This is a genomic window from Mycobacterium sp. 852002-51152_SCH6134967 (assembly GCF_001667105.1).
GTDB lineage: Bacteria > Actinomycetota > Actinomycetes > Mycobacteriales > Mycobacteriaceae > Mycobacterium > Mycobacterium neumannii_A.
This window is the reverse complement of sequence record NZ_LZIK01000006.1, coordinates 57,672-115,342: the sequence shown is the minus strand read 5'-3', so window position 1 is coordinate 115,342 and position 57,671 is coordinate 57,672. Positions and strand designations below refer to the sequence as shown.

The 57,671-nt window shown below is 66.9% G+C and carries 50 protein-coding genes and 2 tRNA genes (2 of these 52 cut by a window edge); 35 read left to right on the top strand and 17 right to left on the bottom strand.

Going from position 1 to position 57,671, the window contains the following annotated elements:
- Together A5790_RS01300 and A5790_RS01295 are read left to right on the top strand one after the other, a co-directional pair.
- A protein-coding gene (locus A5790_RS01300; RefSeq protein ID WP_066840795.1) for an MCE family protein crosses the window boundary here: on the top strand, window positions 1-1,252 show its 3' portion. Its footprint begins 80 nt before the window's first position; the window shows 1,252 of its 1,332 coding nt (coding positions 81-1,332); its start codon lies beyond the left edge, outside the window; the stop codon is at window positions 1,250-1,252.
- Window positions 1,252-2,946, top strand: coding sequence for an MCE family protein (locus tag A5790_RS01295; protein ID WP_066840794.1), 1,695 nt, complete (start codon window positions 1,252-1,254; stop codon window positions 2,944-2,946). Before A5790_RS01300 ends, A5790_RS01295 begins: the two co-directional genes overlap by 1 nt.
- A gap of 15 nt (window positions 2,947-2,961) precedes the next feature.
- Here the strand turns inward: A5790_RS01295 and A5790_RS01290 are convergent, their stop codons facing one another.
- Window positions 2,962-3,501, bottom strand: a complete 540-nt coding sequence (locus A5790_RS01290; protein ID WP_066840793.1) for a hypothetical protein — start codon at window positions 3,499-3,501, stop codon at window positions 2,962-2,964.
- A 78-nt stretch (window positions 3,502-3,579) separates the two neighbouring features.
- Between A5790_RS01290 and A5790_RS01285 the strand changes: the two genes are divergently transcribed.
- A complete protein-coding gene (locus A5790_RS01285; protein ID WP_066840791.1) occupies window positions 3,580-3,987 on the top strand; it encodes a hypothetical protein in 408 nt (135 codons plus the stop codon).
- Between the two features lie 87 nt (window positions 3,988-4,074).
- On the opposite strand, the gene A5790_RS01280 is transcribed toward A5790_RS01285, so the two are convergent.
- On the bottom strand, window positions 4,075-5,355 hold the full coding sequence (locus A5790_RS01280; RefSeq protein WP_066840788.1) for a cytochrome P450: 1,281 nt from the start codon (window positions 5,353-5,355) through the stop codon (window positions 4,075-4,077).
- Between the two features lie 181 nt (window positions 5,356-5,536).
- On the opposite strand from A5790_RS01280, the gene A5790_RS01275 reads away from it, so the two are divergent.
- Entirely contained in the window at window positions 5,537-6,145 is a 609-nt protein-coding gene (locus tag A5790_RS01275; RefSeq protein ID WP_066840786.1) for a TetR/AcrR family transcriptional regulator, read from the top strand.
- Between the two features lie 37 nt (window positions 6,146-6,182).
- Here the strand turns inward: A5790_RS01275 and A5790_RS01270 are convergent, their stop codons facing one another.
- The 3 genes from A5790_RS01270 to A5790_RS01260 are packed head-to-tail and all read right to left on the bottom strand — an operon-like array spanning window position 6,183 to window position 8,278.
- Entirely contained in the window at window positions 6,183-6,641 is a 459-nt protein-coding gene (locus A5790_RS01270; RefSeq protein WP_066840784.1) for a hypothetical protein, read from the bottom strand.
- A gap of 52 nt (window positions 6,642-6,693) precedes the next feature.
- Window positions 6,694-7,839, bottom strand: a complete 1,146-nt coding sequence (locus A5790_RS01265) for a thiolase family protein (protein ID WP_066840782.1) — start codon at window positions 7,837-7,839, stop codon at window positions 6,694-6,696.
- A 16-nt stretch (window positions 7,840-7,855) separates the two neighbouring features.
- Complete coding sequence (locus A5790_RS01260; protein WP_064419689.1) at window positions 7,856-8,278, bottom strand: Zn-ribbon domain-containing OB-fold protein; 423 nt, start codon at window positions 8,276-8,278, stop codon at window positions 7,856-7,858.
- Window positions 8,279-8,362: 84 nt separating this feature from the next.
- Between A5790_RS01260 and A5790_RS01255 the strand changes: the two genes are divergently transcribed.
- Genes A5790_RS01255 through A5790_RS01240 form a run of 4 tightly spaced genes read left to right on the top strand, consistent with a single transcriptional unit; the run spans window position 8,363 to window position 11,133 of the window.
- Window positions 8,363-8,782 (top strand): nuclear transport factor 2 family protein, encoded by a 420-nt coding sequence (locus tag A5790_RS01255; RefSeq protein WP_066840780.1) that lies wholly within the window; start codon window positions 8,363-8,365, stop codon window positions 8,780-8,782.
- The gene (locus tag A5790_RS01250) at window positions 8,779-9,582 is read left to right on the top strand and encodes an SDR family oxidoreductase (protein WP_066840776.1); all 804 of its coding nucleotides are present in this window, start codon (window positions 8,779-8,781) and stop codon (window positions 9,580-9,582) included. Before A5790_RS01255 ends, A5790_RS01250 begins: the two co-directional genes overlap by 4 nt.
- A 1-nt stretch (window position 9,583) precedes the next feature.
- Window positions 9,584-10,606, top strand: coding sequence for a zinc-binding dehydrogenase (locus tag A5790_RS01245; protein ID WP_197696688.1), 1,023 nt, complete (start codon window positions 9,584-9,586; stop codon window positions 10,604-10,606).
- Window positions 10,603-11,133 carry a VOC family protein gene (locus A5790_RS01240; protein ID WP_066840774.1) on the top strand — a complete coding sequence of 177 codons (531 nt, stop codon included), beginning with the start codon at window positions 10,603-10,605 and terminating at the stop codon, window positions 11,131-11,133. Before A5790_RS01245 ends, A5790_RS01240 begins: the two co-directional genes overlap by 4 nt.
- A gap of 90 nt (window positions 11,134-11,223) precedes the next feature.
- On the opposite strand, the gene A5790_RS01235 is transcribed toward A5790_RS01240, so the two are convergent.
- Window positions 11,224-11,940 (bottom strand): enoyl-CoA hydratase/isomerase family protein, encoded by a 717-nt coding sequence (locus A5790_RS01235; RefSeq protein WP_066840772.1) that lies wholly within the window; start codon window positions 11,938-11,940, stop codon window positions 11,224-11,226.
- Window positions 11,941-12,030: 90 nt separating this feature from the next.
- Here A5790_RS01235 and A5790_RS01230 point away from each other — a divergent pair, with 90 nt between their 5' ends.
- The 6 genes from A5790_RS01230 (at window position 12,031) to A5790_RS01205 (ending at window position 18,818) form a co-directional block, all read left to right on the top strand.
- Window positions 12,031-13,611: an AMP-binding protein gene (locus A5790_RS01230; protein WP_066840770.1), complete on the top strand. Its 1,581-nt coding sequence runs from the start codon at window positions 12,031-12,033 to the stop codon at window positions 13,609-13,611.
- A gap of 81 nt (window positions 13,612-13,692) precedes the next feature.
- The gene (locus A5790_RS01225; protein WP_064396980.1) at window positions 13,693-14,883 is read left to right on the top strand and encodes an amidohydrolase family protein; all 1,191 of its coding nucleotides are present in this window, start codon (window positions 13,693-13,695) and stop codon (window positions 14,881-14,883) included.
- 46 nt (window positions 14,884-14,929) lie between these two features.
- A complete protein-coding gene (locus A5790_RS01220; RefSeq protein WP_082961525.1) occupies window positions 14,930-16,402 on the top strand; it encodes a FadD3 family acyl-CoA ligase in 1,473 nt (490 codons plus the stop codon).
- 139 nt (window positions 16,403-16,541) lie between these two features.
- Window positions 16,542-17,453, top strand: coding sequence for a hypothetical protein (locus tag A5790_RS01215; protein WP_066840767.1), 912 nt, complete (start codon window positions 16,542-16,544; stop codon window positions 17,451-17,453).
- On the top strand, window positions 17,450-18,115 hold the full coding sequence (locus tag A5790_RS01210; protein WP_066840765.1) for a hypothetical protein: 666 nt from the start codon (window positions 17,450-17,452) through the stop codon (window positions 18,113-18,115). The genes A5790_RS01215 and A5790_RS01210 overlap by 4 nt, the downstream gene beginning before the upstream one ends.
- Before the next feature lie 10 nt (window positions 18,116-18,125).
- Entirely contained in the window at window positions 18,126-18,818 is a 693-nt protein-coding gene (locus tag A5790_RS01205; RefSeq protein WP_066840763.1) for a 2-C-methyl-D-erythritol 4-phosphate cytidylyltransferase, read from the top strand.
- On the opposite strand, the gene A5790_RS01200 is transcribed toward A5790_RS01205, so the two are convergent.
- A complete protein-coding gene (locus A5790_RS01200) occupies window positions 18,793-19,527 on the bottom strand; it encodes a 2-C-methyl-D-erythritol 4-phosphate cytidylyltransferase (protein ID WP_231987568.1) in 735 nt (244 codons plus the stop codon). The genes A5790_RS01205 and A5790_RS01200 overlap by 26 nt on opposite strands.
- Window positions 19,528-19,584: 57 nt before the next feature.
- Here A5790_RS01200 and A5790_RS01195 point away from each other — a divergent pair, with 57 nt between their 5' ends.
- On the top strand, window positions 19,585-20,004 hold the full coding sequence (locus A5790_RS01195; protein ID WP_066840761.1) for a ChaB family protein: 420 nt from the start codon (window positions 19,585-19,587) through the stop codon (window positions 20,002-20,004).
- A gap of 13 nt (window positions 20,005-20,017) precedes the next feature.
- On the opposite strand, the gene A5790_RS01190 is transcribed toward A5790_RS01195, so the two are convergent.
- A complete protein-coding gene (locus A5790_RS01190) occupies window positions 20,018-21,304 on the bottom strand; it encodes a nitrate/nitrite transporter (protein ID WP_066840759.1) in 1,287 nt (428 codons plus the stop codon).
- A 235-nt stretch (window positions 21,305-21,539) separates the two neighbouring features.
- Here A5790_RS01190 and A5790_RS01185 point away from each other — a divergent pair, with 235 nt between their 5' ends.
- Entirely contained in the window at window positions 21,540-22,397 is an 858-nt protein-coding gene (locus tag A5790_RS01185) for a MerR family transcriptional regulator (RefSeq protein ID WP_369829753.1), read from the top strand.
- Here A5790_RS01185 and A5790_RS01180 read toward each other — a convergent pair.
- The gene (locus A5790_RS01180; protein ID WP_066840757.1) at window positions 22,387-23,595 is read right to left on the bottom strand and encodes an ABC transporter substrate-binding protein; all 1,209 of its coding nucleotides are present in this window, start codon (window positions 23,593-23,595) and stop codon (window positions 22,387-22,389) included. The genes A5790_RS01185 and A5790_RS01180 overlap by 11 nt on opposite strands.
- 164 nt (window positions 23,596-23,759) lie before the next feature.
- Between A5790_RS01180 and A5790_RS01175 the strand changes: the two genes are divergently transcribed.
- The 4 genes from A5790_RS01175 (at window position 23,760) to A5790_RS01160 (ending at window position 36,168) form a co-directional block, all read left to right on the top strand.
- Window positions 23,760-24,485: a DUF1906 domain-containing protein gene (locus A5790_RS01175; RefSeq protein ID WP_231987567.1), complete on the top strand. Its 726-nt coding sequence runs from the start codon at window positions 23,760-23,762 to the stop codon at window positions 24,483-24,485.
- A 524-nt stretch (window positions 24,486-25,009) separates the two neighbouring features.
- Window positions 25,010-34,261 carry a type I polyketide synthase gene (locus A5790_RS01170; RefSeq protein WP_066840754.1) on the top strand — a complete coding sequence of 3,084 codons (9,252 nt, stop codon included), beginning with the start codon at window positions 25,010-25,012 and terminating at the stop codon, window positions 34,259-34,261.
- Window positions 34,262-34,304: 43 nt separating this feature from the next.
- A complete protein-coding gene (locus A5790_RS01165) occupies window positions 34,305-34,697 on the top strand; it encodes a holo-ACP synthase (protein ID WP_064396968.1) in 393 nt (130 codons plus the stop codon).
- A 124-nt stretch (window positions 34,698-34,821) separates the two neighbouring features.
- Window positions 34,822-36,168 carry a dipeptidase gene (locus A5790_RS01160; protein WP_066840753.1) on the top strand — a complete coding sequence of 449 codons (1,347 nt, stop codon included), beginning with the start codon at window positions 34,822-34,824 and terminating at the stop codon, window positions 36,166-36,168.
- A gap of 64 nt (window positions 36,169-36,232) precedes the next feature.
- Here A5790_RS01160 and A5790_RS01155 read toward each other — a convergent pair whose 3' ends face one another.
- Window positions 36,233-36,673 carry a nitroreductase family deazaflavin-dependent oxidoreductase gene (locus tag A5790_RS01155; protein WP_066840752.1) on the bottom strand — a complete coding sequence of 147 codons (441 nt, stop codon included), beginning with the start codon at window positions 36,671-36,673 and terminating at the stop codon, window positions 36,233-36,235.
- Window positions 36,674-36,719: 46 nt separating this feature from the next.
- Window positions 36,720-37,193 (bottom strand): thioredoxin-dependent thiol peroxidase, encoded by a 474-nt coding sequence (gene bcp, locus A5790_RS01150; protein WP_066840751.1) that lies wholly within the window; start codon window positions 37,191-37,193, stop codon window positions 36,720-36,722.
- 110 nt (window positions 37,194-37,303) lie between these two features.
- Between bcp and A5790_RS01145 the strand changes: the two genes are divergently transcribed.
- Window positions 37,304-37,531 carry a DUF3618 domain-containing protein gene (locus A5790_RS01145; RefSeq protein ID WP_064397418.1) on the top strand — a complete coding sequence of 76 codons (228 nt, stop codon included), beginning with the start codon at window positions 37,304-37,306 and terminating at the stop codon, window positions 37,529-37,531.
- A 520-nt stretch (window positions 37,532-38,051) separates the two neighbouring features.
- On the opposite strand, the gene A5790_RS01140 is transcribed toward A5790_RS01145, so the two are convergent.
- Window positions 38,052-38,124, bottom strand: a tRNA-Lys gene (locus A5790_RS01140).
- Window positions 38,125-38,283: 159 nt separating this feature from the next.
- Here A5790_RS01140 and A5790_RS01135 point away from each other — a divergent pair.
- The gene (locus A5790_RS01135; protein ID WP_066840750.1) at window positions 38,284-39,501 is read left to right on the top strand and encodes an Ig-like domain-containing protein; all 1,218 of its coding nucleotides are present in this window, start codon (window positions 38,284-38,286) and stop codon (window positions 39,499-39,501) included.
- 178 nt (window positions 39,502-39,679) lie between these two features.
- On the opposite strand, the gene A5790_RS01130 is transcribed toward A5790_RS01135, so the two are convergent.
- Window positions 39,680-39,755 (bottom strand) — tRNA-His (locus tag A5790_RS01130).
- A 41-nt stretch (window positions 39,756-39,796) separates the two neighbouring features.
- Window positions 39,797-40,444 carry an oligoribonuclease gene (gene orn / locus A5790_RS01125; protein WP_066840825.1) on the bottom strand — a complete coding sequence of 216 codons (648 nt, stop codon included), beginning with the start codon at window positions 40,442-40,444 and terminating at the stop codon, window positions 39,797-39,799.
- A gap of 83 nt (window positions 40,445-40,527) precedes the next feature.
- Here orn and A5790_RS01120 point away from each other — a divergent pair, with 83 nt between their 5' ends.
- Window positions 40,528-42,135, top strand: coding sequence for a helicase HerA-like domain-containing protein (locus tag A5790_RS01120; protein WP_066840739.1), 1,608 nt, complete (start codon window positions 40,528-40,530; stop codon window positions 42,133-42,135).
- A gap of 80 nt (window positions 42,136-42,215) precedes the next feature.
- Here A5790_RS01120 and cmrA read toward each other — a convergent pair whose 3' ends face one another.
- Window positions 42,216-43,022, bottom strand: a complete 807-nt coding sequence (cmrA, locus tag A5790_RS01115) for a mycolate reductase (RefSeq protein WP_066840737.1) — start codon at window positions 43,020-43,022, stop codon at window positions 42,216-42,218.
- Window positions 43,023-43,048: 26 nt separating this feature from the next.
- Between cmrA and A5790_RS01110 the strand changes: the two genes are divergently transcribed.
- Entirely contained in the window at window positions 43,049-44,359 is a 1,311-nt protein-coding gene (locus A5790_RS01110; protein WP_066840735.1) for an MFS transporter, read from the top strand.
- Here the strand turns inward: A5790_RS01110 and A5790_RS01105 are convergent.
- Window positions 44,356-45,150: an MmpS family transport accessory protein gene (locus A5790_RS01105; protein ID WP_066840733.1), complete on the bottom strand. Its 795-nt coding sequence runs from the start codon at window positions 45,148-45,150 to the stop codon at window positions 44,356-44,358. The two genes, A5790_RS01110 and A5790_RS01105, sit on opposite strands and share 4 nt — an antisense overlap.
- A gap of 125 nt (window positions 45,151-45,275) precedes the next feature.
- Between A5790_RS01105 and A5790_RS01100 the strand changes: the two genes are divergently transcribed.
- From A5790_RS01100 to A5790_RS25910, 3 genes are all read left to right on the top strand, one after another.
- A complete protein-coding gene (locus A5790_RS01100; RefSeq protein WP_066840731.1) occupies window positions 45,276-47,117 on the top strand; it encodes a S9 family peptidase in 1,842 nt (613 codons plus the stop codon).
- Window positions 47,118-47,208: 91 nt separating this feature from the next.
- Window positions 47,209-47,418: a hypothetical protein gene (locus A5790_RS01095; protein WP_064396951.1), complete on the top strand. Its 210-nt coding sequence runs from the start codon at window positions 47,209-47,211 to the stop codon at window positions 47,416-47,418.
- A 33-nt stretch (window positions 47,419-47,451) separates the two neighbouring features.
- Window positions 47,452-47,607: a DUF6131 family protein gene (locus A5790_RS25910; protein ID WP_094286318.1), complete on the top strand. Its 156-nt coding sequence runs from the start codon at window positions 47,452-47,454 to the stop codon at window positions 47,605-47,607.
- Window positions 47,608-47,634: 27 nt separating this feature from the next.
- Here A5790_RS25910 and A5790_RS01090 read toward each other — a convergent pair whose 3' ends face one another.
- A complete protein-coding gene (locus A5790_RS01090; protein WP_066840729.1) occupies window positions 47,635-48,267 on the bottom strand; it encodes a TetR/AcrR family transcriptional regulator in 633 nt (210 codons plus the stop codon).
- Between the two features lie 91 nt (window positions 48,268-48,358).
- On the opposite strand from A5790_RS01090, the gene A5790_RS01085 reads away from it, so the two are divergent.
- From A5790_RS01085 to A5790_RS01050, 8 genes are all read left to right on the top strand, one after another.
- Entirely contained in the window at window positions 48,359-49,909 is a 1,551-nt protein-coding gene (locus A5790_RS01085) for a carboxyl transferase domain-containing protein (RefSeq protein WP_066840727.1), read from the top strand.
- A gap of 4 nt (window positions 49,910-49,913) precedes the next feature.
- Window positions 49,914-51,908 carry an acetyl/propionyl/methylcrotonyl-CoA carboxylase subunit alpha gene (locus A5790_RS01080; protein WP_066840724.1) on the top strand — a complete coding sequence of 665 codons (1,995 nt, stop codon included), beginning with the start codon at window positions 49,914-49,916 and terminating at the stop codon, window positions 51,906-51,908.
- A complete protein-coding gene (locus tag A5790_RS01075; RefSeq protein WP_066840722.1) occupies window positions 51,905-53,068 on the top strand; it encodes an acyl-CoA dehydrogenase family protein in 1,164 nt (387 codons plus the stop codon). Before A5790_RS01080 ends, A5790_RS01075 begins: the two co-directional genes overlap by 4 nt.
- Entirely contained in the window at window positions 53,065-53,589 is a 525-nt protein-coding gene (locus A5790_RS01070; RefSeq protein ID WP_369829752.1) for a MaoC family dehydratase, read from the top strand. The genes A5790_RS01075 and A5790_RS01070 overlap by 4 nt, the downstream gene beginning before the upstream one ends.
- A complete protein-coding gene (locus A5790_RS01065; protein ID WP_066840720.1) occupies window positions 53,589-54,404 on the top strand; it encodes a CoA ester lyase in 816 nt (271 codons plus the stop codon). The genes A5790_RS01070 and A5790_RS01065 overlap by 1 nt, the downstream gene beginning before the upstream one ends.
- 100 nt (window positions 54,405-54,504) lie before the next feature.
- A complete protein-coding gene (gene pdhA / locus A5790_RS01060; RefSeq protein WP_066840718.1) occupies window positions 54,505-55,614 on the top strand; it encodes a pyruvate dehydrogenase (acetyl-transferring) E1 component subunit alpha in 1,110 nt (369 codons plus the stop codon).
- 28 nt (window positions 55,615-55,642) lie between these two features.
- A complete protein-coding gene (locus A5790_RS01055) occupies window positions 55,643-56,674 on the top strand; it encodes an alpha-ketoacid dehydrogenase subunit beta (RefSeq protein WP_369829754.1) in 1,032 nt (343 codons plus the stop codon).
- Window positions 56,671-57,671 carry the 5' portion of a dihydrolipoamide acetyltransferase family protein gene (locus tag A5790_RS01050; RefSeq protein ID WP_066840714.1) on the top strand. 172 nt of this gene lie beyond the right edge of the window, so 1,001 of the gene's 1,173 nt are visible here — the first part of the coding sequence; it begins with the start codon at window positions 56,671-56,673; its stop codon lies off the right edge, out of view. The genes A5790_RS01055 and A5790_RS01050 overlap by 4 nt, the downstream gene beginning before the upstream one ends.

The following is a 57,671-nucleotide window of genomic DNA, read 5'->3' as shown; positions in this document are numbered from 1 at the left end:
GGGCCTGAACTCGCTGCCGCTGCCCGGCGCGGTGGGCCGCGGACCCGACTCGGTGACCTACCAAGTCGAGGTCGCGAATGTGGCGACGCTGGAATCCAATTCACCGGTTCTCATCAACGACGTTGTCGTCGGCAGCGTCGGCGAGATGACGGTGGAAGACTGGCACGCCAATGTGCAGATCTCGGTCAAACCCGATGTGGAGGTGCCCGCCAACGCCGTGGCAACGGTCGGGCAGACCAGCCTGCTCGGCTCGATGCACCTGGCGCTCAATCCGCCACTGGGCGAAGAGCCGAGGGGTCGGCTGCAACCGGGCGCGACGATCCCGTTGGGTGACTCGTCGACATATCCGTCCACCGAGCGGACGCTGTCTGCGTTGTCCACCGTCGCGAACGGGGGCGGGCTCGGGCAGATCGGTGACATCATCTCCAACTTCAACGTCGCGTTGAACGGGCGGGAACCTCAGATTCGCGAATTGCTCACTCGGCTCGACAATTTCGTCGGGGTGCTCGATCGCCAGCGCGACAACATCATCGCCTCGATTCAGCAGTTGAACCGAGTCGCGGGTACGTTCGCCTCGCAGCGCGACGTGCTCGACCGGGCGCTCAAGGAGATCCCACCGGCGCTCGATGTGCTGATCCGCGAGCGGCCGCGGCTGACCACCGCGTTGCAGAAGCTGGGACAGTTCAGCGACACCGCCGATCAGTTGGTCGACGACGCCGGTGACGACCTGGTGAAAGACATCGAGAACCTGGGTCCGGTGTTCGGTGCACTTGCCGACATCGGGCCGGATCTGAACCTTGCGCTGTTGTGGGCCACCGCGTTTCCATACGGGCCGACATTCGCCGACCGCATCACCCGGGGTGACTACATCAACCTGTTCGCCAGCTTCGACCTCACCTATCCGCGTCTGAAGAAGACGCTGCTGCTCGGTACGAGGTGGGGTGACGAGAACGCCAAACTCATTCCGGCGCCCGGCGACCCGTACTACATGAATTACTCCTACAGTCCGATGGCGCTAGGCGTCGCACCGCCGCCGCAGGGGCTGCCGCCAGCACCCGGGGCGGCGGCCGGCCCGGCGTCGCCGCCGGTAAGCGGGCCGCTGCTGCCGGTCGCACCGCCGCCGCCGGCGGCACCATGGCTGCCTCAGTCCCAGGCGATCACGTCGTCGCAAATATTCGCGGGACCCTACGGGCAGTCGGCGCCACCGGCACCCGTCCCACCGGCTGAACCGACACCGGGAGGCGGTGGCTGATGCTCACTCGCTTTGTCCGAAATCAGTTGATCATCTTCACGATTGCGTCGATCCTCGGTGTCACCGTGATGATCTTCACCTACATGCAACTGCCCACACTGCTCGGTATCGGCCGCTTGAAGGTCACGCTGGAGTTACCCGCCGCGGGCGGTCTCTATCGCTTCAGCAACGTGACCTACCGCGGGGTGCAGATCGGCGAGGTGACGTCGGTGACGTTGACAGAGAACGGTGCTGAGGCACACTTGTCACTCGACACCTCACCGAAGATCCCAGCAGACCTTCAGGCCGAGGTGCGCAGCGTGTCCGCTGTCGGTGAGCAGTACGTGGACTTGCGGCCCCGCACCGACTCGGGTCCGTATCTCGAGAGCGGACAACGCATTCCGGCATCGCGGACCACGCTTCCGCAAGAGGTGGGCCCGATGCTGGACCAACTGAGCGCCCTGGTGGACAGCATCCCCGGCGACCGGATCGCCGAGCTGCTCGACGAATCGTTCAAGGCGTTCAACGGAGCCGGTCCGGACTTCCAGTCCCTGCTCGACTCGGCCTCCAAGGTGACCGATGAGGCCAGCGCCGTCTCCGACCAGACCCGCGGATTGATCGACGACAGCAGGCCGCTGCTGGAATCGCAGGCCGAGACCACCGAGCAGATCCGTACATGGGCGCGGAGCCTGGCAGGTGTCACCGGCCAGCTGGAACAAAATGATCCGGAGATCCGCACGATATTGCAGCAGGGGCCCGGTTTCGCGCAGGAAGTGTCCCAGCTGCTCAACGACATCAAGCCCACGCTACCGATCCTGCTGGCGAACCTCACCACCGTCACGCAGGTCCTGCTCACCTACAACCCGGCCATCGAGCAGCTGCTGGTCATCTTCCCGGGCATCATCGCCGCCCAGCAGTCGTTCGGCCTTCCGGGTAACAACCCCACCGGGTGGCCCACCGGCGATTTCGCTCTCACCATCAGCGACCCGCCGGCCTGCACCGTGGGATTCCTTCCGTCGACGCAGTGGCGCTCCCCGGAGGACCAGACCACGATCGACACGCCTGACGGGCTGTACTGCAAGTTGCCGCAGGATTCACCGATCAGCGTACGTGGAGCCCGCAACTATCCCTGCATCGAACATCCCGGCAAACGGGCGCCGACGGTCGAGCTCTGCAACGACCCAAGGGGTTACGTTCCGCTCGCCATGCGCCAGCACACGCTGGGGCCGGAACCGTTCGACCCGAACCTCATCTCTCAGGGCATATCGCCCGACGACAGGGTCGACTTCCAGGACCGGATCTACGCGCCGGTGCAAGGTACGCCGCTGCCGCCAGGCGCCGTTCCCGCGGGAGCGCCACCCGGCCCATCGGCACCCGACTCGCCACCGTTCCCCGCACCGGAGGTGTTGTCACCGCAGCCGACGCCAACGGCTGTGCCGCCGCCACCATTCGCGCCCCCGCCACCGCCAGCACCCATCGCACCCCCGCCGCCGCCCGGCAACTCGCTCAACGGCGCCCCACTCCCGCCGGCCTCGGGAGCCGTTCCCTCAGCACCGGCCGGTCACGTCGCCGAGGCCTCAGCGGACGGCCCGTCGGTGGCCGTGGCGACATACGACCCCAGGACGGGGAAATATCTGAGTCCGGACGGCTTCCTGCAGCAGGAGACGCTGCCCGGCAAGACTTCGAAGTCGTGGAAGGACCTCTTGCCGACCTGACCGCGCTCCGCGCGGTCAGGACAGCTTCTGCATCTTCACCGGCATCTCAACGGAGGTGGTCTGATTCCTGCCACAGGCGCCGCTCGCGGTCTTGGTCATGTCGCGGCCGGCCAAAAAGGTGAGGTTCTTCGTAAGGCGTTCGTTCCGGGAAGGATCCATTCCCCACAACATGAACTTCTGGTGCCCGGGGGCGAATGTCCCATTGGGGCAGGGCATCCAATTCGGAATGTCGCGATCGACGTACCAGAAGTCGTCGAGCCGAATGGGGGCGGTCCAGCCGCGGTCGCTACTCACCGTTCCGGTGCATTCGATCGGACTCACGCAATCTGTGCTGACAGTCCAGGTTTGGACCACGGTCACATCGTCGCGGAAGACGTCAGCGCCACCTGCACCATGGGGGCCGATACTCTTCTTCGCCCATTCACCGTCCGACATCACGAGGAAGGTGCCATTCAGTGCGACGCCGAAGTCATCGGCATACGCCGGCGTTGCGGTTCCCACGCTCGCCACGAAAGCGATCGCCGCGAAGCCCGCGGCCAAATCAGCACTGCGCATGCGGAAAGCCTATCGCGCATAGTAGTTCTCCTGCTCAATAGGGAGAATTTCGTTTCGTCGTTATGTGAGAATGACTGAATGCGGTCCCCCGTCGCAGTGTTCGCTGCCCTGTTGTCCTTCGCGGCGCTCACCGCGGCCCCGCCAGTCGCCGCTCAGCCGCCGTTGCCACCACTACCCCCGCCGGGTGCCGAGTGCGACAACCCCACGTGCACGCCGGGCATCAGGCCGGGCGTCATCCTCGGGTCGTACTGCAACAACACGACCTACTATGCCTTCGGCGTCACATCATGGGGCCGATTGGTGTTCTGCGGATCGCCGCGGCGGTACGAGCCGCGCTGGTTCCGTTCACCCGAGATGCACGGCGTGAAGAACGAATTCGACCTGTGTCCGTCGTACGTGGGCGAGGTGGCCCAAGCGCCAGATGGGCTGTTCCTCACCTGCGTAGCCAAAGACGGCCGCTCATATTGGGAGCGCGGCGACCTGTAGCGGCCGTTCCACCGTCAAGACTGCGCGCAGATCGCCGAAACTGCGAATTATTTGATCTCTCCGCTGTTTCGGCGACCGTTCTGTCGCTCAGCCGATCGGCTTGAACTCGATGTTGATTTCGGTGAGCCCGCGCAGGATGAACGTCGGCTCGTAGACGTAGCGGCGGGCGTCGATCGGCCCGTGCTTCTCCTCGCTCACCGTGATGTCGCCCAACCGGTCCAGTAGCCGTTCGATCGAGACACGACCCTCGACACGGGCAAGCGGTGCGCCCGGGCAGGAATGGATTCCGCGGCTGAATGCGATGTGCTCGCGGACGTTCTTGCGGTTCAGCTGGAACTCGTGCGGGTCGTCGAACCGCTGGGGATCGCGGTTGGCCGCCCCCGGACTCACCATCACCGTGGTGCCTGCAGGCACCGAGGTCTCACCGAGAGTGGTTGTCTTACGGGCCATCCGGAACACGCTCTTGACGGGGCTGTCCATCCGCAGGCACTCCTCGATGAACACGGGGATCAGGCTGCGGTCGTCGCGCAACTGCTGCTGAATGTCGGGCCGGTCGCTGAGCACCCGCATGGCGGCGCCCAGCAGTTTCGCGGTGGTCTCCTGGCCGGCGGCGAACAGGAAGGTCGCGGTGCGGACCACATCGACCACCTCGGGCGTGGAGCCGTCCGGATACTTCGCGGTGGCGATCGAGGTCAGCACGTCATCGCGCGGGTTCTCGCGGCGCTCCTCGATGTAGCGCGCGAACTTCTCGTCCGCCCACTCAAGAGGGTTGGTGGCGATCACCTCGTGATCGAGACCGCCGATGTTGGTGCCAGGACGCTCGGCGCCGAACGCCTCGCGGAAGTCGTTGTGGTCCTCTTCGGGGACACCGAGCAGGTCGGCAACCACCAAGAGAGAGAACGGCTTCGCGTAGGCGGCGAGAAACTCACACTTGCCGTCGGCGATGAACTCGTCGATGTGGCGGTCGGCCAACCGCCACATGAAGTCCTCGTTCTCCTTGAGGCGCTTGGGCGTCAGCAGGCGGGCCAGGATTGAACGAGCATCGGTGTGCTGCGGAGGGTCCATCGTGACCATGTGCTCGAACATCGGGATCTCGGTGCGGTGCTTTTCGAGTTGTTCGCAGATGTCGTCGCCCTCGGGCGTGAACGGCATCGGGGTGAACGGGCCCATGACCGCGACACAGGACGAGAAGTTCTCGCTGTCCTTGTAGACGCTGTTGGCCGCTTCCCACCCCGTGACCGCGAGCACGCCGTTGTTGATCGGACAACAGACCGGGTCCTTCGAGCGGATGTGGTCGTAGTACGGGTGCGGGTCGGGGACGAGGGAGGGATCGGTGAAGTAGTCAACCGAATCGAAATCAGTGGTCATATGTGTGAGCCCTCCAGGGGGTCGACGCTGGCCCGCGTGATGGTGAGCGGACGCGGCCGCTCATGAATTGGCTGAATATGCTGAGCACTTGCTTAGCATGGGGTTAAGGTCGTGGTCAAGATCGGACGGCGGGGCGCCACTACGATCGGCGTGTCGGAAGGGCGGGAAGAGAAGTGATCGGATGACAGGCGTTTCTGGGCCGACGCGACGGATTGGGGCGCCGGACGCGAAAAATCGTGGCGTGCTGCTGGATGCTGCCGAGCAACTGCTGCTCGAGGAGGGCTACGCGGCGGTCACATCGCGACGCGTCGCCGATAAGGCGAGTCTGAAACCCCAGCTGGTGCATTACTACTTCCGGACCATGGAAGACCTGTTCCTGGCCGTCTTCCGGCGCATGGCCGAGGCGGGTCTGAAGGCGCTCACCGAAGCCCTCGCCTCGCCCCAGCCACTGTGGGCGCTGTGGCGGTTCAGCACGCAGCCGGAGGCCACCCGCCTCACGATGGAGTTCATGGGCCTGGCCAATCACCGCAAGGCGCTACGGGCCGAGATCATCTACTACGCCGAACGCTTCCGTGAAGAGCAGAACAGGGCCATCGCGGCCGTACTCGAGAGCTACGGCGCGCAGGCGCAAGAAGTTCCGCCGGTGGTGTGGACGGTATTCGCAACGAGCGTGTCCCAGGCCCTGGTGGTGGAGCGGGCGCTCGGCATGACCACCGGGCATGCCGAGACATTCGCGTTCTGCGAGAACTGGATTCGCCGGCTGGAAGGCGAACCGCTCACGACGGGGTAGAACGAGGCGCGGCGCGCTCACCAGCTCCAGCGGGCGCTCACCAGCTCCGAATGGAGCAGAGCGCGCCCTTCGGGCCTTGATGCGTCTTCACTACCACTCCGTCGACCGCGAGAACGCAGTGAATATTGGGTTTCGCCTCGCCAGGTCCGCTGGTCGCCGTGACCATCGCCCAGTCATCGGGGTTGGCCAGCTGTACGTCCAGGTTCCACTGCTGGTCCGGGCCGATCTGCGCCTCGACCTTCGGGCTGAACTGGTACGTGTTATGGCTGTAGGCGGCCCAGTTCGGCGGATCGACGTCGCGGTAATAGATGTCGACGTAGAACGGTTGCTCGGAGAACACCGAGTACTTGACGTTGTGCAGCACCGGCGGTGGGGGATCCTGCGCCACCGCGGGCGCACTGACCGTCAGCACACCACCGGCAGTCACCACGAGGGCCGCGAGTAAAGCCGGCAAAAAGGTTCGGGCCGGGCGACGGACGCTGCGCGCGAAGATCATTTTCGGATCTTAAAACGATGTTCGCGGGCCAGGTCGCGAATCGCGAACCGCATCAGACCGACAGGATCGTCGCCGAAGCGGTGCCGGGAGCGCCGTACACCTGCGCCAGGCCGACTTTGGGCTCGCCGGGGACCTGACGGTCGCCGGCCTCACCGCGCAGCTGGCGGACGAGTTCGTGCACCTGCCGCAACCCCGAGGCCCCGATCGGTTCGCCGTTGGCGATGAGACCGCCGTCGGTGTTGATCGGTATCGACCCGTGGATCTCGGTGGCGCCGTCGGCCAGTAGCTTCTCCTGCTCACCGTCGGCGCACAGGCCTGTCTCCGCCATGTGGATGACCTCGGCGCCGGCGTCGGTGTCCTGAAGCTGCGCGACGTCGACGTCCTCCGGCGCCAATCCCGCCGCCTCATACGCCGCCTTGGCGGCATACACGGTCGGCGAGGAATCCTCGTCGAGCGGCGCCGACGTCGCGTGCACCTCGTAGGCGCCGAAGCGGCGGGTGCGAATCTCGGTGGCGCGCACGTAGACCGGCTTCTTGGTGAAGCGATGCGCGATGTCGCCGCGGCACATGATCACAGCCGCGGCGCCCTCGTCGGGCGCGCAGAACATGTATTGCGTCAGCGGGTAGTTCAGCACCGTCGAGTTGAGAATCTCCTCTTCGGGGATCGCCTTGCGCCGGAACGCGTTCGGGTTCAGGGCACCGTTGCGGAAGTTCTTGGCCGCCACCTTCGCCAGAGTGGCCTGCGAGATGCCGTGCTTGTGGATGTAATGGTTGGCCTTCATCCCAAAGAACTTGGTGGTGACGAACTGGCCGTTCTCGGCATACCACTGCGGCAGTGCCAGTTTCGCCGGGTCGTCGGTGAACGCACCGCGCGGGTGCTTGTCCAGTCCGATAGCGATCCCGATGTCGTATTTGCCGAGCCGGATGGTGTCCGCGGTCTGCTGGATCGCACTGGCGGCGGTGGCACACGCGTTGAAGACATTGGTGAACGTGATGCCCGTCAACCCGACGAGCCGGGTCACCGCGTCGGGGTTGGACACCTCGTAGCTGCCGCCGAAGCCGAATTGGATGTCCTTCCAGTCCACGCCGGCGTCGGTGAGTGCGGACTGGATCGCCTCGGCGCCCATCTCCATCGCGGTCTTCGGGAATCGGCCGAACGGGTGCAAACCCACGCCGATGATCGCCACGTCGTTTGTCATCTCGGTGCTCCTGTGTCTAGACGGGCTTGAAGGCGAAGGTGACGACCTCGTTGCCGTCGTCGTCGGTGGTGAACGGCACCATCGTCAGCTCGACCTCCATGCCGAACTCGAGCTTGGCGGGGTCGTTCTCGGTGAGGCGGCCCTCAACGCGGATGACGTCCTCGAGTTGGACCAACCCGACGCCGAACGGCACGAAGTCGTTGCCCGTGGGGCCCTTGTACGGCGCACCGGGCGGGAACCCCTGCGTCGTCCAGGCGACCAGCGTGCCTCGCCGGGGCAGCTTGAGTTCGGACATGTCGCCGGCGCTGCACTTCGGGCAGCGCTGCTGAACCGGGAAGGCGGTGGCGCCGCATGCGCCGCAGCGGCTGCCAATCAGCTGCGGATTGTCATCGGGCCAGGTTGAGATTTCGGGCGCGAGCGCCACTTGCTGTGTCGGCACGCGCCGACGATAACCGGAAATGACGTTCTCGTCTAGAGAGAACCAGGGTCGTCAAGCGGTCGACGCGCTGCTAGCCTCCCGGATGTGGACGCCGACAAAGCGCAGATCGCCGAGGTCTTGATTCGTTACGCGACCGGAATCGACTTCAAAGACTGGCAGCTGTTCCGCACGTGCTGGGCCGACGCGGTCGACATCGATTACGGCGACCTGGGCACGTTCACCGACGCCGACGCCTTCACCACGCTGATGGAGCAGATCCACGGCGGCATGGGGCAGACGTATCACCGCATCTCCAACATCGTCGTCGACGTGAGCGCCGACCGGGCCACGGCGCGGTCCTACGTGCATGCCGTGCTGAAGGCCGTGCCGGACGACGACAAAAGCTGGATCGACGCGCTCGGCCACTACGACGACGAGCTCGCCCGGACTCCGGACGGATGGCGGATCGTCAAGCGCACCACCAACATCGCGCGGGTGATGAGCGCGGCCGGCGTGGCGCAGTGAGCACCGGGTTCGCCACGCGATACGGCCCGTGGGCCGTCATCGCGGGGGCGTCGGAGGGCATCGGCGCCGAGATGGCGGACCAATTGGCCTCGCGCGGGCTCAATCTCGTCGTGATCGCGCGCAACGGCGCTCTGCTCGACCAGGTCGCCGCCGCGGCGCGGGATCGGCACGGCGTGCAGGTGCACGTACTTGTGCACGACTTGACCGCCCCCGACATCGTCGCCAAGGTGGCTACCGCCACGGAGGGTCTCGAGGTGGGGCTGGTCGTCTACAACGCCGGCGCCTCCGATCGCACGACCACGTTTCTGGAGAACGACCTCGACTACTCGCTCAAGCAGGTCGCGCTCGACTGCATCGGGCCGATGGCGCTGGCCCGTCACTTCGGACCCGCGATGGTCGAGCGCGGTCGCGGCGGCGTCGTGATCGTCGCGTCGCTGGCCTGTCTGGCCGGGTCGGCCACGCTCGCGGTGTACTCCGCGGTGAAGGCGTTCCAACACACGTTCGCCGAGGGACTGTGGGCCGAGCTTGGTCCCCACGGCGTGGACGTCTGCTGCACGCCGCTCGGCATGACCTACACCCCGGCGCTGGCCCGGATGGGTGTCGAATACGACCCGCAGACGCAGATGCCCTCGGAGGACGTCGCCGCCGAGATCATCGCGAACATCGGCAACGGCCCCACCTACGTCGTCGGTGAGAACAACCGCGCCATGGCATCTCAGGTGTGGACAATCGACCGGCGCACGCTGGTCGAGATGATCAGCGCCGCCTCAACCGATTTCGCCGCCAAGAGGAAGGGCTGAGATGCGAGCGGTGGTGCTGCGGGACGGAAGGCTCGACGTCCGCGAGACGGCCGATCCGCAACCCGGCCCCGGTGAGCTGCTGATCAGACCGCTGTCGGCGGCGATCTGCGCTTCGGACGTGCACTACATGGACCATCCGAACTCCTCGCCCCGGTTCGGATGGGATCCGGACCGCGACACCGTGATGGGCCACGAGTTCGTCGGCGAGGTGGTCGGCCACGGGCCGGACTGCTCGGGTGACTTTCCGGTGGGCACGCGGGTCACGAGCATGCCGATCCTGATCCGGGCGGGTCAGGAGCCACTGGTGATCGGCCATCATCCCGACGCCCACGGTGCGTTCGGCGAACTGATGGTGGTGTCGGAGATGATGTCGCGGCGCGTGCCCGATGCGGCGCCGAACGATGCTGTCGCGCTGGTGGACGCGTTTGCCGTGGGGGAGTACTACGTGCGGTGCTCGGGTGTGGGACCGGGTGACCTTCCGCTGGTCATCGGCGCGGGCGCCATCGGCCTGTCGACCGTCGCCGCGTTGAAGGCGCGCGGCGTCGCCCCCATCGTGGTGTCGGACTACAGCGACGATCGTCTGCGCTACGCCGCCGAATTCGGCGCCGACGTGCTCGTCAACCCGGCGAAGCGCGACCCCTACGAGGTGTGGCGGGAAACGTTTCGCGCCAACGGGTTCCAGACCACGCAGGTGATCTTCGAATGCGTGGGCGCCAAGGGCTTGATGCAGACCATCGTCGACTCGTGCGAGTTTCTGGCGCGAGTGCATGCCGCGGGCGGCTGGTACGACGCGGGCACCATCGACTGCACCGATGCCACGCACAAGGGCATGACGATCCAGTTCGGCGGTGGGCCTCACCCGCAGGACTGGTACGGCACGCTCGACGCGGTCGCCGATGGTCGCCTCGACCCGTCGCCGAGCATCGGGGCGACGATCGGTCTCGACGAGGTACCCGACGCGATCGATCAGGTGCGCAGGGGTGCAGGCCCGCCGCGCATCGTCGTCCATCCCGGGGCGTCGTGACGATCCTGCCGGGGCCGATCCGTCAGATCGGCTATGTCGTCACCGATATCGACCGGGCGATCGCGAGCTGGCTGGAGCTCGGGGTCGGGCCCTGGTTCGTCATGCGGAATCTGACGCTGAGCGCCCGCTACCGCGGCGAGCCGTGTGAGGTCACCCAGTCGCTGGCGCTGAGCAACAGCGGCGATATGCAGATGGAGCTGATCCAACAGCACAGCGAGGCGCCCAGCGCCTTCACCGAGTTCCTCGACGCCCACGGGGAGGGATTTCACCAGTTCGCCTACTGGGCAGACGATTTCGACGCCACCATGCAGGCCGTCGAGGCGGCCGGCTGGCCGGTCGTGTGGTCAGGCGGCGAGGACGTCGGCACCCGCTTCGCCTACGTCGAACCGCCGGGCGGCCCCGGCCATATCGCACAGGTCATCGAGATCATGGAACTCACCGAGATCACCAGCGGTATGGCGGCGTTCGTCCGCGACGCCGCCGCGAACTGGGACGGCAGCGACCCGATTCGGGTACTGGGCGGGTAGCTCTCTTCGGGCGCGAAATTGCATCCCAGCAGCGAAAGGTCGAGTACGGGCCTGCTGGAACGCAATTTCGCGGAGGTGGGCGCGCAGAAGTTACTTGGTGCGGTTCATCGCCTTATCGGCGGCGGCCCAGTGCTCGTCGGAGACCCACAACCGCGCGAACGCGTCGACGGCCTCGTCGGTCGAGGCGCCCTTCATCACGCGCTTGATCTCGCCGGCCGGCCGGTGGGCCAGCTTGCGGGCGATCGCGCGCCAGTCGTCATCGAACGACTCTCGCGCCAGCACCTGATCGACCAGGCCCACGCGTTCGGCCTCCTCGGCCGAGAGGATGGTGCCGGTGCCTGCCAGCAGCAGCGCCTTGCTGTAACCGACGATGTCGACCAACCGCTCGGCGCCGCCCCAGGCGGGCATGATCTCCAGCGCCACCTGGTTGAAGCCGATCCTGATGTCGGAGGCGGCCAGCCGGATGTCGGTCGAGACCGCGAACTCGGCACCGCCGCCGAGCGCATGGCCGTTGAGCACGGCGATGGTGACGCCGGGGAAGGACGCGATGCGATCACACACCGCGCGCATCCGCCTGGCCATGGCCGCCGCGTCGGCCTCGGTGCGTAGTGCGGCCAGCTGTTTGAGGTCACCGCCGGACACGAACGCCCGGTCGCCTGCGCCCTTGACCACGAGCGCGGTCGCGCCTTCGGCTCCGTCGAGCGCGGCGTCAAGCTGCTCCATGGTCTCCGGCGCGATCGCGTTGCGCGCCTGCGGCCGGTCGATGGTGACGACCGCCAAGCCGTCCTCCAACTCGAGGTCTACCATCGATCGTTCTCCATTTGCGATATTGGCATTCTCGGTTTGAGAGAATAGCATCGCGTCGAGTCGGAGCAGCCGCCTGAGTGTGGGGAGTCCATGCGCAAAATCCCGGTCGAGCTGACCAAACGCTACGAAGAGGAAGGCTGGTGGACTGCGGACACGCTCGGTGAGCTGTTGGCCCGCCACCTGGCGGCCCACCCGGACACCGGCTTCTGCGTGCACTCCGATGTGCGCCCGTACACAGGCACATTCGCCGACGTGGAACTGCGGGCCCGTCGCCTCGCGGCCGGCCTGCACAAGCGCGGGGTCGGGCCCGGAGACGTGGTCGCGCTGCAGTTGCCCAACTGGATGGAGGCCGCGGTCGCGTTCTGGGCGTCCACCTTCCTGGGTGCGGTCGTGGTGCCGATCGTGCACTTCTACGGTCGCAAGGAACTCGCCCACATCCTGTCCACCGCGCGGCCGAAGGTCTTCATCACCGCACGCGAATTCGGCCGGATGACATTTGCGCCCGACCTGGCCGCCGACGTCCCGATCGTGGCGCTGGTGGGTGCCGAGGAGCGCTTGCGCGAGGAGCGTGTCTGCAGTTTGGACGAGCTCCTCGACGACGACCCGATGGCGGGCACACTGGCCACCGATCCGGCGGGCCCGGCGCTGATCGCATTCACCTCGGGGACGACCAGCAACCCGAAAGGCGTTGTCCACAGCCATCAGACGCTGGGCTTCGAAACCCGTCAGCTGCTCGAGAACTATCCCAAGGACCGCGGCCGCCAGTTGACCGCGACGCCGATCGGTCACTTCATCGGCATGGTCGGTGCGTTTCTGATCCCGGTGCTCGAGGGCGCCCCGATCGATCTGTGCGACGTGTGGGATCCCGGCAAGGTGCTCAAACTCATGGAGACCGAGGGGATGTCGGTCGGCGGCGGGCCGCCGTACTTCGTCACCAGCCTGCTCGACCATCCGGACTGCACCGACGCGCACCGTTCCCGGTTCACCACCGTTGGCCTCGGCGGGTCGACCGTCCCCGCGGCGGTGACGCGCCGGCTCGCCGACATGGGGTTCTTCGTATTCCGTTCCTACGGCAGCACCGAGCATCCGTCCATCACGGGCTCGCGGCCCAGTGCGCCGGAGGACAAACGGCTCTACACCGACGGCGACCCGCGCCCCGGCGTGGAGATCAAGCTCACCGAGGACGGTGAAATCCTCTCGCGCGGCCCGGATTTGTGCCTGGGCTACACCGACGACGAGTTGACCGAGCGGGCGTTCGACGACGACGGTTGGTACCACACCGGCGACGTCGGAGTGCTCGACGAGGACGGCTACCTCACCATCACCGACCGCAAGGCCGACGTGATCATCCGTGGGGGAGAGAACATTTCCGCGCTCGAAGTCGAGGAGGTGCTGCTTGGTATGCCCGGTGTGGCCGAAGCCGTCGTGGTCGCCGCGCCCGACGACCGGCTCGGTGAGCGGACGGCAGCGGTGCTGCGCATCCGGCCGGGCAGCACCATGCCTTCGCTCGAAGAGGTACGCGACCACTTCAAGCACGCGGGTGTTGCGGTCCAGAAGTGGCCCGAGGAACTGCACGAGGTGCCCGAGGGAGAGGACTATCCGCGCACGGCTAGCGGAAAGGTTCAGAAGTTCGTCCTGCGGGAGCAGGTGCGAGCCAAAGCGCGGGGGTAACTCAGTCGGTACGACCGTCAGCACATTGCGAACCGGACACCAATGAGAATAGGATTCTCCCGAGAAGAAAAGGAGTGTTCCATGGGACAACTTTCACACCGGGTAGACATCCCGTTTCCGCTGTTCGATGCGGACAACCATCTCTACGAGCCTCCCGAGGCGATGACCAAGTACCTCCCCAAGGAGTACAAGGACATCGTTCAGTACGTCGAGGTCAACGGCCGCACGAAGATCGCGATCAAGGGCCAGATCAGCAACTACATCCCGAACCCGACCTTCTCGCACGTCGCCAAGCCCGGCGCGTGGGAGGAGTACTTCAAGTTCGGCAACCCGGACGGCAAGAGCAAGCGCGAACTGTTCGGTGAGCCGATGCGCTCGATCCCGGCGTTCTTCGAACCCGCTCCGCGGCTGGAGCTGATGAACGAACTGGGCGTGGACCGCTCGCTGATGTTCCCCACGCTGGCCAGCCTGATCGAGGAGCGGCTGCGCGACGATCCGGTCGCCATCCACGTGATCATCCATTCGCTGAACCAGTGGCTGGACGAGGTGTGGGGCTTCAACTACCAGAACCGCATCTTCGTCACGCCGGTGATCACTCTGCCCATCGTCGAAAAGGCGATCGAGGAACTGGAGTGGGCGGTCGAGCGTGGCGCTCGCGCCATTCTGATCCGTCCGGCGCCGGTCCCCGGTTTCCGCGGCCCGCGGTCGTTCGCGCTGCCCGAGTTCGACCCGTTCTGGGAGCGCGTCGTCCATCACGACATCTTCGTCGGCATGCACTCCTCGGACAGCGGTTACTCGCGCTACACCTCGGAGTGGGACGGCGTCGCGCAGGAGATGCTGCCGTTCCAGACCAATGCGATGTCGATCCTCAACGAGTGGCGCCCGATCCAGGACGCGGTGGCGTCGTGGGTCATCCACGGTGCGCTGTTCAGGCACCCGAAGCTCAAGGTCGGCATCGTCGAGGCCGGTTCGAAGTGGATGTTCCCGCTGCTGGATTCGATGGCCGAGGTGTACAAGAAGGCGCCAGAAGCCTTCCTGGGCAACCCGATCGAGGAGATCAAGAACCGCATCTTCGTCAGCCCGTTCTACGAGGAGGGCATCGACGACCTGATCAACCTGATCGGCGTGGATCAGGTGCTCTACGGCTCGGACTGGCCGCACCCTGAGGGCCTGGCCGAACCGACGCACTACGTCACCGCGCTCGAACACCTTTCGGTCGAGGATCAGGCGAAGATCATGGGCGGCAACCTGGGTCGCCTCGTCACCGTGTGACGTACCGAAACGCCGCGCTACGACGATCAAGGGCGTCCCGCGCCCGATGAGGAGTAGCGCCGTCACTTGGGAGACCATCCCCGAGATGGTCTTGAGCGCAGCGGACCGTTTCGGCGACGCGGAAGCGGTCGTCGACGGTCCGTTGCGCTTGTCCTTCAGCGAGCTGATCGGGCGGATACGTTGCGCGGCAGGCGCGTTCGCCGACTTCGGGATTGTCAAAGGCGATCGGCTGGCGATCTGGGCACCGAACTCCGCCGACTGGATAGTCGCCGCGTTCGGTCTGCTGGTCGCCGGTGGTGTGCTCGTTCCGGTCAACACCCGGTTCAAACCGGAGGAGGCCGCCGACGTCATCGGCCGCAGCGGTGCGAAGGCCGTGCTGGTACAGAAGGACTTCCTCGGCCTGGACTACTCGGTGAGCACCGACGTGCCGGTGATCGACCTCGGTTCGGGGTTCCTGTCCGACGGCGCTCCGCTCGACGATCGCGTCGGCGACCTGAGGGGTACCGACATCGCCGACGTCATCTTCACCTCGGGCACCACGGGTCGGCCCAAGGGCGCGATGATGAATCACCTCCAGACGCTGCGTGCATACGAGGAGTGGGCGACGCTCGCCGACCTCCGCGAGGGTGATCGCTACCTGATGATCAACCCGTACTTCCACACGTTCGGGCTCAAGGCCGGACTCATCGCCTCGTTCCTACGGGGCGCCACGATGCTTCCGGTGGCGGCTTTCGACGTCGATACGGTGGTCGATCTCATCGAGCGCGAGCGCATCACGATGTTGCCCGGCCCGCCCACGCTGTACCACTCGCTGCTGACCGTGGCCGACAAGGACCGGCTCGCCTCCCTGCGGGCCGGCGTGACCGGCGCGGCCGACATCCCGGTGGAGTTGATCCGCCGCATCCGCGACGAGTTGCCGTTCGAAAGCCTGATGACCGGCTACGGCCTCACCGAAGCCGGCAACGTGACGTTGTCGCGGCCGGGGGACACCCCCGAGGATGTCGCGACGACCGCGGGTCTGCCGTGCGAGGACGTCGAGGTTCGCATCGCCGACGACGGCGAGGTGTTGGTGCGCGGCTACAACGTGATGCAGGGCTATCTCGACGACCCCGCTGCGACCGCCGACGCGATCGACTCCGAAGGCTTCCTGCACACCGGCGATCTCGGCGAGTTCACCGAGTCGGGCCGACTGCGGATCGTCGGGCGCAAGAAGGACATGTTCATCGTCGGCGGATTCAACGCCTATCCCGCTGAGATCGAAGGCTTTCTGCTCGAACACCCCGCGGTGGCTCAGGCAGCCGTTATCGGGGTTCCCGACGAGAGGTTGGGCCAGGTGGGCAAGGCGTTCGTGGTGCGCAGCGCGGGTCACGACCGCGTCACGGGTGAGGACCTCATTTCGTGGAGCCGGGAACGAATGGCGGGTTTCAAGGTGCCACGCTCTGTAGAGTTCCTCGACAGCCTGCCGTTGAACGCCACCGGCAAGGTGATGAAGGACCGCCTTCTGGACAATCGCCGCTGAGCATATGCGTAGCGCGTAAATAGCATTTCCGCAGGAAGACGGTGTTTGCCGGGCGGTGCCTGCGCAGGTATCGTCGCGGCGATACTCAAAAATCGATAATGGCATTCTCACTAGTGGTGAAGCAGACAAGGAGGGCGCTGTGCCGTCATTCAGGCGCCGCGAGTCGGTGATCGACGCGGACCGCGTCGACAAACCGCCGCGGGATGACCCTGAGCAGCGGTCGGCGGACTCGGACGAGGCGCTTCGCCTCGCCGAGGAGGCGGAGGCCGAAGCGGCCGAGGCGGAGGCGCTCGCCGCCGCCGCGCGCGCTCGCGCGAAGGCCATCCGGTTGCGCAGGCAGGCTGCTGAAACCAAGGCGCCGGACCCGGAGGTCGACGAGGTTCTCGAGCCGGTCGAGGAGACGGCGCCCGGGGCGAAGACCACCGACACCGTGGCCGACGACGCCGCCCAACCGGAAGCCGGCGAGGCAACCGAAACCGACGAAGCGGCCGACACCGACGTCGAGGACTCAGCGGAGCCCGACAAGGCCGAGGCGACGAAGCGGTCCCGCCGCCTGCGGATGCCGCGGATCAGGTGGAAGATCGTCGCCGCGGTGGTGGCTGTCGTCCTGATCCTGGCGTTCGGGGCCGCGAGCGCGTACATGGTGTGGCAGCACCGGCTGGCCCAAGAGGAGCAGCAGCGCACCGCCGAATTCACCGCGGCCGCGCGGCAGAGCGTGGTGACCCTGATGTCGTTGGACTTCAACAGGGCCCAGGAAGACGTGCAGCGCATCATCGACAACTCGACGGGTCAGTTCAGGGATGACTTCGAGGCCCAGGCCGAGGACTTCACCCAGGTCGCCAAGGATTCCAAGGTGGTCACCGAGGTCACCGTGAACACTGCGGCACTGACGTCGATGACCGACACCAACGCCACCGCGCTGGTCTCGGCCACCTCGAGGGTCACCAACACCGCAGGTGCCAATCAGGAGCCTCGCTCATGGCGGCTGAAGGTGGATCTGGTCCGCGAGGGTGATCAGATCAAGATGTCGAAAGTCGAGTTCGTACCGTGAGCGCCGAAACCAAACCCGACGAGGCCGACGTGACGACCGCGGCCTCCGACGAGCCGGAATCGACAGCCGTCGAACCGGAGTCGACGGCGGCCGAGGAGACGCAAGCGGCCGAGGAGACGCAAGCGTCCGAGGACTCGGAAGCGGCCGAGAAGAGTCGGCCGAAACCCCGCAGTGCCGTGCGGAGGTATCTCGGCGCGATTCTGCTGACAATTCTGCTGGTGGTCTCGGCAGGTGTCGCGGCCTGGCTTTACTTCTTCCAGTTCCGGGCCGACCAGGAGACCAACCCCGACGCCCAACGGGTCGCACTGGAGGCGGCGAAGTCGGGCACCGTGGCGCTGTTGTCGTATGCCCCTGATTCGATGGAGCAGGACTTCACGAACGCGAAGTCGCACCTGACGGGGGACTTCCTGAACTACTACACGCAGTTCACGGAGCAGATCGTGACCCCGGCGGTTCAGGAGAAGCAGGTCAAGACCAGCGCTGCTGTGGTGGAGGCCGGCGTGGCCGAGATGCAGCCCGACACCGCCGTGGTGTTGGTCTTCGTCAATCAGACGACGGTCAGCAAGGAGAACCCGGACGGGGCCTTCGCGGCAAGCGCGGTCAAGGTCGGCTTGACCAAGTCCGACGGCCGCTGGCTGATCAACAAGTTCGACCCCGTGTAGCGTCGCCGCCGTGACGGCGCTCCCCGGCCAATCCCTCGCGGCGGTCGTGACGGTGCCTGCCGCCGAAGCCGCTGCGCTCGAACCGGTGGCGGGTCGATCGCCCCTGTCGCGTGTCGTGCACGCCTGTCTGGAAGCGGTCGCCGATCCCGCCAGGGTCGTGGTGGCGGTCGCCGAACAGTTCGCAGACGACGTAGGCGCCCTACTCGCCCGCGACGGGTCGGCCGTCGGGCTCGTCGCGGTCGCCGGGACTGCCACACGGGCGCAGTGCCTGGCTGTTGCACTCGAAAAGGTTGTGGCCGAGCCCGTTTCGGCATCACACGTACTCGTCTACAACGTCAACCAGCCTCTGACCCCGGCGCAGCTGCAGGCTCGGGTCATCGAGCACTTGAGGCAGGGAGCTTCCGTCGTGCTACCTGTCCTGCCGGTCACCGACAGCGTGAAGGTCGTGGACGAGCGTGGTGTCGTCACCGCCTCACTGGATCGGTCGACGCTTCAGACCGTGCAATATCCCCGCGGTTTCGCCGCCGACCACCTCGGCCGGCTGATCGCCGAATCCGTCGGGGAGTTCGACGAGGCCGTGGAGGCGATCCGATCGGTAGTGCCGGTTGTGACAGTCGACGGTGACGCCGAGGCCGTTGCGGTCGACCTCCCGCACCACAGTCTGCTCCTCGAGGCCGTCATCGCGAGCCGCGGCGCCCGCTGAGTGTCGTGAGCAGACGTTCGGCGGTCGCGATGTCGCCTGCGTACGTCACCTTGATGTTGTGCGGTTCACCCGGAAAGGTCTGCACCGCAACGTCGGTGAACGCCTCGACGCACGACGACGTATCGGTGCCCTCGAAGCGGTGACGTTCCGAGCTACGGTACGCGGCAAGCAGTTGTGCGGCACGGAAGGCCTGCGGTGTCTGCACCCGAACCAGCGCGGACCCGTCGGCCGGCCGCCGCAGGGCGGTGGTCACCACGTCGCGAAGGGGCAACGCCGGTATCGCGCCACCGGATTCGCGGGCGAGCGCGAGCGCGCGGGTGAACATCTCCGCGCCGGCCATCGGTCGCGCGGCGTCGTGGATGAGCACGACGTCGATGCGCCCGGATTCGATGTCGGTTTGCAGATGGCGTAGGACGTTGAGTTCGGAACCGTGCCGGGTGTCGCCGCCCTCAACGAGTTCCACGTCGGCGGTGGGCAATTCGCGTGCAACCATGTCCCGTGCCAGAGCCAGCTCGCCCTTCCGGTGCACCAGCACGATGCGGTCGATGTCGGACACCGTCGTGAGGGTCTCCAGCGACCACGCCGCCATCGGTCGACCCGCGACAGGGAGGTAGGCCTTGTTGCCGTCGGCGCCGACCCTGGTGCCCAGGCCTGCCGCGAGCACGACCGCCACGGCGCACGGCGGTGTTTCGGGCTCCTCGACGGTCACCCCCGTATCTTGGCACCGACCGTTTCGGCACCTCACGGCCCGGGTACGCAATTTTGCATGCCGAAGACATCCAAGAGCGGCAGCGCCCGGAAGAGCGAACTGCCCAGCACACTGCAGAAGTCGGACGCCAAGGCCCAGCGGACCTTCGCCAAGGCCCATGACGCCGCTGCCGAAGAGTACGGCGAGGGTGAACGCGCACACCGCGTCGCCTACAGCGCGCTCAAGCACAGCTACGAGAAGGTCGGCGACCACTGGGAGGCGAAGGACGAGAAGGGTCCGTCCGATGAGCGTGCACGCAGCGGCGGCCCGAACGCCAAGGGCGATACTGCCGAGGGCGTGAACGCCAACTCCTCCAAGAAGCACCTCATGGAAATCGCGCGGCGCCTTGACATTTCGGGTCGGTCGTCGATGAACAAGGACGAGCTGGTCTCGGCGATCAAGAAGGCCAACCGCCGCGAGACCGCCCGCAACCGCTGACGGATCGGTTCACTCAGTCACCTGCGCCGGTGTCTCGGCCGGTGTGGGTGTCGAGCCCCTCCAGCAACATCCGCTCCTGTTCGACCCTCATCACCCGGCGTGCCTTGCCCCGGGTGATGAGAATGCCGACGACCGCGAACGTCCAGATCGCGTACTGCACGGTCCAGGCCAGCCGGAACGAGTCGGAGGAGAATCCGCCCGTCGCGTCGAGGATCGCGCCCATCGCCTGCATCACCAGCAACGAGGCGATGAACCCGCCCATGTTGACCAGACCGGAAGCGGTGCCCAGCGTGGCGCTCGGGTTGAACGTGCGCGCGAAGTCGAAGCCGACCATCGAACCGGGTCCGCCGACCGAGATCACGACGATCAGCAACACGAGCAGCCACAGCGGCGCCCTGCCGGGTAACGCCAACACAATGGTCCATATCAACGCGTTGCTGGCGATGATCGCCAGAACCAGACGAGAGCGGCGGTGTGGCCGACGCCCGGTGAAGATGCCGATCAGCACCCCCGCCGATATGGCGGCCACCACTGAGACCGTCAGCATCAACCCGGCTACGCCGGCCGAAAGGCCCTGCGCGTTGGTCAGGTAGGGAACGCCCCACATCAGCGCGAACACCGTAACCGAGAACTGGGTGCCCATATGGGTGAAGAACCCGAGTCGCGTGCCCGGTCGCAGCCAGACCGTCTTGACGCTGGCCAGCGTCTCACGCACGGAGACGGTGTGGATCGCCACCGCGTTGCCGTGCGGGGTGTTCTTCACCAGCGCAGCAGTCAGCGCCATCGACAAGACGCCGACCGCGGCCACCGAAACGTAGGCCGTCGTCCAGCCCCATGCGTTGAGGACGGCGAAGAACGGTACCGCCGACAACACCTGGCCGAGCTGGCCGCAGATACCGGTCAACTGCGTGACCAGCGGAACCTGGCGGGGGGTGAACCAGTGCGGCACGAGTCGCAGCACCGAGATGAACGTGAACGCGTCGCCGAGACCCACCACCGCTCGTGCCCCGATGGCGGTGGGCAGCGACTCGGTGAACGCGAGCGTGAGTTGGCCGCCGGACATCAGCGCGGCGCCCGTCAGGATCAGCGTCTTGGAGCCGAAGCGGTCCAGCAGAACCCCGGCAGGCACCTGCGCCGCGGCGTAGACGATGACCTGCAGCACGACGAACGTCGAAAGCACGCTCGGGCTGGCGTGGAACCGTTCGGCGGCATGGAGTCCGGACACGCCCAATGTGGTGCGGTCGAGAACGGCGACGATGTACGCAAACAGGCCGGTGACCCAGACGATCCAGGGACGCACACCGAACCCTTTCTCGCCGGCGGTTGATTAGTCTGACTTTTCCATGGTTCCGCACGGCTGTGCGGCAGCGCCAATTCCGCGTCGGTGAGTTCGCTCACCGACCTGATCGGACCGCGGCGCCGAGTTGGCTAGCAACGGAGCTGTTGCGCAAGCTGTGAAATGAGACTACTAAATTGACGCTGATAGAAGCGTTGCAATCGGCTCGTCGGGTGATAGGAGTCAGCGGTTCGATAGTTTGCTCGCAACCGTCGGCGCCATTACAGTGATCGCATGGATCGTCGCGTGGCTCAGCCGGCACGCGCTCCCGCCGGGGTTCGCGACGTTGGCTGAGTATCGCCTCAACGAGCTGGCCCAGATCTCCGGCGTCAGCGCCCGCAACATTCGTGCGTATCGCGAGCGTGGATTGCTGGATCCGCCGCGCCGCGTCGGCCGGTCGGCGTTCTACGACGACTACCACCTGTCACAGTTGCGCACCATCAACCAGCTGCACCGCCGCGGCTTCAACTCCGCCCACATCGCCGAGTTCTTCGCCAGCCTGCGTGAGGGCGCCGACCTTGCCGACATCCTCGGCATCCAGCGGGCCGTGCTGGGTCCCGGATCCGAAGCAGACGCCCGGGAAGCGTCCGTGGCGGCAGAGGCGAACGGGGACGGGCTTGCGATCGGCCCCGACAGCGACGAGGTGCGGCGGTTGGTCGAGTACGGATTCGCGGAGGTGGTCGACGGCTTCGTGGTGTTGACCGACACCGCGGTGCGACGGGCGGTGGCGCAGTCGGCAGATCCACTCGTATCCGTCCAGGTGCTGTCGCACATCGTCGAGGCCACCGATGGTGCGGTCGACGCGTTGGCGGCTCAGTTCGTCGACGCCCTCGAAGACTTCGTGACCGCGCGGTTGGGCGCGGAGCACGCGTCGACCCGGGCAGGCGGTGATGAGCTCATGCGGACGGTGGGCGAGTACCGGAACCTGTGGACCAGCGTCGTGTTCAGTCGGCTGGACGAGGCGCTTCACCGCCACATTGCAGACGCGAGATACAGCGGGGGCGGTTTACCCGGCGGACAGGCGGAACCCCCTCAGCACGGGCCGCTCACTCGGTGATCTGCCGCCATCGTTCGACCCACTCGTCGTAGTCGGTGCAGTCGTCACCACCGCCGTCGACGCATTTCTTCTGCGGTGTGGTCCAGTAGTGGATCTTGGCGGCAAATCTCGCATCGGTGGCGTGGTAGATGTCGCAGAAGTCGCGCTCGGTGGTGAACTCGCAGGCTTTGGCGTTGGCGGGCGCCTCGCCGAAGAACTCGGCGGCCTCGGCGTTGACCTCCGGTGAGGAGATCCAGTTCAACCACTTGTACATGCAGTTCGGGTGGGCGGCCTTCGACGAGATCATCCACGTGTCCGACCAACCGGTGGACCCCTCTTTGGGCAGCACCGTGTTGACCGGAACCCTGTTGCGCGCCCCGATCGTGTTGGCGATCACCTGCCAGGTGGTGCCGATGACGGACGCGCCGGACTCGAACGCCTCCACCTCCTTGAGATAGTCCGACCAGTACACGCCGATGTTTGCGCGTTGCTCTTCGAGCAGCTGCACCGCGGCATCGAGTTGCCGGGCGTCGAGCGAGTACGGATCTTCGATGCCCAGTTCGGGTTTCTTCTTGGACAGGTACAGCGCCGCGTCGGCGATGTAGATGGGCGAGTCGTATGCGGTGACCTTGCCGCGGTACTTGTCGGTGTCGTCGAAGACCGCCGACCAGGAGTTCGGCGCGTCCCGCACGACCGCGATGTTGTACATCAGCAGGTTGGCGCCCCACCCGTGCGCGATGCCGTACATCTGACCGTCGACCGAATTCCACGGTTGGTCCTTGAGGAACGGCGAGATCGATTCGTAGTGGGGGACCAGCGTGGTGTTCACGGGAGCCACGTCGCCCGCGTAGATGAGCCGAAGGGTCGCGTCGCCGGAGGCCGACACCCCGTCGTATCGCCCGCTGCGCATCAACTGGACCATCTCGTCGGACGTGTTGCCGAGCGTCACCTCGGTCTGGCATCCGGTCTGCTGTTCGAACGGCGTCACCCAATCGGCTTGCGCATCGTTGGAGCCGTCTTCGGCATATCCGGCCCAGGCGATCAGGTTGAGTCGGCCCTCACCCTCGCCGACCGAGCTGAGCGGTTCGATGTTCGGTGGCTCCTGGCCTGCGGGGGGCCGTTGCCCGGGTGAGCATCCGGACGTCAGCGCGAACACCAGAACAGCACAGGTGATGACGATCAAGCCGGTTCGCACGGCGGTGGGCGGCCTGCGCGCCATGGGTGTCACTCCTCGGTCGGTCGGCGGATCGTCGAACCGTGCTACCCGATGATTTCGCGTTTCGGCTTAGCTCGGCAACGCCGCGCCGAGAGAGCGAAGATTGGTGCAGATGTTGCCAGTGACATCGGCGTGATTGCTGTGACCGCTGTCGTATTCTGTGGCACGTGTCAGCATCGTGGCCGATATCGCGGCGGACCGTCCTCAAGGGCGCGCTGGCCGCGCCTGCGGCGCTCGTCGTCGGTGCCGGCGTGCACGTCGCACCCGCTTCAGCGGCGCCGCTCGGAATTCTTCTCGACTACGCCGCCGGTGTGCTCAAGGCCAGCGACATCCGAGCGGCGGGTGCGCTGGGGGCGATTCGCTACGTCTCCGACCGACGACCCGGCGGCGCGTGGATGTTGGGAAAGCCGATCCAACTGGTCGAGGCGCGCGACCTGTACCAGGCCGGGCTGAAAATCGCGTCGTGCTATCAGTACGGCAAGAAGGACACCGCCGACTGGCTGGGCGGCCAGAACGCCGGCGTGGCCCACGCGAAACGCGGCTGGGAGCTGCACGTCGCCGCCGGCGGCCCTCAGGGCGCGCCGATCTATGCATCGATCGACGACAATCCGACCTACGAGCAGTACAAACAGCAGGTCGCCCCGTACCTGCGTGGCTGGGAAGCGGTGCTGGGCAAGGAGCGCGTCGGTGTCTATGCCAACTCGAAGACAATCGAGTGGGCGCTACAGGACGGCATCGGAACGTACTTCTGGCAGCACAACTGGGGATCGCCGGGAAAGGTCACGCACGCGGCCGCCCATCTGCATCAGGTCGAGATCGACAGCCGGTCGATCGCGGGGGTCGGCGTGGACATCAACCACATCCTCAAGCCCGAATTTGGGCAGTGGGACTAAACCTTACCGATCAGTAAGTACGTCCAGCAAACTTTTCTCGGTGGCCGACGGCTCCGGGAAGACAGATCACGCCCACTTGTCTCGTCTGAGCACGGCGACGTCGCTGGTGAGACGCGCCGAAAATTTCTTTATAACGATTTGATAACGAAAGCGCCGTGATCAGGGCACTTCTGCCTACTCGACCGTAACCACCTTCATGCAGGACGTTTGTCCCGAATGCCTTCGGCCGGTGTCGAAGTGCGCGTTATCCAACCGCTGGTTACCCGAGCGTAGAACCCGTCAGTAACCATTTCGGGTGCGAAATCAAGCGCGCTTCTTATGACACTCTTAGTACGGCTGGAGTGCACGGAAGGCGGTTCGGCGAGGTCACGACACAACCTCGGAAGGCCTCGGAACCGCCCGACCGGACCAGCGGATTCGACGCCGAATCGCGTGGCGCCGCGGCAGGAAGCCGGGAGCCATCGGAGCTTCTGAGACGACAGCCGACGACGAGCATGACGCGGGACAGAGGGAGATAACGAGACGTGACGATCAACGAGCAGCACCGGGTGACCACCGACCGCACTGCGGGAGCGGCCCATGCCGGTAATCAGGCCCTCGTCGATCGGCTGAACTCGGGCGAGCCCTACGCCGTGGCCTTCGGCGGCCAAGGCGGCTCGTGGCTGGAGAACCTCGAGGAGTTGGTCAGCTCGGCCGGCATCGAGTCCGAACTCAGCGAGGTGGTCGGTGAGGCGGCGCTGTTGCTCGAGCCCGTCGCACGCGAACTGGTCGTGGTGCGCCCAATCGGTTTCGAGCCGCTGCAGTGGGTGCGCGCGCTGGCCGCCGACGAGCCCCTGCCCGCGACGAAGCAACTCATCACCGCGGCCATCTCGGGACCGGGCATCCTGCTCGCGCAGATGGCCGCGATCCGCGCCGCCGTCCGCCAGGGCCTGGATCTGTACGACGCTCCGCCGGTCGCGATGGCCGGGCACTCGCAGGGGATCATGGCCTGCGAGTCCCTGCGGTCGCGCGGCACCAAAGACGCCGAACTCCTGGCGCTGCTGCAGCTGATCGGCGCGGCCGGGTCGCTGGTGTCCCGTCGGCGCGGCATGGTGGGCCGCGGCGACAAGGCGCCGATGGTGTCGGTGACCAACGTCGATCCCGACCGCATCGCCGAACTGCTCGAAGAGTTCTCCCAGGATGTGCGCACGGTGCTGCCGCCGGTGCTCTCGATCCGCAACGGCAGGCGTTCGGTCGTCATCACCGGCACCCCCGAGCAGCTTGGGCGCTTCGAGCTCTACTGCTCCAAGATCACCGAGAAGGAAGAAGCCGAGCGCAAGAACAAGGTTCGCGGTGGCGCCATCTTCAGCCCGGTCTTCCACGGCGTGCAGGTCGAGGTCGGCTTCCACACGCCGCGGCTGGCAGACGGTGTCGAGGTGGTCGACGGGTGGGCCGCCAAGTGCGGCATCGACCCCGATCTCGCCCACGAGATGACCGAGGCGATCTTCGTGCGCCCGATCGACTGGGTCGCCGAGGTCGAGCGGCTGCACGAGGCGGGCGCGAAGTGGATCGTCGACCTCGGCCCCAGCGACACCGTGACCCGGCTGACCGCCCCGATCATCCGCGGGCTGGGCGTGGGCATCGTTCCCGCCGCCACCCGGGTGGGGCAGCGCAACCTGTTCACGGTCGGCGCTGAACCCGAGGTTCCGCCGGCGTGGTCGAGCTATGCGCCGTCCACCGTGCAGCTGCCCGACGGTTCGGTGAAGCTCTCGACGAAGTTCACCCGCCTCACCGGTCGCTCGCCGATCCTGCTCGCGGGCATGACCCCCACGACCGTCGACGCCAAGATCGTCGCGGCCGCGGCCAATGCCGGGCACTGGGCCGAGCTCGCCGGCGGCGGGCAGGTCACCGAGGAGATCTTCACCGACCGCATCGCCGAGCTGACCACGCTGCTCGAGCCCGGCCGCGCCGTGCAGTTCAACTCGCTGTTCCTCGATCCCTACCTGTGGAAACTGCAGCTGGGGGGCAAGCGCCTGGTGCAGCGGGCCCGTCAGTCGGGCGCGCCCATCGACGGTGTCGTCGTCTCCGCGGGCATCCCCGAGCTCGAGGAAGCCGTCGAGCTGATCGACGAACTGAACACCGTCGGCATCAAGCACGTGGTGTTCAAGCCCGGCACGGTCGACCAGATCAAATCGGTTATCAAGATCGCCGCCGAGGTGCCGAACAAGGACGTCATCGTCCACATCGAGGGTGGCCGCGCCGGTGGGCACCACTCGTGGGAGGACCTCGACGACCTGCTCCTGAGCACCTACGGCGAGCTGCGCAAGCTGTCGAACATCACCGTCTGCGTCGGTGGGGGCATCGGCACCCCCGAGCGCGCGGCCGAGTACCTGTCCGGACGCTGGGCGACCGAGTACGGCTTCCCGGCCATGCCGGTCGACGGCATCCTCGTCGGGACCGCGGCGATGGCGACGCTGGAGGCCACCACATCTCCGGCCGTCAAGCAGATGCTGGTCGAGACCACCGGAACCGACCACTGGATCAGCGCCGGAAAAGCCCAGGGCGGCATGGCATCCAGCCGCAGCCAGCTCGGTGCGGACATCCACGAGATCGACAACGCCGCATCGCGGTGCGGTCGGCTGCTCGACGAGGTCGCCGGTGACGCCGAGGCCGTGGCCGAGCGGCGCGACGAGATCATCGCGGCGATGGCCACCACCTGCAAGCCGTACTTCGGCGATATCGGGGAGATGACCTACCTGCAGTGGCTGCAGCGCTACGTCGAGTTGGCCATCGGTGACGATGACAGCACCGCCGACACCAAACTGGCCGACAGCCCGTGGCTGGCCGACACCTGGCGCGAGCGGTTCGCCGACATGTTGCACCGTGCCGAAGCCCGACTGCACCCGCAGGACTCCGGCCCCATCCCCACACTGTTCAATGACGCTGCGCTGCTGGACGATCCGGCCCGCGCCATGGCGACCCTGGCGGGGCGCTACCCGGAGGCCGAGACGCTGCGCCTGCACCCCGCCGACGTGCCGTGGTTCGTCACGCTGTGCAAGAAGCCGGGTAAGCCGGTCAACTTCGTCCCGGTGATCGACAAGGACGTGCGCCGGTGGTGGCGCAGCGACTCCCTGTGGCAGGCCCACGACGCCCGCTACACCGCCGACCAGGTGTGCATCATCCCCGGTACCCAGGCGGTCGCGGGGATCACCCGCGTCGACGAGCCGGTCGGTGAGCTGCTCGACCGCTTCGAGCAGGCCGCCATCGACGAGGCGGTGGCCGTCAACGGCCAACCCGTGAAGGTGGTGTCGCGCCGGCAGGCGCGCGCCGACGTCACGGGTCCGCTTGCGGTGGTGCTGGATTCGCCCGATGTGTTGTGGGCCGGCCGCGTCGCGATCAACCCCGTGCATCGGATCGGCGCACCCGACGAGTGGCAAGCCAACGAGAACCGCAACGCGACGCATCCGTCCACCGGCGCCCGCCTCGAGCTCAGCGGTGAGCGTGTGACGCTGAGCGTCCCGCTGTCCGACATCTGGATCGACATCCCGTTCACGCTGCCCTCGTGCACCGTCAACGGCGGCATGCCTGTCGTCACCGTCGAAGACGCCTCGGCCGCAATGCGTTCCGTGCTCGCCATCGCCGCCGGTGTGGACGGGCCCGACGCCCTGCCGCCGGTGCACGACAACACCGCGACGGTGACCGCGGACTGGGACCCCGAACGGGTCGCCGACCACACCGGGGTCACCGCCGCGTTCGGTGCGCCGCTGGCGCCCGGCCTGACGCTGGTGCCCGACGCGCTCGTCGGCTATTGCTGGCGCGCGGTGTTCGCGGCGATCGGCTCGGCGATCACCGGCGACGGTTTCCCCGTCGTCGAAGGGCTGCTGAGCCTGGTCCACCTCGACCACGCTGCGCACCTGCTGACGCAGATGCCGAAGGAGCGGGCCGAATTGACCGTCACCGCAACGGTTTCAGCGGCCAGCGACACCGAGTACGGCCGCGTCGTACCCGTGTCGGTGCAGATCCGCGACGCCGAGGGCACGCTGCTGGCCGAGCTCGAGGAACGCTTCGCGATCCGCGGACGCACCGGTGCTGCGGAACTGGGCGACCCGGCGCGCGCGGGCGGTGCGATCACCGACAACGCGACCGACACCCAGCGTCGTCGCCGCCGTGACGTCACAGTCACCGCACCCACCGACATGAGCGCGTTCGCCGTCGTGTCAGGAGACCACAACCCGATTCACACCGACCGCGCCGCCGCGCTGCTCGCGGGGCTGAAATCGCCCATCGTGCACGGCATGTGGCTGTCGGCCGCGGCACAGCACGTCGTGGCCGCCACCGACGGCAGGCCCGCGCCGCCGGCTCGGGTGGTCGGCTGGACGTCGCGGTTCCTCGGCATGGTGCTGCCGGGCGACGACATCGAGTTCCGCGTCGACCGCGTCGGGATCGACCGCGGCGCCGAGATTCTCGAGATCAGCGCCAAGGTCGGCGGTGAGCTCGTGATGTCGGCGACGGCGCAGTTGGCCGCGCCGAAGACCGTGTACGCGTTCCCCGGTCAGGGCATCCAGCACAAGGGCATGGGCATGGAGGTGCGGGCCCGGTCCAAGGCGGCCCGCAAGGTGTGGGACACCGCCGACAAGTTCACCCGCGAGACGCTGGGCTTCTCGGTGCTGCACGTGGTGCGGGACAACCCGACCAGCCTGATCGCCAGCGGTGTGCACTACCACCATCCCGACGGTGTGCTGTTTTTGACGCAGTTCACCCAGGTCGCCATGGCGACCGTGGCCGCCGCCCAGGTCGCCGAGATGCGCGAGCAGGGCGCGTTCGTCGAGGGTGCGATCGCCTGCGGTCACTCCGTCGGCGAGTACACCGCGCTCGCGTGCGTCAGCGGCGTCTACGAGCTCGAGGCGCTGCTCGAGGTGGTGTTCCACCGCGGCAGCAAGATGCACGACATCGTGCCGCGTGACCACCTCGGCCGGTCGAACTACCGGCTCGCCGCAATCCGGCCGTCGCAGATCGACCTCGACGATGCCGACGTCAAGGCTTTCGTCGCCGAGATCTCCGAGCGCACCGGTGAGTTTCTGGAAATCGTGAACTTCAACCTGCGCGGCTCGCAGTACGCGATCGCCGGCACGGTGCGCGGCCTCGAGGCACTGGAGGAGGAGGTCGAGCGGCGCCGCGAGATCAGCGGCGGCAAGCGGTCGTTCATCCTGGTGCCCGGCATCGACGTGCCATTCCACTCCTCGGTGCTGCGGGTCGGCGTGGCCGACTTCCGCCGCTCCCTGGAGCGGGTGATGCCGCGCGATCAGGATCCGGATCTGATTGTCGGCAAGTACATCCCGAACCTGGTGCCGCGGCCGTTCACGCTCGATCGCGACTTCATCGAGGAGATCAGGGATCTGGTGCCTGCCGAGCCGCTCGACGAGATCCTCGCCGACTACGACACCTGGCGTAACGAGAAGCCGCGCGAGCTGTGCCGCAAGATCGTCATCGAGTTGCTGGCGTGGCAGTTCGCCAGCCCGGTGCGGTGGATCGAGACCCAGGACCTGTTGTTCATCGAGGAGGCCGCGGGCGGTCTCGGGATCGAGCGCTTCGTCGAGATCGGTGTGAAGTCCGCGCCGACCGTCGCGGGTCTGGCCGCCAACACGCTCAAGCTTCCCGAGTATTCGCACAGCACAACCGAAGTGCTGAACTCGGAGCGCGACGCTGCGGTGTTGTTCGCCACCGACACCGACCCCGAGCCCGAACTCGAGGACACACCTGCTCCGGCTCCCGCGGCCGAAGCCGCCGCGCCCGTCGAGACGGCCGCACCGGCCGCCCCGGCGCCGGCTGCGCCCGCGGGCGCTCCTTCGCCGTCTGTCGCGCCCGCGGGCGCTCCGCGTCCGGACGACCTGACGTTCGACGCCTCCGACGCCACCATGGCGCTGATCGCGCTGTCGGCGAAGATGCGCATCGACCAGATCGAACCGCTGGACTCCATCGAGTCGATCACCGACGGTGCGTCCTCGCGTCGAAACCAGCTGCTGGTCGACCTCGGCTCCGAGCTCAACCTCGGCGCCATCGACGGTGCGGGCGAAGCCGACCTGGCCGCGTTGAAGGGGCAGGTCACCAAGCTGGCCAGGACCTACAAGCCGTTCGGCCCCGTGCTCTCCGACGCGGTCAACGACCAGCTGCGTACCGTCTTCGGGCCGTCCGGTAAGCGCCCGGCCTACATCGGCGAGCGGGTCACCAAGACCTGGGAGCTGGGCCCGGGCTGGATCAAGCACGTCACCGTCGAGGTGGCGCTGGGCACCCGGGAGGGGACCAGCGTGCGCGGTGGTGAGCTGGGTGGCCTGCACGACGGGGCCCTGGCCGACGCCGCCACCGTCGACAAGGTCATCGACAGTGCGGTCGCCTCGGTGGCGGCCCGCCGGGGTGTGGCGGTGTCTCTGCCGTCGGCCGCGGGAAGCAGTGGAGGCGTGGTGGATTCCGCCGCGCTGACCGAGTTCGCCGAACGGGTCACCGGTCCGGATGGCGTGCTCGCCTCGGCGGCGCGGATGATCCTGGGCCAGCTCGGTCTGGACACCCCGGTCCCGGTGCCGGAGGCCACCGACGCCGAACTGATCGATCTGGTCACCGCCGAACTGGGTTCGGACTGGCCGCGACTGGTGGCGCCCGTGTTCGACGGTCGCAAGGCGGTGCTCTTCGACGACCGCTGGGCCAGCGCCCGCGAGGATCTGGCTCGGCTGTGGTTGTACGACGAGGACGAGATCGACAACGACTGGCAGCGACTCTCGGAACGCTTCGAGGGCGCAGGCCACGTGGTCGGGACGCAGGCCACCTGGTGGCAGGGTAAGGCGCTGGCGGCGGGTCGCAACATCCACGCCTCGCTGTACGGCCGCGCGGCCGCGGGTGCCGAGAATCCGGGCACCGGCCGCTACCACCACGAGGTCGCCGTCGTCACCGGCGCGTCCAAGGGCTCGATCGCGGCGTCGGTGGTCGCGCAGTTGCTCGACGGCGGTGCCACCGTCATCGCGACGACGTCCAAGCTCGACGACGACAGGCTGGCGTTCTACCGGACGCTCTACCGCGACCACGCCCGCTGGAACGCGAAGCTGTGGGTGGTGCCCGCCAACATGGCGTCCTACACCGACATCGACGCGCTGGTTCAGTGGGTCGGTACCGAGCAGACCGAAAGCCTTGGGCCGCAGTCGATCCACCTCAAGGACGCCCAGACCCCGACGTTGCTGTTCCCGTTCGCCGCTCCGCGGGTGGCGGGTGACCTGTCCGATGCCGGGTCGCGCGCCGAGATGGAGATGAAGGTGCTGTTGTGGGCCGTGCAGCGGTTGATTGCCGGTCTGTCCCACATCGGCGCCGAGCGCGATATCGCCGCACGCCTGCACGTCGTGCTGCCCGGTTCGCCGAACCGCGGCATGTTCGGCGGCGACGGCGCCTACGGCGAGGCGAAGTCCTCGCTCGATGCGCTGGTCTCGCGGTGGAAGGCCGAATCATCGTGGGCGCAGCGGGTTTCGCTTGCGCATGCGCTAATCGGCTGGACCAAGGGCACGGGCCTGATGGGCCACAACGACGCGATCGTCGGTGCGGTCGAAGAGGCCGGAGTGCGCACGTTCACCACCGACGAGATGGCGGGCATGCTGCTCGGGCTGTGCGACATCGAGGCCAAGGTCGCCGCGGCGCGTGAGCCGCTACAGGCGGACTTCACCGGCGGGCTGGCCGATGTCGACATCGACATGGCCGAGCTGGCCGCCAAGGCCCGCGAAGAGATGGTGTCCGAAAGCCACACCGAGGACACGGATCCCGAGGGCACCGTGCGTGCCCTGCCGTCACCGCCACGCGGTTACAAGTCCGCGCCGGCACCCGAGTGGGCCGACCTCGACGTCGATCCCGCCGACATGGTGGTGATCGTCGGCGGCGCCGAACTCGGGCCGTACGGTTCCTCGCGCACCCGTTTCGAGATGGAGGTCGAGAACGAGCTGTCGGCCGCCGGCGTCCTCGAGCTGGCGTGGACGACCGGGCTGGTGAAGTGGGAGGACGATCCCACGCCGGGCTGGTACGACACCGAAACCGGTGACCTGGTCGACGAGGGTGAGCTGGTGGAGCGTTACCACGACGCCGTGGTCGAGCGGGTCGGCATTCGCGAATGGGTGGATGATGGAGCGATCGACCCCGATCACGCGTCGCCGCTTCTGGTTTCGGTCTTCCTGGACAAGGACTTCACGTTCGTCGTGTCGTCGGAGGCCGAGGCCCGCGGATTCCTGAAGTTCGATCCTGAGCACACCGTGATCGCGCCCGTACCCGACAGCGGCGACTGGCAGGTGACCCGTAAGGCGGGCACCGAGGTCCGGGTCCCTCGGAAGGTCAAGCTGTCCCGCACAGTGGGCGCGCAGATCCCGACCGGGTTCGACCCGATGGTGTACGGCGTCAGCCAGGAGATGATGAACTCCATTGACCGGTTGGCGATCTGGAACCTCGTCACCACTGTCGACGCGTTCCTGTCGGCGGGCTTCAGCCCGAGCGAACTGATGCGCTGGGTGCACCCGAGCCTGGTGGCCAGCACACAGGGCACCGGCATGGGCGGTATGACGTCGATGCAGACGATGTACCACGGCAACCTGCTGGGCCGGAACAAACCGAACGACATCCTGCAGGAGGTCCTGCCGAACGTCATCGCCGGACACGTCGTCCAGAGCTATGTCGGCAGCTACGGGGCGATGATCCACCCGGTCGGGGCCTGCGCGACGGCGGCCATCTCGGTCGAGGAGGGTGTCGACAAGATCAAGCTGGGCAAGGCCGAGTTCGTGGTCGCCGGCGGGTACGACGACACGACTCTCGAGGCGGTCATCGGGTTCGGTGACATGGCCGCGACCGCGGACACCGCGATGATGCGGGCCAGGGGGATCAGCGACTCGAAGTTCTCCCGTGCCAACGATCGTCGTCGGCTCGGGTTCGTCGAGGGCCAAGGCGGCGGGACGATCCTGCTGGCCCGTGGTGATCTCGCGCTCAAGATGGGGCTGCCCGTGCTCGCGGTGGTGGGCTACGTGTCGTCGTTCGGCGACGGTGTGCACACCTCGATCCCGGCGCCCGGTCTGGGTGCGTTGGCCGCAGGCCGCGGCGGTCGCAAGTCGCAGCTGGCGAACTCGCTGGCCGAGCTCGGCGTCGGACCCGACGACATCGCGGTGGTGTCCAAGCACGACACGTCGACGTTGGCCAACGATCCCAACGAGACCGAGCTGCACGAGCGGCTCGCCGACGCGCTGGGCCGCTCCGACGGCGCGCCGCTGTTCGTGGTGTCGCAGAAGAGCCTGACCGGTCACTCGAAGGGAGGCGCCGCAGCGTTCCAGATGATGGGGCTGTGCCAGATCCTGCGCGACGGCGTCATTCCGCCGAACCGCAGCCTGGACTGCGTCGACGACGAGCTCGCCGGGTCCGCGCACATGGTGTGGCTGCGGGAGACCCTGCACCTCGGCGGCTCGTTCCCGCTGAAGGCGGGGTTGATCACCAGCCTGGGCTTCGGCCACGTGTCCGGCCTGATCGCGCTGGTGCATCCGCAGGCGTTCCTGGCCGCGCTGACCCCCGAGCAGCGCGCGGACTACAAGCAGCGTGCGGATGCCCGGGTGCTGGCAGGCCAGCACCGGCTGGCATCGGCGATCGCCGGCGGCAAGTCGCTGTACGAGAAGCCGACCGACCGCCGGTTCGGCCACGACGCCCCCGAGAAGCGGCAGGAAGCCGACATGCTTCTCGATCCGGCATCGCGGCTCGGCGACGACGACGTGTATGTCCCCGGCGGAAGCGGGCGATGAGCGCTTGCGCGACGAGCGAAGGGTATGAGATAGCGTTCGGCCCATGGCGATAGTCGGGGTGGGGATCGACCTGGTCTCCATTCCCGAGTTCGCCGAACAGGTCGACCAGCCCGGGACGGTCTTCGCCGAGACGTTCACCCCCGGTGAGCGGCGCGACGCCGCCGACAAGAGTTCGTCGGCGGCCCGCCATCTGGCAGCGCGCTGGGCGGCCAAGGAGGCCGTCATCAAGGCGTGGTCGGGGTCGCGGTTCTCCAAGCGGCCGGTGCTGCCCGAAGGCATCCACCGCGACATCGAGGTCATCACCGACATGTGGGGCAGGCCCAAGGTGCGGCTGTCCGGCGCGATCGCCGAGCACCTGAAGGATGTGACGATCCACCTGTCGTTGACCCACGAGGCGGGTACCGCCGCCGCGGTCGCCATCCTCGAAGAGCGCTAACCCGACCTCCCGCGAGGGCCCACACCCCAGTAGGCGAGCGACCGTGTCTGCACACGACACGCCGCGGATTAGCGGCACTTCGCGGTCGCTCGCGGTGAATGACTGACCCGATAGTGTCGTCGCCATGAGCGATCTGGTGCAGCGGGTGCGTGAGGTGTTGCCGGAGGTTCGGCGCGATCTGGAAGATCTGGTGCGCATCGAATCGGTGTGGGCGGACCCGGCGCGGCGCGGCGAGGTGCAACGCAGCGCCGACGCGGTGGCGAAGCTGTTGACCGACGCCGGTTTCGGTGATGTGCAGATCGTCAGCGAGGGCGGCGCGCCCGCGGTCATCGCGCGCCATCCCGCACCGGCGGGAGCGCCGACGGTGTTGTTGTATGCCCACCACGATGTGCAACCCGAAGGCGATCCGGCGCAGTGGCTTTCGCCGCCGTTCGAACCGACCGAGCGCGACGGACGCCTCTACGGTCGAGGTACCGCCGACGACAAGGCAGGCATCGCAACACATCTGGCGGCCTTCCGCGCGCACGGCGGCAACCCTCCTGTCGGCGTCACCGTGTTCGTCGAAGGGGAGGAGGAGTCGGGGTCCCCGTCACTGTCGCGACTGCTGGCCGCGCACCACGACACCCTGGCCTCCGACGTGATCGTCATCGCCGACTCCGACAACTGGAGCACTGAGGTGCCGTCGCTGACGGTGTCGCTGCGCGGGCTCGTCGACTGTGTCGTCGAGGTCGCAACGCTCGACCACGGCCTTCACTCTGGACTGTGGGGTGGGGTCGTGCCCGACGCGGTCAGCGTGCTGGTGCGGTTGTTGGCCAGCCTGCACGACGACGACGGCAACGTCGCGGTGACCGGCCTGCACGAGGGTGTGGCCGCCGACGTCGACTTCCCACCCGTGCGTGTCCGCGAGGAGACCGGACTTCTGCCGGGCGTGTCCGAGATCGGTTCGGGCTCAGTGCCGCAGCGGTTGTGGGCCAAACCGGCGATCACCATCATCGGGATCGACACGACGCCGATCGACAAGTCGTCCAACACCTTGATCCCGCGAGCACGGGCCAAGGTCAGCATGCGTATCGCGCCGGGTGCAGACGTGGAACACCACATGGAGGCGTTGACCCGCCATCTCGAGCAGCACGCCCCGTGGGGTGCCCAGGTAACCGTCACCCGGGGTGACCACGGGCAGCCGTACGCCATCGACGCCACCGGCCCGGTCTACGACGCTGCCCGAGCGGCCTTCCGGGAGGCGTGGGGCACCGAGCCCGTCCATACCGGCGTCGGCGGTTCGATCCCGTTCATCGCCGAGTTCGCCGACGCATTCCCGTCGGCGAAGATCTTGGTGACCGGCGTGGAAGACCCTGCGACACAGGCGCACAGCGTCAACGAGAGCCTGCACCTCGGTGTGCTGGAACGCGCCGCCGTGTCCGAGGCCCTGTTGCTGGCGAACCTGGGCTCAGGGGGACGGGTCGCGTCGTAGCTTGGCGACGTGCCCGGTGGCGCGCACCAGGTGGATGCGCACCCGAGCGGACGCCGTGGCTGCTCTATTGCTTGGGCGTGAGTACCACGATGGGGATCGGGCGGGAAGTGCGTTTTTGGTACTCGGCGTACGTGCCCTTATTGACTTCGTTGACGATCTTCCATAGCCGGTCGTATGCAGGATCACTTGGTAGGACCGACCGAGCTGTAGCGCCGAAACGCTTTGGGCCCACGTTGATTTCCACGTCAGGGTGAGCCTTCAAGTTGTAATACCAGCCCGGCGACCGCGGAGCCCCGCCGTTGGACGCCGTCACCAGGTAGTCCTCACCGTCGCGGCCGTATGCCAGCGATGCTGTGCGCGGCTCGCCCGTCTTGGCGCCGACTGTATGCAACAGCAGGCTAGGAATCCACATCATCCGGTGGCCGATCCAGCCGTGGGTCTTCTGGTACACCTTGTCGTGAAACCGCATGTATCCGAAGAGCGCCTTCTCGACGAGGGAATTCATGGTGATGAGTATTGCTGCGCCGATAAGACTTCTTGACCAGAACAGCTCAAACGGACAGGTCGCGTCGTAGTTTGGCGACGTGCCCGGTGGCGCGCACGTTGTACTGGGCGACCTCGATCTTGCCGTTCTCGTCGACGACGAACGTCGACCGGATCACACCCTGAACGGTCTTGCCGTACATCGTCTTTTCCCCGAACGCGCCCCACGCGGTGAGTACTTCACGATCCGGATCGGACAGCAGCGGGAAGGTCAGCTTCTCCTTGTCGCGGAACTTGGCCAGCTTCTCCGGCTTGTCCGGTGAGATGCCGATGACATCGAGGCCGGCATCGCTGAGTTCGTGGAGGTTGTCGCGGAAATCGCAGGCCTGTTTGGTGCAGCCGGGGGTCGAGGCCGCCGGATAGAAGTACACGATGACCTTGCGGCCCTTGAAGTCGGACAGCTTGACGGTGTTGCCGTCGGCGTCGGGCAGGCTGAATGCAGGGGCTTTGTCGCCGACCTCGAGTCGCGGAGTCTGTGGCATGCGCGGGCATCCCTTCTGTCGACCGGTGCGCTACAGCGAGCGCGGGCTGCTCTAGGGTAGATCGGCAGGCTCCATCTGGGAGCACCGACTTGGACGGCTTGGAGGCGCACGTGGCAGACCGCGATCCCGAGACCATCAAGCAGGACATCGACCAGGCTCGGGAGCAACTCGCGGCGACGGTGGACACCCTCGCCGAGCGTGCCAACCCCAGTCGATTGCTCGACGACGCCAAGTCGGCGGCAATCCGATTTGTGACGAAACCCGCAGTGGCGGTGTCTCTTGCCGGCGTCGGAGTCGTTGCGCTCGTGCTCGTCGTGCGCCGGATTCGGCAGAACTGAGCGAACGCTCTCAGCGCCGTCGCGGCGTGCGGAACAGGTCGGAGAACGAGAAACCAGGGGGATTGGCAACCCGGCCGAGCCGGTTGCAGCTGTACACAGCGACCGGAATCTGGGCAGTTACTTCGGGGGACGCACCCGCACCCGCTCCGTCTGCCGCAAATGAACCGCCAGGCTGCGCCATCAGCTAAGTCCCTTATTCCTTCCGGCTTTTCGCTGCTTTTGTGCTCCTCGTAGGTCAGCTAACGTGACTGTAGCAGACCGCTCTCTTTTATCGCAGCTTGAACCGTACAAAGTCCAGGGGGACAGCATCTCCGCAACGGCGTAGATGGTGAGATCTTCGTCTCCATAAGCCACGTTATGTAGCCTGCAGCACACATCTAGCACACGACAGCAGATTGATGTCCAAAATTTACGCAACCGTGATCCGGCAACGTCGCCGTGGACGTTTGCGCGCGTCACCGCGTGGGAAAGAAGAACGCGACCGTGACGCACTGTCACGGTCGCACTCAATCGAAGCTTGTGCGCCGTCAGGGTTTCGAACCCCGGACCCGCTGATTAAGAGTCAGCTGCTCTACCAACTGAGCTAACGGCGCGCGGGTGCGACAATAACAGGACTTGCTGTGCAGGACGAAATCTCTGGCCCCGACGTCGCCTCGACGATGTCCGCGTCGCAACCCGTACTCGATTTTGCCCTTAGACTGTTGCCAAGAATCATCGATCCCGTAGTCCCTGGTTGTGAGGTGGAGTAAGCAATGTGGCGAGTCCGTTCAGTGGCCCGTCCGCGTCGACGTGCATGGTTGGTGACCGTTGCACTGATCCCCGCCATGGCGCTCGCGTTGTCGGCATGCGGCGGTAACTCGGCGCCGCAGCAGCCCCAGGTGATCGACGACAAGGGAACTCCGTTCGGAGACCTGCTCGTCCCGAAGCTGACCGCATCGGTGACCGACGGTGCCGTGGGCGTCAGTGTGGACTCGCCGGTGACCATCAGCGCGGAGGACGGCGTGCTCGAATCGGTCACCATGGTGAACGAGTCCGGCAAGTCGGTCGCGGGGGTCTTGAGCCCGGACGGGCTGACCTGGTCGACCACCGAACCACTGGGCTACAACAAGCGCTACACGCTCACGGCCGAATCGCTAGGGCTCGGCGGCGCCACCACCCGGCGGATGGCCTTCGAGACCCATTCGCCCGAGAACCTGACCATGCCGTACGTGCTGCCCAACAACGGTGAGGTGGTTGGAGTCGGACAACCGGTCGCCGTTCGGTTCGACGAGAGCATCACCAACCGGGTGGCCGCGCAGAAGGCCATCAAGATCAAGACCGATCCTCCGGTCGAGGGCGCGTTCTACTGGCTGAGCAACCAAGAGGTGCGGTGGCGGCCCGCGAACTACTGGAAGCCCGGCACGAAGGTCGACGTCGCGGTGAACACCTACGGCGTCGACCTCGGAGACGGCCTCTTCGGTCAGGAGAACGTCAGCACGAGCTTCACGATCGGCGATGAGGTCATCACCAGCATCGACGACAGCACGAAGACGCTGACGGTCAAGCGCAACGGCGAGGTGATCAAGACCATGCCGGTGTCGATGGGCAAGAACAGCACGCCCACCAACAACGGCGTCTACATCGTCGGGGACCGGCGCTCACACATGGTGATGGACTCTTCGACTTACGGAGTTCCGGTCAACTCCGCCAACGGGTATCGCACCGAGGTGGATTGGGCCACCCAGATCTCCTACAGCGGCATCTACGTCCACGCCGCGCCGTGGTCGGTGGGCAGCCAGGGCTACAGCAACGTCAGCCATGGGTGCATCAACGTCAGCACGAGCAATGGGCGGTGGTTCCACGACAACTCCAAGCGCGGAGACGTCGTCGAGATCGTCAACACCGTCGGGTCGACGCTGCCGGGCACCGACGGCCTTGGCGACTGGAACATCCCGTGGGATCAGTGGAAGGCCGGCAACGCCAACCTCTGACGTGAGCAGCTGACAGGGCGCAGCGCGTCAGCGCCGAAAGCCCCTCAGCGCCGCCCCGAAAGTGGCACCTGAGCCGAGATGCGCCCGGAATTTCGCCATCGGCTCACGGATCGGCGCCATACCCCCTGCCGACGGTCGAAAAAAGAGTCAGGGAGCGAAGATTCGCTCCCTGACTCATTGGGGTGGCTGACGGGACTCGAACCCGCGACATCCAGGATCACAACCTGGTGCTCTACCAACTGAACTACAGCCACCATCGCCGCGAACCCTGGTGGGCACGGCGGCGACGTCGATACTAACCGCTCGAACGCTCGGCGGCCGAATCGATGTCGTCGGCGCTCTCGTTCGGCGGCCCCAATTCTTGGGCCACGGCCGCGATATCGCTGGTCGACGGCCCGGGTGGGGCTACGAACGCGGTGCGGCGGTAGTACTGCAGCTCACGGATCGACTCGTGGATGTCGGCCAGCGCACGGTGCGCGAGGCCCTTCTCGGGCTGCCCGAAGTAGATGCGGGGATACCAGCGCCTGCACAACTCCTTGATCGAGCTCACGTCGATCATCCGGTAGTGCAGGTAGTCGTCGAGCTTGGGCATGTCGCGGGCGATGAAGCCGCGGTCGGTGGCGATCGAGTTGCCCGCCAGCGGCGCCGTCTTGGCCTGTTTGACGTGGGTGCGGATGTAGTCGAGGACCAGCTCCTCGGCTTCGGGCACCGTGACGGTCGACGCCTTGACCTCGTCGATCAGCCCCGAGCGGGTGTGCATCTCGGTGACCACCGGGATCATCGACGCCAACGCTTCGTCGTCGGTGTGGATGACGACGTCGATGCCGTCGCCGAGAATGTTGAGGTCAGCGTCTGTCACCAGCACCGCGATTTCGATGAGCCGGTCGGTCTTGAGATCCAGGCCCGTCATCTCGCAGTCGATCCACACCAGTTCGTCACGCACGACGCTCACATTAAGCCTTGCCGCTGCATGCGGCCCGTTGCACCCCGTCCGTCGGGTGCGTCGCGGGCGTTAGGGTGCCAGCCATGGCCAGTGAGTCCACGCCCACCCCCGCACAGAAGATCGCCGCAGGTTACGCCGCCGAAGGGGCCGCGCTGGAGCTTGGCTCCATCGTCGTCGACGGCGCCTGTGATCCGACCGCGCAGGTTCGCATCCCGCTGGCCACCGTCAACCGCCACGGCCTGATCGCCGGCGCCACCGGTACCGGCAAAACGAAATCGCTGCAGGTGCTCGCCGAACAGCTTTCGGCCGCGGGGGTGCCGTGTGTGATGGCCGACGTCAAGGGCGACCTCTCGGGGCTGTCGCGACCCGGCGAGGCCAACGAGAACGTCACCGCGCGGGCCGCCGACACCGGTGACGACTGGGTGCCGACGGCGTATCCCGTCGAGTTCCTGTCGCTGGGCACCACCGGTATCGGGGTACCGGTGCGCGCGACGATTTCCAGTTTCGGCCCGATCCTGCTGTCGAAGGTGCTCGGGCTGAACGCGACGCAGGAGTCGACCTTGGGCCTGATCTTTCACTGGGCCGACCAGCAGGGCCTTTCGCTGCTGGACCTCAAGGACCTGCGCGCGGTGATCCAGTACCTCACCAGCGACGAGGGCAAGCCCGAGCTCAAGGCGCTCGGCGCGGTGTCCACCACGACCGCGGGGGTGATCCTGCGGGCGCTGATCAATCTCGAGGCCGACGGCGGTGACACGTTCTTCGGAGAGCCCGAACTCGAGCCCGAGGACCTGCTGCGGGTCGACGAGAAGGGCCGCGGCATCATCACGCTGCTCGAGCTCGGCAGCCAGGCCGCCCGTCCGGTGATGTTCTCCACCTTCCTGATGTGGGTGCTTGCCGACCTGTTCGCGACGCTTCCGGAGGTCGGCGACCTCGACAAGCCGAAACTTGTCTTCTTCTTTGACGAGGCGCACCTGCTGTTCTCTGACGCGTCCAAGGCGTTCCTCGAACAGGTCGAGCAGACGGTCAAGTTGATCCGGTCCAAGGGGGTCGGGGTGTTCTTCTGCACGCAGTTGCCCACTGACGTGCCCAACGACGTCCTGTCCCAGTTGGGTGCGCGTATTCAGCACGCGCTGCGCGCATTCACACCCGACGACGAGAAGGCTCTGTCGAAGACGGTGCGCACATATCCCAAAACCGATGTCTACGACCTGAAGTCGGCCTTGACGTCGCTGGGTATCGGCGAGGCGATCGTCACCGTGTTGTCGGAGAAGGGCGCGCCGACACCAGTGGCATGGACCCGGATGCGAGCCCCGCGATCGCTGATGGACACCATCGGTCCAGAAGCAATCACCGCGGCCGCGAAAGCCAGTGAGCTGCAGGCTGAATACGGCCAGACCATCGACCGGGAGTCCGCTTACGAGCGGCTCAACGCGCGGTTGGCCCCGCCGGAGGAGCCCCCCGCCGCGCCTGACGCCTTACCGCCGCCGCTGCCTCCGGTGCCGCAGGGCGGTGGGGCCAGCGCCTCGGGTCAGGTCAAGTCTCGCGACACCGCAGAGCCGTCGATGGTGGAGAAGGTCGTCAGCAGTCCGGCTTTCAAGAGCGCGATGCGCTCGGCGGGCACGGTGATCGGCCGCGAGATCACCCGCAGCATCTTCGGCACCGGGCGCAGGCGCAGCCGTCGTCGTCGCTAGTGGCGCCGAAACTGCATTCCCGCAGCGAAAGTGCGAGAAGGGCCCTGCCGGAATGCAATTTCGCGGCGGCAGGAGAACGCTCAGCTGCCGCCGAGCTTCTTGTAGACGGCGCCGACGATCGGCGTCACGATCGCGCGCGGCGTGTACCCCGCCGCAACCGACATCGCCTTCGACGTCACACCGGGGACGACGCGCATCTTGTTGCGCCCCAACGCATCCAACGACTGCTTGGCGGTGTACTGCGTGGAGATCCACAGAAAGTCCGGGATCACCTTCTCCACCAGCGACTGCTCGTCGGGGTCCGGCAGCGCCTCGCGCACCGGTCCCGGCGCCAACAATGTCACATGCACGCCGTCCTTCTTGAGCTCGCCGCGCAGCGACTCGCTGAACGTGTTGACGAACGCCTTGCTCGCGGCATAGGTCGCGTTGTTGGGAATCGGTGAATTGCCCGCCGCGGAGCCGGAGATGAGGATCCCGCCGGCCTTGCGCTGCACCATTCCCGGCAGGACGGCGAGCACGAGGTCGTGCACGCCCAACACATTGAGTTGGACCTGCGCCTTCTCGTCCGCCGGATCCAGCGACGACACCGGACCGAACGTCGCGGTGCCCGCGTTCGCGCACAGAATCGAGATGTTGCGAGTCGCCAACTCGTCGCACAGCTTCGTGCGCTCCGTGGGGTCGGCCAGATCGACGGGTCGCACCTCCACCGTCACGCCGTACTGCTGCACCAGGCGGTCGGCAAGCGCCCGCAGCACCTCCTCGCGGCGCGCAGTGATGATCAGGTGATGTCCGCGGGCCGCGAGTTCGGTGGCCAGCGATTCGCCGATGTTCTGGGACGCGCCGGTGACCACGGCGCGGGCGTCGGCGCTGGGTGCGGGTACTGGCATGCGCCGGACTATATCGTGGGCGGACCATGAGCCACCCACCCGATTCCGGCGCCCCTCGGGCGGCTCGCCGCCAGATCATCTCGTGGGCGCTGTGGGATTTCGGCGCGACCGGATTGAACGCGGTGGTCGTGACCTTCGTGTTCTCGATCTACCTGACCAATACCGTCGGCGGCGACCTGCCCGGCGGCATCAGCGCCACCAGCTGGCTGGGCTGGTCGCTGGGCGCGGCCGGCGTGGTCGTCGCGCTGCTGGCTCCGGTGACGGGCGTGTGGGTCGACGCGCCGTGGCGGCGGCGCCGCGTGCTGGCCGTGCTCAGCGCGCTGGCAGTCGTCCTGATCGCCTCGATGAGCGCAGTTCGCGACGACTACCGCTACCTGGCGTTGGGTCTGGTGCTCCTGGGTTGCGCGTCGGCGTGCAACGAGCTCGCCACCGTGCCCTACAACGCGATGCTGCGCCAACTGTCGACTCCGCAGACCTCCGGCCAGATCTCCGGATTCGGGCTCGGCCTGGGCTATTTCGGCAGTGTCACCCTGCTGTTGGTCGTGTACTTCGGGTTCATCACCGGCGACGGCGGTTTGTTCGGTCTGCCGGTCGAGGACGGCGGAAACGTCAGGGCCGCCATGGTTTTCACGGCCGTCTGGTTCGGGCTGTTCGCTCTGCCGGTGCTGATCGCCGGACCCAGCGCCGAACCCGACCCGCTGGATCAACGGCAGGCCGTCGGGTTCATCGGCGGGTACCGCAAGCTGTGGGCCGACATCCGCAGCGAATGGCGGCGTGACCACAACGTGGTGTACTACCTGCTGGCCAGCGCGGTGTTCCGCGACGGGCTGACCGGGATCTTCGCGTTCGGGGCGGTACTGGGCGTGCGGGTCTACGGCGTGTCCGAGGCCGATGTGCTGCTGTTCGGGGTGTGCGCCAGCACCGTCGCCGCCCTCGGCGCGGTCGGCGGCGGATTTCTCGACGACCGGTTCGGGGCCAAACCCGTCATCGTCGTCGCGCTGAGCGGGATGATCGCGGTCGGCCTCATCTTGATGTCGCTCAACGGGGTCCTGGCGTTCTGGATCTGCGGACTGCTGCTCTGTTTGTTCATCGGGCCGACGCTGTCCGCGGCGCGGACGCTGATGCTGCGCATGTCCGCCGAGGGTAAGGAGGGCGTCGCGTTCGGGCTCTACACCACCACCGGCCGCGCTGTTTCCTACCTTGCGCCCATGCTGTTCTCGGTCTTCATCGCCGTCTTCGGCACCGACCGAGCGGGGATGGGTGGGCTGGTCGTGGTCCTCGCCGCCGGCCTGATCGCGATGCTCGCCGTGCGGGTTCCGCGGCGTGGGCCCGCCTAACCGCTGGCCGTGCAGATGGTCAGGCCGGCCCCCGTGCGCTTCTGCACCACCGAACCGTCGACGGAGATCGAACAGTTCACCTCGCGGCCGACGTTGATGATGCTGATGCTCGCCGTCGCCGCCGCGGACTCGGACAATTCCACTTCCTTGCTCCAGGGCAGCATCACGTTGAACTCGGTCTGCAGCAGACCGCCGGTGTCGACGTAGGTGATGTTGATCGCGCGCCCGGAACCGCTGACGACGTAGACGACGGTCTGGGTGACGCCAGGAGTCGTCGTACCAGGGGCACCGGGTGCGCCGGGCGTACTGGGCACCGTGGGCACGGTGGGCACGGTGGGCCGTGTCGTGCGCGGAACGGTCGGGCGCGGCGCCGGTGTCGGATTCGGCGTGTTGAAGTCGGGCTCTTGCATCGGGGGCGGCGCGACGACCGTCTGCTGTTGCGAACTGTTGACGACGACCAACGCGATCACCAGGCCGAGCACGGTCAGCACCGCGATACCCGCGGCGACCCACAACCAGCGGGGTGACTTCGGGTCCTCGGGCGGCGGGGGCGGATCGCCCGACGGGTAGGGCGCCCCGTACTGGCCCGAACCGTAGGTTTCGTACCCGTATGCGCCGTACGTCGGCAGATGCTGAGTCGGAGCGGGTTCGGGCGGTGCCTGATAGGTGGGGCCGTACGCCTGGCTGGCGTATGCCGGATCGCTGTATCCGGAATAGCCGTAGCCCTGCGGTTGCTCCCCGCGGCCGTAACCCGACTGCTCGTCGCGGCCGGGCTGTGGTGTACCGGTCATACCCACCTCATGCGTGCGAGGGTACCTGTGCGACCGCCCAACAGGCGCAGGTCGTCACTGGACTTGCCTGGGTAGGCACAATTGGTCCGGTGGGAGAGCAGGTTCGCAGAGTCTATGGCGCATCCATGTCGCCGGACGCCACCGCGTTCGCACATCTGGTCGACGACGGTGGCTTTCCGCGCGCAGTGCAGCGTTTCCTGCGCGGCTGGCGGGCAAGCTCGTCGCGAGACGTCGAGCTGCCGGTCGAAGGCCCGGTGACGCGCGTACTGCATTCGGCCGACGGCCACTGGCTCGCATGTGAGGTCGCTCCGGAGGGCAGCACCCGCACCCAGATCTGGGTCGTGACAACCGATCCCGACGACCGCGACGCCCGCCGCATCGACTCGTGGACGCCAGGAGCGCCCGAGGGCACCGCCGAACTGATCGCCTGGGACGGCACCCTGGTGGCGGCGATCCTCACCGGCGAGGACGGCGTCGGTAGCTCGTGTCTGATCGACCCGGCGACCGGCCGCACCACCGTGCTGGACCGCCGCTCGAGCGGCCGTTTGGTCGACGCCTGGGCAGGCGCCGCGCTCGTGCGCGTCGGACCGCGCGGTTACCGCGATCTCATCATGCTGCGCGGACGCACCGAAACCGCGCTGCTGCCATACGATCCAGGGTCGACCACCGACACCGGGGTCATCCTCGACGACCACTACGCGCGCCGACTGCGCGCAGGCCTTGAGGGTGAGCTCACCAAGCTCTACCAGCCGGCGAGCACCTACGACGCCGACAGCACCGAAGGTTATGTCCGGGCCCTGATCCGCAGCGAGAACGGCACCGAACATGCGCGACTCCTCGAGGTCACGGTCACCGCCGATGGCGTGGCCTACCAGGTCATCGCCGAACGTCCCGGCTATGAACTCGACGAGTTCACCGTGAGCGACGATCTGTCGACCGTGGCCGTTCTCTGGAACATCCACGGTGCCAGCGAGTTACAGATCATGGAACGCACCGACCACACGCTGCAGCCGCCGATCCCGCTGCCGGGGATGGTGGCCACCCAGTTGAGCATCAGTGCCGGTGGCTCGATGCTGGCCATGACCGTCGAAGGCCCGTCCACCCCGCCGACCGTCGAACTGGTCGACCCGCGTACGCGGGAGTGGGAGATCGTCGACCGCGAGCCCAGCTCCGGACCGGTGTCACCGGACCCGACCCTGGAACGGGTCACCGCACGCGACGGCATGGAATTCACCGGGTGGCTCTTTCGGCCGCGCGACGGAGTCCCGGTGATCGGCGCGATGCTGTTTCTGCACGGCGGGCCGGAGGGGCAGGGGAGGCCCGGCTACAACGAGTTCTTCCCCGCGTTGCTCGAAGAGGGCATCAGTGTGTTCCTGCCCAACGTCCGCGGCTCGGGCGGGTTCGGCAGAACCTTCATGCACGCCGACGACAAGGAGCGACGGTTCGCCGCGATCGACGACGTCGCCGACGCGGTCGACTACCTGGTCGAGCGTGAGGTCGCTCCGGCCGACCGGATCGCATGTTGCGGATGGTCCTACGGTGGCTACCTGACCCAGGCGGCGCTCACCTTCCACCCCGACCGGTTCGCCGCCGGAATCAGCATCTGCGGAATGAGCGATCTCAACACCTGGTACCGCAACACCGAACCGTGGATCGCCGCCGCGGCATATCCGAAGTACGGCCACCCGATCGGCGACCGCGAACTGCTCGAGCAGCTATCGCCGTTACAACGTGTCGATGCCATGACCGCGCCGTTGCTGTTGGTGCACGGCGCCAACGACACCAATGTGCCCCCCACCGAATCTCAGCAAATGTTCGAAGCGCTGCAGGCACTTCACCGAAAAGTGGAACTGCTGATGTTCGACGACGACGGACACGAGATCGACCGGCGCGAGAATCGCGCCGTACTGGTCAAAGCCATGCGCGAGTGGCTGATTGCCGCATTCAGCCCGAATCCGAACCCGTAACCGAATCGTTCTCCGTAGCCACGTTTACCGAAATTGTCTGCCGGGTAAACGCTTCGCACACGCCGATCCGGCGCGACAAAGGAGGCGCAGCATGCGAGGTGGCGGAATTCTCGGCGTTTTGGTGCTTGTCTGGTTGCTGATCGGTGCCTTCGCCGCCTACCAGCGCGGCTATTTCGAAACCAGTGAAACCAATTGCGCGACAGCGGGAAGCATCGCTTTGACAGTGGTGGCCGGTCCGCTGAACTACGCGGGCGTCAACCCCACGGTTGAAGCCTGCAACCTGCCAGAACCCAGCCAGTGACAACTGGCACTTGCCAATTCGAAAGGAATGCTAATGATCATCCTCGGAGCGATTCTCCTCATCCTCGGACTGATCTTCGGAATCAACATCCTCTGGACCATCGGCATCATCCTCATGGTCATCGGAGCGGTGTTCTGGATTCTGGGGTCCATGGGCCGTCCCGTCGGAGGCAGACGCGCCTGGTACTAACGGGCCCGGCACTAACGGGCTAGGCGCTTAAGCGTCCCGCGCGGCCGAGGTCAGCGCCGCGACCGTCATCGCTTTCAAGACGGATCGCGGTCTGGCCTCGGCCGTTTTTGTGGCGCTCGGCTTGAGGGCGTGCGGCGTGGAGTTCAACAGCCCGAACGTCGCGTGGGCCATCAACCGGGCATCGGCCTCCGCCAGCGACTCGTCCAACCGCCGAAGCACATCGACCCAGATCTCGACGTACTGCCGTTGCGCGCGACGCACCTGACGTTTGGCTGTGGGGGGCAGGTTCGCGAGATCGCGATCCTGGATGCGGATCAGGTCGGACTCCCCGAGGGCGAAGTCCAGATGGAAGTCGATCAGGCCCTCCAGCGCCGACGCGGGATCGTCGGCGCGTGCGACGACCTCGGTGGCGCCGGCCAGCAGGCGGGTGCTGATCCCGACCAGCAACTCGACCAACAACGCTTCCTTATTCGGGAAGTGCCGATAGATCGCCGGACCGCTGACACCGGCCGCGGCGCCGATATCCTCCAGTCGCACCGCCAGGTAGCCGCGTTCCGCAACTAGGCGTTCGGCCGCGGCGATCAACTGGGATCGCCGATCCGACTTCGCCTTGCTGCGCCTGGTGGCCGCGGGCACCTCGGGGATCGGAGTTGAAGACACCGCGCCTCCCGCCCGCCTGTAGACATCTGGAGTTAATCGTGACTAACATACCACCAGTTATTCGTCATTAACTCAACGAACGGGTTTTCCGATGGCATCGCGGCCTTCACATCGCGAGGAGCACCTCGCGCTGGTCGACGAATTGCGTTCCAAGCTCGCCGCGGCGGCCCTCGGGGGTTCAGAGCGCGCCCGCGAGCGTCACGTCAGCCGCGGCAAGCTGTTGCCGCGCGACCGCGTCGACGGCCTGCTGGACCCGGGCAGCCCGTTCCTCGAACTGTCGCCGCTTGCCGCCGACGGCATGTACGACGACGAGTGTCCCGGTGCCGGCATGATCACCGGAATCGGTCGCGTGTCGGGACGCGAATGTGTGATCGTCGCCAACGACGCGACCGTCAAGGGCGGCACCTACTATCCGATCACCGTCAAGAAGCACCTGCGGGCCCAGGAAGTCGCGGGCCAGAACCGGCTGCCGTGCATCTATCTCGTCGACTCCGGCGGCGCGTTCCTGCCGCGACAGGACGAGGTGTTCCCCGATCGTGATCATTTCGGCCGCATCTTCTACAACCAAGCCAACCTGAGCGCCCAGGGGATTGCGCAGATCGCCGCGGTGCTCGGATCCTGCACCGCCGGTGGCGCATACGTGCCCGCGATGAGCGACGAAGCCGTGATCGTGCGCAACCAGGGCACGATCTTCCTCGGCGGCCCACCGTTGGTGAAGGCGGCGACGGGCGAGGTGGTCACCGCCGAGGAACTGGGCGGGGGCGACCTGCATTCGAAAACCTCCGGCGTGACAGACCATTTGGCGCACGACGACCGCGACGCCCTGCGCATCGTGCGGCGCATCGTCGCCACGCTCGGCCCCCGTGAGCCGCTGCCCTGGGATGTTCGGCCGACCGTGGACCCGGTGGCCGATCAACACGAACTCTACGACGTGGTGCCGGTGGACTCGCGCGTTCCCTACGACGTACACGAGGTCGTCACCCGCATCGTCGACGGTGGTGAATTCGCCGAGTTCAAGGCCGAATACGGCAGCACCCTGGTCACCGGATTCGCCCGAATCCACGGACATCCGGTCGGCATCATCGCCAACAACGGCGTGCTGTTCGGCGAGTCAGCGCTCAAGGGAGCCCATTTCATCGAGCTGTGCGATAAGCGCAACACCCCTCTGGTGTTTCTGCAGAACATCTCCGGGTTCATGGTCGGCCGCGACTACGAGGCAGGCGGTATCGCCAAGCACGGCGCGAAGATGGTCACCGCGGTGGCCTGCGCGCGGGTGCCGAAGCTGACCGTGGTCATCGGCGGCTCCTACGGGGCGGGCAACTACTCGATGTGCGGGCGCGCGTATTCGCCGCGGTTCCTGTGGATGTGGCCCAACGCCCGCATCTCGGTGATGGGCGGCGAGCAGGCCGCATCGGTGCTGGCGACCGTGCGCGGCGAGATGACCGCCGAGGAGGAGGAGAACTTCAAGGCGCCGATACGCGCGCAGTACGAGCACCAGGGCAATCCGTACTATTCGACGGCCCGGCTGTGGGATGACGGGGTGATCGACCCCGCCGACACCAGAACGGTTCTCGGACTGGCACTCTCGGCGGTCGGTCAGGCACCGCTCGAGTCCATCTCCTACGGCGTGTTCCGGATGTGAGGACATGAACTTCGATACCGTCCTTGTCGCCAACCGAGGCGAGATCGCGGTCCGCGTCATCCGCACGCTGCGCGCCATGGGCATCCGATCGGTCGCGGTGTTCAGCGACGCCGATGCGGGTGCCCGCCATGTCGCGGAAGCCGACGTCGCAGTCCGCATCGGACCGCCGCCGGCCAGACAGAGCTACCTCGACATCGACGCCGTACTCTCAGCGGCCCGGCGCACCGGTGCCCAGGCCGTGCATCCGGGTTACGGATTCCTCTCGGAGAACGCGCAATTCGCCGCTGCACTCCAGGACGCGGGAATAGTGTTCATCGGCCCGCCGGTCGGCGCCATCCAGACCATGGGCGACAAGATCGCGGCCAAGGCGGCGGTGTCGGCGTTCGGGGTTCCGGTGGTACCCGGAGTTTCGCGTCCCGGCCTGTCCGACGGCGATCTCGTCGCCGGCGCCGCCGAGGTCGGTTTCCCCGTGCTGGTGAAACCCTCGGCCGGCGGTGGCGGCAAAGGTATGCGCGTCGTGCACGAGCCGGCCGAGTTGGCGGGCGCCCTGGCCAGCGCGCGCCGGGAGGCGGCCGCCGCGTTCGGCGACGACACACTGTTTCTCGAGCGGTTCGTGCTGAACCCGCGCCACATCGAGGTGCAGGTCCTCGCCGACGGTTACGGCAACGTCGTCCATCTCGGTGAACGCGAATGCTCCCTGCAGCGCCGGCATCAGAAGGTCATCGAGGAGGCGCCGTCGCCACTGCTGGACGCGGCGACGCGGGCGCGAATCGGTGCGGCGGCGTGCGATACTGCGCGCAGCGTCGACTACACCGGTGCGGGCACCGTCGAGTTCATCGTGTCCGCCGACCGGCCCGACGAGTTCTTTTTCATGGAGATGAACACCCGGCTGCAGGTCGAGCATCCGGTCACCGAGATGGTCACCGGGATCGATCTCGTCGAGCAACAAGTGCGGATCGCCGCGGGGGAGAAGCTGGCGATCGCGCAGGACGACATCTTGATGACCGGCCACGCGATCGAGGCGCGGGTTTACGCCGAAGACCCGGGACACGGGTTCCTGCCCACCGGCGGCACCGTGCTGGGCCTAGCCGAGCCAGAAGGCCCCGGCATCCGGGTCGACTCGGGGCTGGCTGCGGGTTCGGTGATCGGCAGCGACTACGACCCGATGCTGTCGAAGATCATCGCGCATGCCGACGACCGGCCGGCTGCCCTGCGGGCGCTGGACCGGGCGTTGGCGCACACCGCGGTTTTAGGGGTCACCACCAACGTCGAGTTCCTGCGGTTCCTGCTCGCCGATCCCGACGTCGCGGCGGGCCGTCTCGACACCGGCCTGCTGGATCGTCGCAGCCCGGACTTTCATCCGGCGACCGCCGAGGACGCCGACCTGGTCGCCGCCGCGGCGTATCGGTGGCTGCGCTCGTGGCCGCAACCCATCGGTGATCTGTGGGCGGTCCCCTCGGGCTGGCGGATGGGCCGCCATGCGCCGACGACGTATCGGCTGCAGTCCGGTGAGCGTGTCGACCACGTCCACCTCACCGGCACACCGTCGGCGGGTGGTGCGGCGATCGAGGATGGCCCATCGCGGTCGCTGGCGGTGTCACTGGCAGGCGACCGGCTGGCGGTCACCTTCGACGGGATCGTCACGGACTACGTAGTGGTCGCCGACGACCACCGGATCTGGCTGGCGGGTGGGGGCCGCACGCTTGCTGTCGACGAGGTGCGCGAAGCGCCGGTGCGACCCGACGACGCGCACAGCGGCGACGCCGAGCTGACCAGCCCGATGCCGGGTTCCGTAGTGGCCGTGGGGGTGGCCGACGGCGATCGGGTGACGACGGGCAGCGTGGTCGTGACGGTCGAGGCCATGAAGATGGAACACGCCCTGAGCGCGCCCGTCGACGGCGTGGTGGAACTCCTTGTCGCCGAAGGCGATCAGGTCAAGGTGGGGCAACCGCTGGCGAAGGTCATCGCGGACCCCATCGTCGAGAAGGAAGAAGCATGACTGATTTTCTAGCTACCGGGACACTTCCCGATCATTACGAACAACTGGCCAAGACGGTCCGCGACTTCGCCCAGAGCGTGGTGGCGCCCGTCTCCGCCAAACACGACGAGGAACACTCGTTCCCGTACGAGGTCGTCGCGGGCATGGCCGACATGGGACTGTTCGGCCTGCCGTTCCCCGAGGAGTACGGCGGCATGGGCGGCGACTACTTCGCGCTGTGCCTGGCGCTGGAGGAACTCGGCAAGGTCGACCAGAGCGTGGCGATCACGCTCGAGGCGGGGGTGTCGCTGGGTGCGATGCCGGTGTACCGGTTCGGCAGCGAGCAGCAGAGGCAGGAGTGGCTGCCGCTGTTGGCGAGCGGTAAGGCGCTCGGTGCGTTCGGCCTCACCGAGGCCGGCGGCGGCAGCGATGCCGGCGCCACCAAGACCACCGCCCGTCTCGACGACGGCCACTGGGTCATCAACGGTTCCAAGCAGTTCATCACCAACTCGGGCACCGACATCACGAAGCTGGTCACCGTCACCGCCGTCACGGGCGAGAAACCCGATGGCAAGAAGGAGATCTCCTCGATTCTGGTTCCGGTGCCCATCGACGGGTTCACCGCCGAACCGGCGTACAGCAAGGTGGGTTGGAACGCCAGCGACACTCACCCGTTGAGCTTCGACGACGTGCGCGTGCCGGAGGAGAACCTGCTCGGTGAGCGCGGCCGGGGCTATGCCAACTTCCTTCGCATCCTCGACGAGGGCCGCATCGCGATCGCCGCGCTGTCGGTCGGCGCCGCCCAGGGGTGTGTCGACGAATCGGTCAAGTACGCCAAGGAACGCGAGGCCTTCGGCGCCGCGATCGGCAGCTATCAGGCGATCGCCTTCAAGATCGCGCGCATGGAGGCGCGGGCACACGTCGCCCGCACGGCCTACTACGACGCCGCCGCGCTGATGCTGGCCGGCAAGCCGTTCAAGAAGGCGGCGTCCATCGCCAAGATGGTGGCCAGTGAGGCCGCGATGGACAACGCCCGCGACGCCACCCAGATCTTCGGCGGCTACGGCTTCATGAACGAATACTCCGTCGCCCGGCACTACCGCGACAGCAAAATCCTCGAAATCGGTGAAGGCACAACGGAAGTGCAGTTGATGCTAATCGGGCGGGAGCTGGGCCTGTGAGCGGAGAACAGGGTGAGAAGAGGATTAGCGGGCGGGGCGGCGGGAAAATTATCGTCCAGCGCGGGCTGTGGTACGAGGAGTTCGAGACCGGCGTGCTGTACCAGCACCGGCCCGGACGCACCATCACCGAGGCAGACAACGTCTTGTTCACCACGTTGACGATGAACACCCAGGCACTGCACCTGGACGCCGCGTTCTCGGATGCCTTGCCGCCGTTCAACCAGCGGCTCGTCAACTCGATGTTCACGCTGTCGACCCTCGTCGGGCTGTCGGTCACCCAGCTGACGCAGGGCACCATCGTCGGCAACCTTGGATTCGGCGAAATCGGCTTCCCGAAGCCGCTTTTCCACGGTGACACGCTGTACGCGGAGTCCGAGGTGCTCGAGAAGCGCGAGTCCAAGAGCCGCCCCGGTGAAGGCATCGTGACGTTCTCACACGTAGGCCGCAACCAGCATGGCGACATCGTGGCCACCGCGTCGCGAAAGACCATGGTGCGCAAGCGACCGGAGGGTGACGCGTAGTGGCGCTCGCGACGGGACCCGCCTGGCTGTTTTGTCCGGCCGACCGCCCGGAGCGGTTCGAGAAGGCCGCAGCCGCAGCCGATGTCGTGATCCTCGACCTCGAGGACGGTGTTGCCGCCAAGGATCGCGAAGCCGCCCGCGCGGCACTGATCGAGACGCGCCTGGACCCGGACCGGACCGTGGTGCGCGTCAACCCCGCCGCCACGGCCGACCATCCGCTCGACCTCGAGGCGCTCGCGAAGACCGACTACACCACCGTCATGCTCGCCAAGACCGAGGACCCGCAGCAGGTGCGCGATCTGGCGCCGCGCAACGTCGTGGTGCTGATCGAGACACCGCTAGGAGCGCTGGCCGTCACGGAGCTGGCGCGCATGGACAACACGGTCGCGCTGATGTGGGGGGCCGAGGACCTCTTCGCGGTCACCGGCGGCACCGCGAACCGGTATCCCGACGGCAGCTACCGCGAGGTGGCGCGCCACGTGCGATCGCAGACGCTGCTGTCGGCCAAGGCCTACGGTCGGCTCGCGCTGGATTCGGTGTACCTCGACATCCGAGACCTCGACGGTCTGCGCGGTGAGGTCGACGATGCGGTCGCGGTGGGCTTCGACGTGAAGGTCGCGATCCATCCGTCCCAGGTCGCGGTGATCCGCGAGGGCTACACACCGACGCCCGAGCAGGTGCAGTGGGCGCGACACGTGCTGGCCGCGGCCCGCGATGCCCGGGGCGTTTTCCAGTTCGAGGGCATAATGGTGGATGCCCCAGTACTGCGGCGAGCAGAGCGCATCGTCGCGCTAGCGCCCCACCCCGGCGACTAGCCGACAGCCTCCCACCGGAGGGTCTGTTCTCCCCGCCTCTGTGCTGAGCACCTCAGTCGCCTGACGGCGCGATCCGCCGCCAGTGACCCTAGGAGGCGGTATGGCAGGGTTGGCTTCGGCACCCCTCGAGTCGCTCGACGTCGAGATGGAGCCCATACAACTGGTCGCCCCGGACGGGACGTCGACCACCTCGGACAGGGCCACCCGATACCGCAGAGACCTTCCGCCCGAGACCCTCGCCTGGCTCTACGAGTCGATGGTCGTCACGCGCGACCTCGACGTCGAATTCGTCAACCTGCAGCGTCAAGGTGAGCTGGCGCTGTTCGCGTCCTGTCGCGGCCAGGAGGCCGCGCAGATCGGCGCCGCGGCGTGCCTGCGCAAGACCGACTGGCTGTTCCCGCAGTACCGCGAGATCGGCGCCTTCCTGGTGCGCGGCATCGCCCCGGCGCAGATCGCCGCCGTGTGGCGAGGGAAATGGCACGGCGGACTGGGCTTCACCGACAAGTGCGTCGCCCCGATCGCGATCCCGATCGGCACCCACGGTCTGCACGCGGTCGGCGCGGCGATGGCGGCCGAACGCTTGGGCGAGGACTCGGTGACGCTGGCGTTCGTCGGCGACGGGGCCACCAGCACGGGCGACGTCCACGAGGCGCTGAACTTCGCCGCGGTGTACCGGGCGCCGTGCGTGTTCTTCGTCCAGAACAACCAGTGGGCGATCTCGGTGCCGGTTCACCAGCAGATGGCGGGGCCGTCCATTGCCCATCGCGCAATCGGCTACGGAATGTCGGGGGTCCGCGTCGACGGCAACGACGTGCTCGCGTGCTTCGCCGTCACCGCCGAGGCCGCGCAGCGGGCCCGCGAAGGTGGCGGTCCGACGCTCATCGAGGCCGTCACCTATCGGATGGGCCCGCACACCACCTCCGACGACCCGAACCGGTACCGCAGCCCCGAAGAGGTGCAGCAGTGGGCGGCCCGCGACCCGATCGCGCGCTTCCGAACGTATCTGCAGTCGACCGGGGTGTGGACCGAACGGCTCGAGGAGCGGGTCAGGGCCAGATCGAAACGACTGCGCGCCGAACTCCGCGACGCGGTCGTCGGGGCCGAGGACTTCGACGTCACCGCGGTGTTCGACGCGGTGTACCACGACATCACGCCGGACCTCGCCGCCCAACGCGAGCAACTCGCCGCCGAACTCGCGAAGGAGGCGTGACATGACGCAGATCATCGAGCGTCCGTCGATGTTCGGCGAGGACGAACCTCCCGAGCCGCTGATGACCGCGATGCCGGCCGTACCGACTCTGACCATGGCGCAGGCCATCAACCGCGCACTGCACGACGAGATGGCCTCCGACGACCGGGTGCTGGTTTTCGGCGAGGACGTCGCGACCCTCGGCGGTGTCTTCCGGGTCACCGAGGGCCTGGCCGAAACCTTCGGCGCCCAGCGGTGTTTCGACACGCCGCTGGCCGAATCGGCGATCGTCGGAATCGCGATCGGCATGGCCCTTCGCGGCCTGATTCCGGTGCCCGAGATCCAGTTCGACGGCTTCGCCGCCCCGGCCTTCGACCAGATCGTCAGCCACTTGGCGAAATACCGGACGCGCACACGCGGCGACATCGACATGCCGGTCACGATCCGCATCCCCTCGTTCGGTGGAATCGGCGCGGTCGAACACCATTCCGAGTCGACCGAGACCCACTGGCTACACACCGCGGGCCTGAAGGTCGTCGTGCCCTCGACACCATCGGATGCGTATTGGCTGCTGCGGCAGTCGATCACCAGCCGCGACCCGGTCATCTACCTCGAGCCCAAACGCCGGTACTGGGCACGCGAACCCGCCGACACCTCGACCCCCGGTCTTCCTCTGGGTCGGGCAGCGATTCGACGCCCCGGCGCCGACGTCACCGTGCTCACCTACGGTCCGCTGGTAGCCACGGCGCTGAGCGCGGCGGACATCGCCGCCGAGCACCACGGCTGGAGCCTCGAGGTGATCGACCTGCGTACGCTCAATCCACTGGACTTCGAGGCGGTTTCGGAGTCGGTGCGGCGCACCGGCCGGGTCGTCGTGATGCACGAGGGACCCCGCACGCTGGGCTTCGGCGCCGAACTGGCGGCACGCATCGCAGAGGAGCTGTTCTACGACCTGGAGGCCCCGGTGCTGCGGGCGACCGGGTTCGACACCCCATATCCGCCTGCGCGTCTCGAGAAGTTGTGGTTGCCAGGGGTCGACCGTCTGCTCGACTGCGTCGAACGAACGTTGGAGCAGCCATGACAGTGATGGACTTCTTGGTGCCCGACCTCGGCGAGGGACTCGAGGACGCGACGATCACAGAGTGGAGCGTCGCGGTCGGCGACGATGTCGAACTCAACCAGACGCTGTGCACCGTCGAGACCAACAAGGCCGAGGTCGAGATCCCCAGCCCGTACGCGGGCCGCGTGGTCGAACTCGGCGGCGGCGAAGGCGAGACGCTGGCGGTCGGCGCGACGTTGGTGCGCATCGCGACCGAGGCCGAACCGCCCGCAGAGAAGCGCAAACCCGTACTCGTCGGCTACGGCGCCGACGCGGCGATGGACCACAGCAGGCGAGCGACGGCGCCGCCGCACCGCGTCCGCGCCAAGCCGCCGGTGCGCAAGCTGGCCGCGGAGCTGAACGTGGATCTGGCGGCGCTGACGGGCTCCGGCCCCGACGGTGTCATCACCCGCGAGGACGTGCTCGCCGCGGCGGGCCGGTCCGCCCCCAGCCCCGACATGGTGACGGTGAGCGGTGTGCACGCCGAGATGGCTCGGCGGATGACCATGTCGCGCAGGCAGATTCCCGACGCACACACCGCCGTGCAGGTGGACGGGACCAACCTGCTGCGGCTGCGCGATGGGCTGCGCGACCGTGCCGACGAGGACGCGCCGATCACGCCGTTCGTGCTCACGCTGCGACTGCTGACCATCGCACTGCGACACCACCCCAACCTGAACGCCACGTGGGTCGACACCACCGGCGGTGCTCAGATCCACCTGCATTCGGCCGTACACCTCGGGTTCGGTGTCGCCGCGCCGCGCGGCCTGTTGGTGCCCGTCGTCAGCGATGCGCACCTCAAGACCACCCGCCAACTCGCGGCCGAGGTGGCCCGGCTCATCCGCAACGCACGCGCGGGCACGCTGAAACCGACCGAGCTGCAGGGCTCGACGTTCACGGTGTCGAACTTCGGCGCGCTCGGCCTCGACGACGGAGTGCCCGTCATCAACTACCCCGAAGCCGCCATCCTCGGCGTCGG

Excerpts from the sequence above, each read along its gene's own strand:
- A5790_RS01285 (WP_066840791.1), top strand. The coding sequence starts at position 3,580 with ATGCGGTCCCCCGTCGCAGTGTTCGCTGCCCTGTTGTCCTTCGCGGCG.
- A5790_RS01080 (WP_066840724.1), top strand. The coding sequence starts at position 49,914 with ATGAACTTCGATACCGTCCTTGTCGCCAACCGAGGCGAGATCGCGGTC.
- cmrA (WP_066840737.1), bottom strand. The coding sequence starts at position 43,022 with ATGCCAGTACCCGCACCCAGCGCCGACGCCCGCGCCGTGGTCACCGGC.
- A5790_RS01095 (WP_064396951.1), top strand. The coding sequence starts at position 47,209 with ATGCGAGGTGGCGGAATTCTCGGCGTTTTGGTGCTTGTCTGGTTGCTG.
- bcp (WP_066840751.1), bottom strand. The coding sequence starts at position 37,193 with ATGCCACAGACTCCGCGACTCGAGGTCGGCGACAAAGCCCCTGCATTC.
- A5790_RS01180 (WP_066840757.1), bottom strand. The coding sequence starts at position 23,595 with ATGGCGCGCAGGCCGCCCACCGCCGTGCGAACCGGCTTGATCGTCATC.
- A5790_RS01295 (WP_066840794.1), top strand. The coding sequence starts at position 1,252 with ATGCTCACTCGCTTTGTCCGAAATCAGTTGATCATCTTCACGATTGCG.
- A5790_RS25910 (WP_094286318.1), top strand. The coding sequence starts at position 47,452 with ATGATCATCCTCGGAGCGATTCTCCTCATCCTCGGACTGATCTTCGGA.
- A5790_RS01245 (WP_197696688.1), top strand. The coding sequence starts at position 9,584 with ATGCGAGCGGTGGTGCTGCGGGACGGAAGGCTCGACGTCCGCGAGACG.
- A5790_RS01220 (WP_082961525.1), top strand. The coding sequence starts at position 14,930 with ATGAGGAGTAGCGCCGTCACTTGGGAGACCATCCCCGAGATGGTCTTG.
- A5790_RS01225 (WP_064396980.1), top strand. The coding sequence starts at position 13,693 with ATGGGACAACTTTCACACCGGGTAGACATCCCGTTTCCGCTGTTCGAT.
- A5790_RS01075 (WP_066840722.1), top strand. The coding sequence starts at position 51,905 with ATGACTGATTTTCTAGCTACCGGGACACTTCCCGATCATTACGAACAA.
- A5790_RS01055 (WP_369829754.1), top strand. The coding sequence starts at position 55,643 with ATGTTCGGCGAGGACGAACCTCCCGAGCCGCTGATGACCGCGATGCCG.
- A5790_RS01105 (WP_066840733.1), bottom strand. The coding sequence starts at position 45,150 with ATGACCGGTACACCACAGCCCGGCCGCGACGAGCAGTCGGGTTACGGC.
- A5790_RS01100 (WP_066840731.1), top strand. The coding sequence starts at position 45,276 with ATGTCGCCGGACGCCACCGCGTTCGCACATCTGGTCGACGACGGTGGC.
- A5790_RS01230 (WP_066840770.1), top strand. The coding sequence starts at position 12,031 with ATGCGCAAAATCCCGGTCGAGCTGACCAAACGCTACGAAGAGGAAGGC.
- A5790_RS01290 (WP_066840793.1), bottom strand. The coding sequence starts at position 3,501 with ATGCGCAGTGCTGATTTGGCCGCGGGCTTCGCGGCGATCGCTTTCGTG.
- A5790_RS01120 (WP_066840739.1), top strand. The coding sequence starts at position 40,528 with ATGGCCAGTGAGTCCACGCCCACCCCCGCACAGAAGATCGCCGCAGGT.
- A5790_RS01195 (WP_066840761.1), top strand. The coding sequence starts at position 19,585 with ATGCCGAAGACATCCAAGAGCGGCAGCGCCCGGAAGAGCGAACTGCCC.
- A5790_RS01135 (WP_066840750.1), top strand. The coding sequence starts at position 38,284 with ATGTGGCGAGTCCGTTCAGTGGCCCGTCCGCGTCGACGTGCATGGTTG.
- pdhA (WP_066840718.1), top strand. The coding sequence starts at position 54,505 with ATGGCAGGGTTGGCTTCGGCACCCCTCGAGTCGCTCGACGTCGAGATG.
- A5790_RS01265 (WP_066840782.1), bottom strand. The coding sequence starts at position 7,839 with ATGACAAACGACGTGGCGATCATCGGCGTGGGTTTGCACCCGTTCGGC.
- A5790_RS01155 (WP_066840752.1), bottom strand. The coding sequence starts at position 36,673 with ATGAATTCCCTCGTCGAGAAGGCGCTCTTCGGATACATGCGGTTTCAC.
- A5790_RS01235 (WP_066840772.1), bottom strand. The coding sequence starts at position 11,940 with ATGGTAGACCTCGAGTTGGAGGACGGCTTGGCGGTCGTCACCATCGAC.
- A5790_RS01160 (WP_066840753.1), top strand. The coding sequence starts at position 34,822 with ATGAGCGATCTGGTGCAGCGGGTGCGTGAGGTGTTGCCGGAGGTTCGG.
- A5790_RS01085 (WP_066840727.1), top strand. The coding sequence starts at position 48,359 with ATGGCATCGCGGCCTTCACATCGCGAGGAGCACCTCGCGCTGGTCGAC.
- A5790_RS01110 (WP_066840735.1), top strand. The coding sequence starts at position 43,049 with ATGAGCCACCCACCCGATTCCGGCGCCCCTCGGGCGGCTCGCCGCCAG.
- A5790_RS01270 (WP_066840784.1), bottom strand. The coding sequence starts at position 6,641 with ATGATCTTCGCGCGCAGCGTCCGTCGCCCGGCCCGAACCTTTTTGCCG.
- A5790_RS01280 (WP_066840788.1), bottom strand. The coding sequence starts at position 5,355 with ATGACCACTGATTTCGATTCGGTTGACTACTTCACCGATCCCTCCCTC.
- A5790_RS01165 (WP_064396968.1), top strand. The coding sequence starts at position 34,305 with ATGGCGATAGTCGGGGTGGGGATCGACCTGGTCTCCATTCCCGAGTTC.
- A5790_RS01275 (WP_066840786.1), top strand. The coding sequence starts at position 5,537 with ATGACAGGCGTTTCTGGGCCGACGCGACGGATTGGGGCGCCGGACGCG.